The sequence below is a fragment of the Nonomuraea sp. CA-143628 genome (genome assembly GCF_050942315.1).
In the GTDB taxonomy this organism is placed as follows: Bacteria; Actinomycetota; Actinomycetes; order Streptosporangiales; family Streptosporangiaceae; genus Nonomuraea.
On record NZ_CP192072.1, the window covers coordinates 6,189,627 to 6,242,991 of the forward strand.

61 protein-coding genes and 1 pseudogene (2 of these 62 only partly in view) are annotated in these 53,365 nt (G+C 69.9%); 30 read left to right on the plus strand and 32 right to left on the minus strand.

Annotated features, from left to right (window positions below):
• The 4 genes from ACQP2T_RS28225 to chrA form a co-directional block, all read left to right on the plus strand.
• A protein-coding gene (locus ACQP2T_RS28225; protein ID WP_433519068.1) for an ArsR family transcriptional regulator crosses the window boundary here: on the plus strand, positions 1-378 show its 3' portion. Its footprint begins 348 nt before the window's first position; 378 of the gene's 726 nt are visible here — the last part of the coding sequence; its start codon lies beyond the left edge, outside the window; the stop codon is at positions 376-378.
• 64 nt (positions 379-442) lie between these two features.
• Positions 443-835 (plus strand): VOC family protein, encoded by a 393-nt coding sequence (locus ACQP2T_RS28230; protein WP_433519069.1) that lies wholly within the window; start codon positions 443-445, stop codon positions 833-835.
• 17 nt (positions 836-852) lie between these two features.
• Positions 853-1,539, plus strand: coding sequence for a TVP38/TMEM64 family protein (locus ACQP2T_RS28235; RefSeq protein WP_433519070.1), 687 nt, complete (start codon positions 853-855; stop codon positions 1,537-1,539).
• Positions 1,536-2,708, plus strand: coding sequence for a chromate efflux transporter (chrA, locus tag ACQP2T_RS28240; RefSeq protein WP_433519071.1), 1,173 nt, complete (start codon positions 1,536-1,538; stop codon positions 2,706-2,708). The genes ACQP2T_RS28235 and chrA overlap by 4 nt, the downstream gene beginning before the upstream one ends.
• Before the next feature lie 51 nt (positions 2,709-2,759).
• Here the strand turns inward: chrA and ACQP2T_RS28245 are convergent, their stop codons facing one another.
• The 3 genes from ACQP2T_RS28245 to ACQP2T_RS28255 are packed head-to-tail and all read right to left on the minus strand — an operon-like array spanning position 2,760 to position 5,670.
• The gene (locus ACQP2T_RS28245) at positions 2,760-3,941 is read right to left on the minus strand and encodes an alpha/beta hydrolase family protein (RefSeq protein ID WP_433519072.1); all 1,182 of its coding nucleotides are present in this window, start codon (positions 3,939-3,941) and stop codon (positions 2,760-2,762) included.
• Positions 3,942-3,964: 23 nt separating this feature from the next.
• Positions 3,965-4,762, minus strand: coding sequence for a hypothetical protein (locus ACQP2T_RS28250; RefSeq protein ID WP_433519073.1), 798 nt, complete (start codon positions 4,760-4,762; stop codon positions 3,965-3,967).
• Entirely contained in the window at positions 4,759-5,670 is a 912-nt protein-coding gene (locus tag ACQP2T_RS28255; RefSeq protein ID WP_433519074.1) for an ABC transporter ATP-binding protein, read from the minus strand. The genes ACQP2T_RS28250 and ACQP2T_RS28255 overlap by 4 nt, the downstream gene beginning before the upstream one ends.
• Before the next feature lie 132 nt (positions 5,671-5,802).
• Between ACQP2T_RS28255 and ACQP2T_RS28260 the strand changes: the two genes are divergently transcribed.
• Complete coding sequence (locus tag ACQP2T_RS28260; protein ID WP_433519075.1) at positions 5,803-7,179, plus strand: sensor histidine kinase; 1,377 nt, start codon at positions 5,803-5,805, stop codon at positions 7,177-7,179.
• 53 nt (positions 7,180-7,232) lie between these two features.
• Positions 7,233-7,838: a response regulator gene (locus ACQP2T_RS28265; protein ID WP_433519841.1), complete on the plus strand. Its 606-nt coding sequence runs from the start codon at positions 7,233-7,235 to the stop codon at positions 7,836-7,838.
• 163 nt (positions 7,839-8,001) lie between these two features.
• On the opposite strand, the gene ACQP2T_RS28270 is transcribed toward ACQP2T_RS28265, so the two are convergent.
• Positions 8,002-8,457 (minus strand): MarR family winged helix-turn-helix transcriptional regulator, encoded by a 456-nt coding sequence (locus ACQP2T_RS28270; RefSeq protein ID WP_433519076.1) that lies wholly within the window; start codon positions 8,455-8,457, stop codon positions 8,002-8,004.
• A gap of 91 nt (positions 8,458-8,548) precedes the next feature.
• On the opposite strand from ACQP2T_RS28270, the gene ACQP2T_RS28275 reads away from it, so the two are divergent.
• From ACQP2T_RS28275 to ACQP2T_RS28285, 3 genes and pseudogenes are all read left to right on the plus strand, one after another.
• Positions 8,549-8,992 (plus strand): SgcJ/EcaC family oxidoreductase, encoded by a 444-nt coding sequence (locus ACQP2T_RS28275; protein WP_433519077.1) that lies wholly within the window; start codon positions 8,549-8,551, stop codon positions 8,990-8,992.
• Between the two features lie 35 nt (positions 8,993-9,027).
• Positions 9,028-9,110, plus strand: a pseudogene (locus tag ACQP2T_RS28280) (hypothetical protein); the annotation flags it as partial.
• Positions 9,111-9,194: 84 nt separating this feature from the next.
• Complete coding sequence (locus ACQP2T_RS28285) at positions 9,195-9,437, plus strand: NAD(P)H-binding protein (RefSeq protein WP_433519078.1); 243 nt, start codon at positions 9,195-9,197, stop codon at positions 9,435-9,437.
• A gap of 246 nt (positions 9,438-9,683) precedes the next feature.
• On the opposite strand, the gene ACQP2T_RS28290 is transcribed toward ACQP2T_RS28285, so the two are convergent.
• Positions 9,684-10,010: a branched-chain amino acid transporter permease gene (locus tag ACQP2T_RS28290; RefSeq protein ID WP_433519079.1), complete on the minus strand. Its 327-nt coding sequence runs from the start codon at positions 10,008-10,010 to the stop codon at positions 9,684-9,686.
• Positions 10,003-10,746 (minus strand): AzlC family ABC transporter permease, encoded by a 744-nt coding sequence (locus tag ACQP2T_RS28295; protein WP_433519080.1) that lies wholly within the window; start codon positions 10,744-10,746, stop codon positions 10,003-10,005. The genes ACQP2T_RS28290 and ACQP2T_RS28295 overlap by 8 nt, the downstream gene beginning before the upstream one ends.
• 79 nt (positions 10,747-10,825) lie before the next feature.
• Between ACQP2T_RS28295 and ACQP2T_RS28300 the strand changes: the two genes are divergently transcribed.
• Positions 10,826-11,266, plus strand: a complete 441-nt coding sequence (locus ACQP2T_RS28300) for an Lrp/AsnC family transcriptional regulator (protein ID WP_357958740.1) — start codon at positions 10,826-10,828, stop codon at positions 11,264-11,266.
• Here ACQP2T_RS28300 and ACQP2T_RS28305 read toward each other — a convergent pair.
• Complete coding sequence (locus ACQP2T_RS28305) at positions 11,170-12,423, minus strand: sulfatase-like hydrolase/transferase (protein WP_433519842.1); 1,254 nt, start codon at positions 12,421-12,423, stop codon at positions 11,170-11,172. The genes ACQP2T_RS28300 and ACQP2T_RS28305 overlap by 97 nt on opposite strands.
• Before the next feature lie 146 nt (positions 12,424-12,569).
• Here ACQP2T_RS28305 and ACQP2T_RS28310 point away from each other — a divergent pair, with 146 nt between their 5' ends.
• Positions 12,570-13,181 carry a TetR/AcrR family transcriptional regulator gene (locus ACQP2T_RS28310; protein ID WP_433519081.1) on the plus strand — a complete coding sequence of 204 codons (612 nt, stop codon included), beginning with the start codon at positions 12,570-12,572 and terminating at the stop codon, positions 13,179-13,181.
• Positions 13,182-13,202: 21 nt separating this feature from the next.
• On the opposite strand, the gene ACQP2T_RS28315 is transcribed toward ACQP2T_RS28310, so the two are convergent.
• On the minus strand, positions 13,203-13,646 hold the full coding sequence (locus ACQP2T_RS28315) for a hypothetical protein (RefSeq protein ID WP_433519082.1): 444 nt from the start codon (positions 13,644-13,646) through the stop codon (positions 13,203-13,205).
• Positions 13,647-13,706: 60 nt separating this feature from the next.
• Complete coding sequence (locus tag ACQP2T_RS28320) at positions 13,707-14,396, minus strand: TetR/AcrR family transcriptional regulator (protein ID WP_433519083.1); 690 nt, start codon at positions 14,394-14,396, stop codon at positions 13,707-13,709.
• A gap of 110 nt (positions 14,397-14,506) precedes the next feature.
• Here ACQP2T_RS28320 and ACQP2T_RS28325 point away from each other — a divergent pair, with 110 nt between their 5' ends.
• The 4 genes from ACQP2T_RS28325 to ACQP2T_RS28340 all read left to right on the plus strand — a co-directional run bounded on the left by ACQP2T_RS28325 (position 14,507) and on the right by ACQP2T_RS28340 (position 16,428).
• Positions 14,507-15,241: an SDR family oxidoreductase gene (locus ACQP2T_RS28325; RefSeq protein ID WP_433519084.1), complete on the plus strand. Its 735-nt coding sequence runs from the start codon at positions 14,507-14,509 to the stop codon at positions 15,239-15,241.
• A gap of 50 nt (positions 15,242-15,291) precedes the next feature.
• Complete coding sequence (locus ACQP2T_RS28330; protein ID WP_357650494.1) at positions 15,292-15,498, plus strand: tautomerase family protein; 207 nt, start codon at positions 15,292-15,294, stop codon at positions 15,496-15,498.
• Between the two features lie 68 nt (positions 15,499-15,566).
• Entirely contained in the window at positions 15,567-16,007 is a 441-nt protein-coding gene (locus ACQP2T_RS28335; protein ID WP_393479001.1) for a helix-turn-helix transcriptional regulator, read from the plus strand.
• A 10-nt stretch (positions 16,008-16,017) separates the two neighbouring features.
• On the plus strand, positions 16,018-16,428 hold the full coding sequence (locus tag ACQP2T_RS28340) for a VOC family protein (protein WP_433519085.1): 411 nt from the start codon (positions 16,018-16,020) through the stop codon (positions 16,426-16,428).
• A gap of 71 nt (positions 16,429-16,499) precedes the next feature.
• Here the strand turns inward: ACQP2T_RS28340 and ACQP2T_RS28345 are convergent, their stop codons facing one another.
• Positions 16,500-17,453, minus strand: a complete 954-nt coding sequence (locus ACQP2T_RS28345) for a DUF5829 family protein (protein WP_433519086.1) — start codon at positions 17,451-17,453, stop codon at positions 16,500-16,502.
• 159 nt (positions 17,454-17,612) lie between these two features.
• Here ACQP2T_RS28345 and ACQP2T_RS28350 point away from each other — a divergent pair, with 159 nt between their 5' ends.
• Positions 17,613-18,761 (plus strand): WD40 repeat domain-containing protein, encoded by a 1,149-nt coding sequence (locus ACQP2T_RS28350; RefSeq protein ID WP_433519087.1) that lies wholly within the window; start codon positions 17,613-17,615, stop codon positions 18,759-18,761.
• 19 nt (positions 18,762-18,780) lie between these two features.
• Here ACQP2T_RS28350 and ACQP2T_RS28355 read toward each other — a convergent pair whose 3' ends face one another.
• Both ACQP2T_RS28355 and ACQP2T_RS28360 read right to left on the minus strand, forming a co-directional pair.
• Entirely contained in the window at positions 18,781-19,422 is a 642-nt protein-coding gene (locus tag ACQP2T_RS28355; RefSeq protein WP_433519088.1) for a histidine phosphatase family protein, read from the minus strand.
• Between the two features lie 51 nt (positions 19,423-19,473).
• The gene (locus tag ACQP2T_RS28360) at positions 19,474-20,472 is read right to left on the minus strand and encodes a helix-turn-helix transcriptional regulator (RefSeq protein WP_433519089.1); all 999 of its coding nucleotides are present in this window, start codon (positions 20,470-20,472) and stop codon (positions 19,474-19,476) included.
• A 138-nt stretch (positions 20,473-20,610) separates the two neighbouring features.
• Between ACQP2T_RS28360 and ACQP2T_RS28365 the strand changes: the two genes are divergently transcribed.
• Entirely contained in the window at positions 20,611-20,985 is a 375-nt protein-coding gene (locus ACQP2T_RS28365) for a nuclear transport factor 2 family protein (RefSeq protein ID WP_433519090.1), read from the plus strand.
• An 81-nt stretch (positions 20,986-21,066) separates the two neighbouring features.
• Here ACQP2T_RS28365 and ACQP2T_RS28370 read toward each other — a convergent pair whose 3' ends face one another.
• From ACQP2T_RS28370 to ACQP2T_RS28380, 3 genes are all read right to left on the minus strand, one after another.
• On the minus strand, positions 21,067-21,942 hold the full coding sequence (locus tag ACQP2T_RS28370; RefSeq protein WP_433519091.1) for an NAD(P)H-binding protein: 876 nt from the start codon (positions 21,940-21,942) through the stop codon (positions 21,067-21,069).
• A gap of 135 nt (positions 21,943-22,077) precedes the next feature.
• Positions 22,078-22,692: a hypothetical protein gene (locus ACQP2T_RS28375; protein WP_433519092.1), complete on the minus strand. Its 615-nt coding sequence runs from the start codon at positions 22,690-22,692 to the stop codon at positions 22,078-22,080.
• 107 nt (positions 22,693-22,799) lie between these two features.
• Positions 22,800-23,465: an HD domain-containing protein gene (locus tag ACQP2T_RS28380; RefSeq protein WP_433519093.1), complete on the minus strand. Its 666-nt coding sequence runs from the start codon at positions 23,463-23,465 to the stop codon at positions 22,800-22,802.
• Between the two features lie 73 nt (positions 23,466-23,538).
• Between ACQP2T_RS28380 and ACQP2T_RS28385 the strand changes: the two genes are divergently transcribed.
• A complete protein-coding gene (locus ACQP2T_RS28385) occupies positions 23,539-24,495 on the plus strand; it encodes a GlxA family transcriptional regulator (protein ID WP_433519094.1) in 957 nt (318 codons plus the stop codon).
• A 17-nt stretch (positions 24,496-24,512) separates the two neighbouring features.
• On the opposite strand, the gene ACQP2T_RS28390 is transcribed toward ACQP2T_RS28385, so the two are convergent.
• The gene (locus ACQP2T_RS28390) at positions 24,513-25,394 is read right to left on the minus strand and encodes a nucleoside hydrolase (RefSeq protein ID WP_433519095.1); all 882 of its coding nucleotides are present in this window, start codon (positions 25,392-25,394) and stop codon (positions 24,513-24,515) included.
• A gap of 237 nt (positions 25,395-25,631) precedes the next feature.
• Here ACQP2T_RS28390 and ACQP2T_RS28395 point away from each other — a divergent pair, with 237 nt between their 5' ends.
• A complete protein-coding gene (locus ACQP2T_RS28395; protein WP_433519096.1) occupies positions 25,632-26,345 on the plus strand; it encodes a haloacid dehalogenase type II in 714 nt (237 codons plus the stop codon).
• Positions 26,346-26,417: 72 nt separating this feature from the next.
• Positions 26,418-27,599 (plus strand): erythromycin esterase family protein, encoded by a 1,182-nt coding sequence (locus tag ACQP2T_RS28400; protein ID WP_433519097.1) that lies wholly within the window; start codon positions 26,418-26,420, stop codon positions 27,597-27,599.
• Positions 27,600-27,730: 131 nt separating this feature from the next.
• Here ACQP2T_RS28400 and ACQP2T_RS28405 read toward each other — a convergent pair whose 3' ends face one another.
• On the minus strand, positions 27,731-28,411 hold the full coding sequence (locus ACQP2T_RS28405; protein ID WP_433519098.1) for a TetR/AcrR family transcriptional regulator: 681 nt from the start codon (positions 28,409-28,411) through the stop codon (positions 27,731-27,733).
• A 97-nt stretch (positions 28,412-28,508) separates the two neighbouring features.
• Here ACQP2T_RS28405 and ACQP2T_RS28410 point away from each other — a divergent pair, with 97 nt between their 5' ends.
• On the plus strand, positions 28,509-29,258 hold the full coding sequence (locus ACQP2T_RS28410) for an NADPH-dependent F420 reductase (RefSeq protein ID WP_433519099.1): 750 nt from the start codon (positions 28,509-28,511) through the stop codon (positions 29,256-29,258).
• Between the two features lie 60 nt (positions 29,259-29,318).
• Here the strand turns inward: ACQP2T_RS28410 and ACQP2T_RS28415 are convergent, their stop codons facing one another.
• Both ACQP2T_RS28415 and ACQP2T_RS28420 read right to left on the minus strand, forming a co-directional pair.
• Positions 29,319-29,852 carry a MarR family winged helix-turn-helix transcriptional regulator gene (locus ACQP2T_RS28415; RefSeq protein ID WP_433519100.1) on the minus strand — a complete coding sequence of 178 codons (534 nt, stop codon included), beginning with the start codon at positions 29,850-29,852 and terminating at the stop codon, positions 29,319-29,321.
• 103 nt (positions 29,853-29,955) lie between these two features.
• Positions 29,956-32,955: a glycosyl hydrolase gene (locus ACQP2T_RS28420; protein ID WP_433519101.1), complete on the minus strand. Its 3,000-nt coding sequence runs from the start codon at positions 32,953-32,955 to the stop codon at positions 29,956-29,958.
• 251 nt (positions 32,956-33,206) lie between these two features.
• On the opposite strand from ACQP2T_RS28420, the gene ACQP2T_RS28425 reads away from it, so the two are divergent.
• The gene (locus ACQP2T_RS28425; RefSeq protein WP_433519102.1) at positions 33,207-34,079 is read left to right on the plus strand and encodes a helix-turn-helix domain-containing protein; all 873 of its coding nucleotides are present in this window, start codon (positions 33,207-33,209) and stop codon (positions 34,077-34,079) included.
• 115 nt (positions 34,080-34,194) lie between these two features.
• Positions 34,195-34,659, plus strand: a complete 465-nt coding sequence (locus tag ACQP2T_RS28430; RefSeq protein WP_433519103.1) for a hypothetical protein — start codon at positions 34,195-34,197, stop codon at positions 34,657-34,659.
• Between the two features lie 45 nt (positions 34,660-34,704).
• Here the strand turns inward: ACQP2T_RS28430 and ACQP2T_RS28435 are convergent, their stop codons facing one another.
• The 3 genes from ACQP2T_RS28435 to ACQP2T_RS28445 all read right to left on the minus strand — a co-directional run bounded on the left by ACQP2T_RS28435 (position 34,705) and on the right by ACQP2T_RS28445 (position 37,796).
• Positions 34,705-35,571: a sugar phosphate isomerase/epimerase family protein gene (locus ACQP2T_RS28435; RefSeq protein WP_433519104.1), complete on the minus strand. Its 867-nt coding sequence runs from the start codon at positions 35,569-35,571 to the stop codon at positions 34,705-34,707.
• Positions 35,568-36,359, minus strand: a complete 792-nt coding sequence (locus ACQP2T_RS28440; protein ID WP_433519105.1) for an ATP-binding cassette domain-containing protein — start codon at positions 36,357-36,359, stop codon at positions 35,568-35,570. Before ACQP2T_RS28440 ends, ACQP2T_RS28435 begins: the two co-directional genes overlap by 4 nt.
• Positions 36,360-36,599: 240 nt before the next feature.
• Complete coding sequence (locus ACQP2T_RS28445; protein WP_433519106.1) at positions 36,600-37,796, minus strand: Gfo/Idh/MocA family protein; 1,197 nt, start codon at positions 37,794-37,796, stop codon at positions 36,600-36,602.
• Between the two features lie 168 nt (positions 37,797-37,964).
• Here ACQP2T_RS28445 and ACQP2T_RS28450 point away from each other — a divergent pair, with 168 nt between their 5' ends.
• A complete protein-coding gene (locus ACQP2T_RS28450; protein ID WP_433519107.1) occupies positions 37,965-38,993 on the plus strand; it encodes a LacI family DNA-binding transcriptional regulator in 1,029 nt (342 codons plus the stop codon).
• A 129-nt stretch (positions 38,994-39,122) separates the two neighbouring features.
• Here ACQP2T_RS28450 and ACQP2T_RS28455 read toward each other — a convergent pair whose 3' ends face one another.
• Entirely contained in the window at positions 39,123-39,512 is a 390-nt protein-coding gene (locus tag ACQP2T_RS28455; RefSeq protein ID WP_357958668.1) for a RidA family protein, read from the minus strand.
• Positions 39,513-39,579: 67 nt separating this feature from the next.
• Between ACQP2T_RS28455 and ACQP2T_RS28460 the strand changes: the two genes are divergently transcribed.
• Entirely contained in the window at positions 39,580-40,251 is a 672-nt protein-coding gene (locus tag ACQP2T_RS28460; protein ID WP_433519108.1) for a CGNR zinc finger domain-containing protein, read from the plus strand.
• Positions 40,252-40,285: 34 nt separating this feature from the next.
• On the opposite strand, the gene ACQP2T_RS28465 is transcribed toward ACQP2T_RS28460, so the two are convergent.
• The 3 genes from ACQP2T_RS28465 to ACQP2T_RS28475 form a co-directional block, all read right to left on the minus strand.
• Complete coding sequence (locus ACQP2T_RS28465) at positions 40,286-40,732, minus strand: hypothetical protein (RefSeq protein WP_433519109.1); 447 nt, start codon at positions 40,730-40,732, stop codon at positions 40,286-40,288.
• Positions 40,729-40,977, minus strand: coding sequence for a hypothetical protein (locus ACQP2T_RS28470; protein ID WP_433519110.1), 249 nt, complete (start codon positions 40,975-40,977; stop codon positions 40,729-40,731). The genes ACQP2T_RS28465 and ACQP2T_RS28470 overlap by 4 nt, the downstream gene beginning before the upstream one ends.
• 126 nt (positions 40,978-41,103) lie before the next feature.
• Entirely contained in the window at positions 41,104-42,003 is a 900-nt protein-coding gene (locus tag ACQP2T_RS28475) for a LysR family transcriptional regulator (RefSeq protein WP_433519111.1), read from the minus strand.
• Between the two features lie 79 nt (positions 42,004-42,082).
• On the opposite strand from ACQP2T_RS28475, the gene ACQP2T_RS28480 reads away from it, so the two are divergent.
• The 4 genes from ACQP2T_RS28480 (at position 42,083) to ACQP2T_RS28495 (ending at position 47,284) form a co-directional block, all read left to right on the plus strand.
• Entirely contained in the window at positions 42,083-43,348 is a 1,266-nt protein-coding gene (locus tag ACQP2T_RS28480) for an MFS transporter (protein WP_433519112.1), read from the plus strand.
• A gap of 2 nt (positions 43,349-43,350) precedes the next feature.
• Positions 43,351-44,238, plus strand: a complete 888-nt coding sequence (locus ACQP2T_RS28485) for an SDR family oxidoreductase (protein WP_433519113.1) — start codon at positions 43,351-43,353, stop codon at positions 44,236-44,238.
• Positions 44,239-44,250: 12 nt separating this feature from the next.
• Complete coding sequence (locus tag ACQP2T_RS28490) at positions 44,251-45,180, plus strand: superoxide dismutase (protein WP_433519114.1); 930 nt, start codon at positions 44,251-44,253, stop codon at positions 45,178-45,180.
• Positions 45,181-45,256: 76 nt separating this feature from the next.
• A complete protein-coding gene (locus ACQP2T_RS28495) occupies positions 45,257-47,284 on the plus strand; it encodes a hypothetical protein (RefSeq protein ID WP_433519115.1) in 2,028 nt (675 codons plus the stop codon).
• On the opposite strand, the gene ACQP2T_RS28500 is transcribed toward ACQP2T_RS28495, so the two are convergent.
• The 3 genes from ACQP2T_RS28500 to ftrA form a co-directional block, all read right to left on the minus strand.
• A complete protein-coding gene (locus tag ACQP2T_RS28500; RefSeq protein WP_433519116.1) occupies positions 47,266-48,219 on the minus strand; it encodes a hypothetical protein in 954 nt (317 codons plus the stop codon). The genes ACQP2T_RS28495 and ACQP2T_RS28500 overlap by 19 nt on opposite strands.
• Positions 48,165-48,635 (minus strand): hypothetical protein, encoded by a 471-nt coding sequence (locus tag ACQP2T_RS28505; protein WP_433519117.1) that lies wholly within the window; start codon positions 48,633-48,635, stop codon positions 48,165-48,167. The genes ACQP2T_RS28500 and ACQP2T_RS28505 overlap by 55 nt, the downstream gene beginning before the upstream one ends.
• Positions 48,636-48,709: 74 nt before the next feature.
• Positions 48,710-49,678: a transcriptional regulator FtrA gene (ftrA, locus tag ACQP2T_RS28510; protein ID WP_433519118.1), complete on the minus strand. Its 969-nt coding sequence runs from the start codon at positions 49,676-49,678 to the stop codon at positions 48,710-48,712.
• Between the two features lie 98 nt (positions 49,679-49,776).
• Between ftrA and ACQP2T_RS28515 the strand changes: the two genes are divergently transcribed.
• A complete protein-coding gene (locus ACQP2T_RS28515) occupies positions 49,777-50,235 on the plus strand; it encodes a rhodanese-like domain-containing protein (RefSeq protein ID WP_433519119.1) in 459 nt (152 codons plus the stop codon).
• A gap of 8 nt (positions 50,236-50,243) precedes the next feature.
• Here the strand turns inward: ACQP2T_RS28515 and ACQP2T_RS28520 are convergent, their stop codons facing one another.
• The 3 genes in view from ACQP2T_RS28520 to ACQP2T_RS28530 are tightly spaced (at most 21 nt apart) and all read right to left on the minus strand, a layout consistent with a single transcriptional unit that may run on beyond the window.
• Positions 50,244-51,461, minus strand: coding sequence for an SGNH/GDSL hydrolase family protein (locus ACQP2T_RS28520; protein ID WP_433519120.1), 1,218 nt, complete (start codon positions 51,459-51,461; stop codon positions 50,244-50,246).
• Between the two features lie 16 nt (positions 51,462-51,477).
• Entirely contained in the window at positions 51,478-52,782 is a 1,305-nt protein-coding gene (locus ACQP2T_RS28525; protein WP_433519121.1) for an FAD-binding oxidoreductase, read from the minus strand.
• Between the two features lie 21 nt (positions 52,783-52,803).
• Positions 52,804-53,365: the 3' portion of an SDR family oxidoreductase gene (locus tag ACQP2T_RS28530; protein ID WP_433519122.1), read on the minus strand. It continues 143 nt past the right edge of the window; 562 of the gene's 705 nt are visible here — the last part of the coding sequence; the start codon falls outside the window, past its right edge; it ends in the stop codon at positions 52,804-52,806.

Sequence of the window (53,365 nt, forward strand, 5' to 3'; positions counted from 1 at the left end):
GGCAACAGCGCGCGTTCCCCGATGGCCGAGGCGCTGCTGCGGCGCCGCGTCGACGGCGTCGAGGTCACGAGCGCGGGCAGCCATCCCGCACCGCGGCTGCATCCGAACACGGTGCGGGTCCTGCGCGAGGATTACGGCATCGACCTCGAACCCCGGCGGCCGCAGTCGCTGGACGCGGTCGCGGGGCGGCGCTTCGACTACGTGATCACGTTGTGCGACAAGATCCGCGAGGTTCCTCGCGACCACGGATCGGCCGCCACGACGCATTGGAGTCTGCCCAACCCGTCCGATGCCGCCGACACCGACAGCGCGACCTACCCGGAATTCCGGCGGGTCGCGAAGGAGCTCGATACCCGCATCAGATTCCTGCCTCTGTAAGCACGCACAACGCTTCCGTGATCATGAACTTTCGTGAAGATGAACACGACAAGGAGACCTGACCATGACGACCTCACCGACCGAACTGGCCAGCGTCCGCTATCTCAACGACGACGTGCGGGCGGCTGTCGACTTCTACACCACCCACCTCGGCTTCAGCGTCGCCTTCGACGCCTCGCCCGCCTTCGCCGACGTCAGGCGCGGCCCGCTGCGGCTGCTCCTGTCCGGCCCGACCTCCTCCGGCGCCCGCGCCACGCCCGATGACGCCGCCACCGCCGGCCGCAACCGCATCCACCTCATCGTCGACGACCTCGACGCCGAGATCGACCGGCTCCGCGCCGCTGGACTGACCTTCAGAAGCGAGCCGGTGTCCGGCCCCGGCGGGCGCCAGATCCTGCTGGCTGATCCCGCTGGTAACCTCATCGAGCTGTTCCAGCCCGCCTCGAGCTCCGCGTAAGACTGAAAGCACCTTCCATGTTGATACGCCGCCGTGCGCGATGGCTCCGCAGTCCGAAGCTGATCGGGGTCGTGGTGCTTCTCGCGGCGTTCGTGACGATCGCGCTGTTCCTCCCGTATCCGGACGCCCAACAGATCCGCGACTGGGCACGGGCCGCCGGTCCGTGGTTCCCCCTCATGTTCTTCGTCACGCATGCGCTGGTAACCATCGTCTTCCCGCGCTCACCGTTCTCCCTCGGTGCCGGACTCCTGTTCGAGCCGGTCACTGGCATCGCCATCGCGATCTCCGCGACCACGGTGAGCGCGGCGCTGGCCTTTCTGCTCGTACGCGCGATCGGTCGCGACGCGGTCGCCGCGCGGTTGACCCATCCGGCGGTCGCGGCGGTCAACCGGCGCCTCGCCCGTCGTGGCTGGCTCGCCGTCGGGTCGCTGCGGCTGATCGGGCCGGTTCCCTTTCCGCTGGTCAACTACTGTGCGGGCGTGTCGTCGGTCCGGCTCGTGCCCTTCCTGGTCGCCACGGCCGTCGGTGTGGCTCCCGGTACGATCGCGGTCGTCCTTCTCGGTGACGCGCTCACCGGGCGTACCGATCCCGCGCTGGTCGTCGTCACCGTGATCTGCGGTGCGATCGGACTGGCCGGGCTGCTGGTCGATGGGCGGCTCGGCGTCGAGCAGCCGGACGCGGAAGATCCGGCCGGGTCCAAGTGAGCCAGGACGAGCAGGACCCGATGGCGGCCCGGCGTCGGCTGCGTGAGGTGACGCTGGTGTTCCTCAAGCTGGGCATCATCGCCTTCGGCGGCCCGGCGGCGCACACCGCGATGATGCGCGACGAACTGGTTCGCCGCCGCGGCTGGGTCAGCGACCAGCGGTTCGTGGACCTGATGGGCGCCACCAACCTCATCCCCGGCCCCAACTCCACCGAACTGGCCATCCACCTCGGTTACGACCGGGCCCGGTGGCGCGGCCTGATCGCCGCCGGGGTGTGCTTCATCCTCCCGGCCGCGCTGATGGTCACGGCCCTGGCCTGGGCGTACGTCACCTACGGCAGCACACCGGCGGCCGAGGGCCTGTTGTACGGCATCGTCCCGGCGGTGATCGCGATCATCGCCCACGCGCTGTTCGGCCTGCTGCGCACCGTGGTCAAGACCGTCTGGCTGGGCGTGCTGGCGGTCGCCGCGCTGGCCGCGTACCTGCTGGGCGTCAACGAACTGCTGGTACTGGCGGCCGGGGCGGCGCTGGCCGCCATGGCCCGAGCCCTGCGCCGGCCGCCGGGCCGGGGCGCGGCCCACGGGGTGCTCGCCGCGCCGATGCTGACGTTCGGCGGGTTGCCGGTGTTCGGTGACCCCACCGGCGGCCAGCTGCTTCAGCTGTTCGTCACCATGCTGAAGATCGGTTCAGTGCTGTACGGCAGCGGCTACGTGCTGCTGGCCTTCCTGCGCGGCGACTTCGTCGACCGGCTCGGCTGGATCACCAATCAGCAGCTCGTCGACGCCGTGTCGATCGGCCAGGTCACCCCCGGTCCGGTGTTCACCACGGCCACCTTCGTCGGCTACATGATCGCCGGGCCGCTGGGCGCGTTCCTGGCCACCGTGGCCATCTTCCTGCCCTCGTTCGTCTTCGTCGGCCTGCTCACCAAACTCACCGACAAGCTCCGCTCCAGCGAGTGGACCTCCGCCCTGCTCGATGGCCTCAACGCCGCCGCCCTCGCCCTCATGGCCGGGGTGTCCTACGAGCTGGGCCGGACCGCGATCATCGACCCGCTCACCGTGGTCATCGCCGTGGTCACGCTCGTCCTGTTGTGGAAGACGCGGCTCAACAACGCCTGGTTCATCGCCGGCGGTGCCGCCATCGGAATCGCGCACGCCCTGCTGTTCTGACTCCCGGCCTCGCCCCGCCGAGCGCGCGGGGCGGGACCGACGCTGAGCGCGTCAGGGATTGTGGAAGGCGACCTCGGGGTTGGCCGGTGACGGCCCGTTGAGCAGCGGTTGCTTCCTGCCCTTCAGGTGCAGGTCGAAGAAGGCGCCGACGTAGGCGCGGGTGAGCGCGAGGGAGCGTTGCGGCGACAGCTCGTCAGGCGATGACATACCGACCGCCTTCTGCAGGATGGCCAGGTCGGTGAAGCTGGTGTGGCTGGTATGGGCCACGGTGAGCCAGCGCTTCCAGCCGCTCATCTTGGACCAGCTCGCATCCCAGGTGTCGTCCTTGCCGGGGACGTGGTCGGCCTGGCTGCCCAGCAGCAGGAAGGGCCGGTCGAGCGCGACGGCGGGGTGGAAGGTGCCGTCCAGGTTCACCCCCGCCCGTACGCGCTTGTCGACGGCCATGGTGGCGGCACTGGCGTCGCCACCGAGGGAGTGGCCGGCCATGCCGATCCGTTTGGGAATGATCATGCGGGACTTCTTCCAGGCGGGGTGCCGGTCGGCCAGCTTGTCGATGACGAAGGAGACGTCCTTGGTGCGGTTCTTGGTGATGGTCGCCTGCCCGCCTTCCGGAGGCTTGGGTTGGTCGCACAGAGGGGCGCAGGTGATGGTCTGCCCGTCGGGCAGGGTGGTGCCGGAGGACTCGTAGGCGTGGTCGACCAGCGCGATGACATAGCCGCGGCTGGCCAGATCTTCGGCCAGGAAGGTGAGGCTGGCGCGCGGGAGGCCGAGGCCGGGAGAGAGGACGACGAGTGGATATCGGCCGCTCTTGGCGGGCGCGCCGGCATGGGCGTAGGTGCGGGTGGCGCTCACGGTCTCGGGAGGGAGTTCGACACCGGGGGCCTTGCGCCGCAGCAGCGAGGCGGCCTCCGCGGTGGTCATGTAGGGGGCGGGGTCACCGGTGGCGGAGCGGGCGGGATAGTACATCGACACCATGAGGCGGCGCGGGCCCGAGTCGGGGACCCAGGGGTCCTTACGGCTGCCGTCGACCAGGTACAGAATGTCGCGGCCGACCGCGTCGGGCCCGGTCGGGCGGGGGAGTTCCAGCCGGACGGCGGCGGGGGCCGGTTTTCCGGCCGCGGTCGCGGTGAGGGCCGGTTCTCCGGCCGCGGTCGCGGTCGGCGTGGTGGCGGCCACCGCGATCAAGGTCAGGCAGGCCGTCAACGAAACGGCCGGCAAGCGGGCTACTGTCATGCGATTTCTCCTCATCAGGGCGCTCATACGTCACGGCGACGTACGACGATCAAGGTCACGACGGCGGCGGCAAGCGGCCAAAGCGCGAAGGCGGCCCAAGAGCCGGCCACCGTCGGCAGAGCGGGGTCGTCACGGAGCTGGGGCAGGCCCAGGCAGGTGCGCCAGACATAGAGGGGGACCAGGGCGTACAGGTCGTTGAGCCACTGGTGGACATTGGGCTGGAAGAAGCTGGGCACGATGACCAGCGCGGCGCAGACCGCGACGACGGCGGCGGCGGTGTGCCGCAGCAGCGCGCCGATCCCCAAGCCGGTCAGCGCCGACACCGGTGCCAGCACGGCGTTGGCGGCCAGGACGCGCAAGACTGCGGGGTCGCCGAGCGAGACGGCGACGCCGCGGCCGGACAGGACGGCCTGGCTGACGCCGAACGTGCCCAGCGACACGACGGTGCCGGTCGCGAGCGTGACCGTGGCGACGACGGTGAGCTTGGCGGCCACGACGCGGTGGCGGGCCGGGACGGCGACCAGGGTGGTGCGGATCAGGCCGGTGGCGTACTCGCCGACGATCGTCAAGGCGCCCAGGCTGCCCGCGCCGATCATGAGCATGGAGGCGGACAGGCCGCTGAACGCCTCGGTCAGGGGGTTGAACCTGGCCTTCTCCATCGCGGTGAATCCGGGCCAGCCGTTGTAGGCATCCAGGCTGTTCTGGAGAGCGAACGCGACGATGACCAACGTGCCCAGGCCAACCAGCCAGGAGGTCGAACGCAGGGACCAGAGTTTGATCCACTCGGCGGCCAGGAGATCGCGGAATCGGCCCTCGGTCATCGCGGGTCACCGGCTCGGTAGTCGGCGCGGTCGGTGGTCAACTCCATGAACGCCTGCTCCAGCGAGGCGGTACGCGGGGCGAGCTCGTACAGCATGATCCGCCGCTGATGGGCCAGCTCGCCGACGCGGGCGGCGCTCAGCCCGGTCACGGTCAGGGCCTCGCCGCCGTCCGGCCGGACGTGCGCGCCCTCCAGGGTGAGGACCGCCGCCAGCTCGGCAGGGTCGGGAGTACGCACGGAGATGGACGCGCCGGTGCCACGGGCGGCGAAGTCGGCCAGGCTCTCCTCGGCGATCAACTCGCCTCGCCCGATGACGACCAGGCGGTCGGCGGTGTTCTCCATCTCGCTCATCAGGTGGCTGGAGACCAGCACGGTGCGCTTCTCGGCGGCCAGGCGCCGGAACAGGCCACGTACCCAGCGCACGCCTTCGGGGTCCAGGCCGTTGATCGGCTCGTCGAACAGCAGCACCGGCGGGTCGCCCAGCAGAGCGGCGGCGATGCCGAGCCGCTGGCGCATGCCGAGCGAGAACCCGCCGATCCGGCGGCGCGCCGCTCCGGCCAGCCCCACCTCCTCCAGCACCTCGGCCACCCGGCGGCGGGGCAGGCCGTTGCCGGCCGCCAGCGCGCGCAGATGAGCGGCGGCGGTGCGGCCGCCATGGACGTCGCCCGCGTCCAACAGCGCGCCGACATGACGCAGCCCGGCGTGATGGCGGGCGAAGGGACGGCCGTCGATGGTGGCGGTGCCCGCGGTGGGGCGGTTCAGGCCGAGGATCATGCGCAAGGTGGTGCTCTTGCCGGCGCCGTTCGGGCCGAGGAACCCTGTGACATGCCCCGGTCGTACGGAGAAGGTGAGGTCCCGCACCGCCGTCACCGCGCCGTAGCGTTTGGTCAGTCCGTTGACTTCGATCACCCGGTCAACGCTGTCGCAGCTCTCGGACGCGCCGCATCTGGCCGTGGGCCGGTTTCCGCGGCGCGGGGTGGCCTGCGGGCATACGCCCACAGGCCGATGCCCGACGGGAAGCGGATGACTACGATCGACCGAGTGCGCGACAAAACGCCCAGACCACCCCTTTGGTCGCGATTGCCCTCCAGCGTGCGGGCGCTGCTCATCTGGGGAGGCGTCGCGGCCCTGATGCCACTGGTGTACGCCGTGACGCTGACCGACGGTGAAGACCTGTTCCCGGTGGGCGCGGCGCACGCGGGGTTCGCCGTCGCCATGGCCGTCCCCTTGGCCTGGGCACGGCAGCGGCCGGCCACGGTGCTCGCGGTGCTGCTGGCCGAGATCGTCGTGGCGACCTCCCTGGGATACCCGGCCCAGGGGGTCTGGCCGCTCTTCCCGGCAGCCGACGTCATGGTCTGCCTCCTCACCGCCACCCGGTCGCGCCGCGCGGGCCTCGCGGCGGCCGCCGCCGCGTTGATCGTGCAGCAGCCGGCCTGGCAGCTTGACCTGCTGCGCGAGGGCCTGCGTGCCTCAGCGCCGGGATTCCTGGCGCTGTCGCTCCTGCTCGGCCTGGCGGTCTTGGTCGCCTGGCTGGCCGGGATGTTCATCCGGCAGCGGCGCGAGTACGACCGGGCGCTGCGCGTGTACGCCGAGGCTCGGGCGGTCACCGACGAGCGGCTGCGCATCGCGCGAGAGTTGCACGACATGGTCGCGCACAGCATCGGCATCATCGCCATCCAGGCCGGCGCGGGCGCCCGGGTGATCGACAGCCGACCGGAGCAGGCGCGCCAGGCGCTGGACGCGATCGAGGACACCAGCAGGCAGACGTTGAAAGGGCTGCGGCACCTGCTCGGCGTGCTCCGCACGACCGAGCGCGAGCATCCTGGCCCGGCTGAGCGCGGGCATCCTGGCCTGACCGGGCGCGAGCTTCCCGGCCCGGCCGGGCGCGGGCGCCCTGGCCTGGCTGAGCGTGGGTATTCCGGCCTGGCGGAGCCGGTTGCTCCCGTGGGGCTGGCCGACGTCGACCCGCTGGCCCAGACGACTATGGCCGCCGGTGTCCGGGTAGACGTTCGCCGGCACGGAGAGCCACGCCCCTTGCCCGCCGCCGTCGATCGGTCCGCCTTCCGCATCATCCAGGAATCGGTCACCAACGTGCTCCGCCATGCGAGCACGGACCACTGCCGGGTCGTGATCGACTACGGGAAAGAGGAGCTACGCATCGACGTCATCGACGACGGACACGCCGCCACCGGTGAAGCCGGCGGACACGCCGTTGCCGGTGAGGAGGACGGGCACACCGCCACCGGTGAGGGCGACGGGCATGGGATCGTCGGCATGCGCGAACGGGTCGCCCTGCTGAACGGCTACTTCAGCGCGGGCCCCGGCCCAGACGGCGGTTTCCACGTCACCGCACGCCTGCCGCTCGCGCCAGGCGGACTCGGCCAGGACACGGACATCGACCTGGTGGAGGCCCGGTGACGATCCGCGTCGTGCTCGCCGACGACCAGCCGCTGATCCGCGCGGGCCTGCGCATGGTCATCGATGCCGCCCCCGATGTCGAGGTCGCCGGAGAGGCCGGGACCGGAGCCCAGGCCGTGCAGCTCGTCCGCCGGCTGTGCCCCGACGTCGTGGTCATGGACATCCGTATGCCGGGCATGGACGGCATCGAGGCCACCCAGACCATCCTTGCCGAGTCCTCGGCCACCCGTGTGATCATGCTGACCACGTTCGACGACGACGACAACGTCTACGCTTCCCTGCGCGCGGGAGCGAGTGGATTTCTGGTCAAGGACATGGCGCTGGAAGACATCTTGTCCGCCGTTCACGTCGTCGCCGCCGGAGACGCCCTGATCGCTCCCGGCGTCACCCGCCGCCTCATCGAGGACTTCACTCGTGGTCCGGCCCGCGCCCCGTCTCCCGAGGCACGTCGGCTCGTGGGCGTCACCGAACGGGAGCACGAGGTACTGGCCCTGGTCGGGAGTGGCCTGTCCAACGCCGAGATCGCCGCCCGGCTGCACATCAGCCCGGGCACCGCCAAGGCGCACGTGGCCAGCCTGCTTGCCAAGCTGGGTGCCCGTGACCGAATACAGCTGGTCATCATGGCCTACGACGCGGGCCTGGTGTTCCCGTCCCGTTGACAGGCCGGCCTCCCGCCGCCCGGCGAGTTAACGACGGACGTCAGGTGGCAGGCCGGGCCTCCCGGCGGCCGGCGAGTTGACGACGGACGTCAGGTGGCAGGCGGCCCCCCTGCCGCCCGCGAGTTCATGACGGACATCAGCGCTACCTCCAGGGGTAGACGGCTCAGGAGTCGGATCGCAGCAGCTCTGCGGCCTCCTGGTAGGCATCGGCGGCGCGGTCGAAGTAGTCGAAGAGGACGTCGAGCTGCTCGGCCGAGTAGCCGGCGAGGATCGCGCCGACCTTCTGCCGGGCGGGAGCCATGACCTGGTCGAGCTCGGCCGGTTTGCCGATGGGCTCGACGATCACCTTGCGGCGGTCGTCGGGTGCCGGAACACGGCGTACATAGCCGGCCTGCTCCAGCCGATCGATGAGCCGGGTGGTCGGCCCGGTGGTCAGTCCGGTGCGCGTGCCCAGCTCGCCGGGGGTCATCGGGCCGGTCAGTTCCAGGATGTTCAGCGCGTACAAATCCGTAGCGCCCAGGTCGCACGCCTTGGCGCTGGCTTGGCCGTGCAGCATCACCGCGCTGAGGTAGCGGCGGTAGAGCCGGCCGGCGTCCGATCGTCCCGGTGTGGTTGACACGCGATCCTCCACTTCATACTCTCTTCTTCAGAGAAGATTCTTCTTTGAAGAAGCAACTTCTTCTTCGAAGCTATCACGAGAGGGTATCGCCATGACCACCACCATCGACCTCGCCGCCATCCGTACCGTCCTCCAGCGCAGCCAGGACGCCTGGAATCGCGGAGATGGCGCGGCCTACGGCGCCTGCTTCAGTGACGACGCCACCGACGTCACCTTCGTCGGCACCGTCTACCACGGCGGCGCCGAGATCGGGCGCGCCCACCAGGCCCTGTTCGACAGCTTCCTCAAGGGCACCCAACTGGTCATGGAGGTCCTCGAGATCCGCCGCTACGGCGCCGACACCGCCGTCGTGGTCACCCGTGGCGAGGTCGTCAAGGGCACGCCCAAGAAGCTGGGCAAGCTCGCCACCTACACCCTCGTCCGCGAGGCCGACGGCCAGTGGCGCATCGCCGCTGTCCAGAAGACCAAGCACAAGGGGCTCATGGAGGCCGTCTCCTTCAAGTTCCAGCCCGCCACCAAGCCCGCCGCCCAGTAACCCGCCGCTCGCTGACACTTGGGGAGGAACGGCCCATGAGCTCCATCGCCGTCATCGGTGCGGCCGGTCGTACCGGACGGCTCATCGTCGAGCGGTCCCTGGCCGCCGGACACCGCGTCACCGCGATCGTCCGCCGGCCCCAGACCCTCCAAGTGACCGGACCCGGGCTCACCATCCGCACCGCCGACTCCTGCGCCACCTCATGCGGCACCCCTACACCGACATGGCCCGCATGGAGGACCTGCTGTCCATCAGCGGCCTGGCCTGGACCGCCGTACGCCCCACCAGGCTCACCGACCGGCCGGCCACCGGCCATCCCCGCGTCTCCATCGGCGCCACCGCCAGGGTCGGCTCCCATACCTCCCGCGCCGATCTGGCCGCCTTCGCCCTGTCCGCGATCGACGACCTTCGCACCTATCGAAGCGCGGTCGCCGTCTCCTCCTGACTACGAACGACGTTTCGCGAGCAACTCGCCGCCCGTTCTGGTTGTTACGATGCCCTGATTCCGGCCGGGCTGGCGGTGTCGATCGACGATGCCGGCTGCCGCATCCCGGCAAAGGCTTCCAAGGATGCGGGGGACTTTGTTCGGGCCGAGCAGTAACGCCAGCGGGTCTGAAGGCACTTGACCTGCTTGCCTGGGGTGTAAAGCCCCAGGTAAACCTGGCGCCTCATCAGCGGTTGAAAGACAAGCTCAGAAGGCGTTGACCAGGACGACGTAGACGGCGGTGCCGATTCCGACGCTCAGGATGGTACGGCGGCCTGAGGCGAGGTGGACGACCGCGGTCACGGCGACCGCGAGCAACGCGTACAGCGTCGCCTGTGGGTCGGCGGTGATGGTGCCGTGCAGGGCGGTCAGGGCGAGGATGGCGAGGATGCCGACCGGCATCCAGGCCGACAGCCGCGCCACGGCGGCCGAGCCGCGCAACGTGCGCAGCGCCGCGAAGGGTACGGCGCGCAGAGCGAAGGTGATGGTGAAGACGATCGCGAGGACAGCGAGGAAGTAGGCGAGGTCAGGCATCGTCGGCCTCCGGGACGGGTCGGCGGGCGGTGAGCGCGTGGCGGGCCAGCAGCAGAGCGACGAACAGCAGCAGCGCCGTGAACATGGCGATGCCCGGGGTGACGATGAGGGCGGCGGTCACGCTGGCCGCGGCGAGCAGCACGGAGGGGATCTCGCGGCGGGAGCGGAACGCGTCCAGGGTGAGCACCGTGAACAGGGCGCACAGGGCGAACTCCAGGCCCTTGATCGGCGCGGGCAGGGCCGCGCCGATGGCGACGCCGACCAGGCCGCCGCCGACCCAGTAGGTCTGGCAGGAGATCTGCATCGCCAGCAGCCGGGCCGCCGAGCGTTCCGCCTCGGGGAGGGAGGCGCTGACGGCGTACGCCTCGTCGATCATCGCGTACACGGCGTACGCCTTCGCCCACCGGTTCTTGACCAGGTGAAGCGGGAAGGAGAAGGCGTAGAAGACGTGCCGGAAGTTGACCACCAGGACGGTCAGCGCGACCGCGGCGAGCGGTGTGACGGTGGCCATCATGCCCACCAGCAGGAGCTCCAGGGAGCCGGCGAAAGCGGCCATGGACAGGGCGGGGGCGAGCCACCCGGGCAGGCCGGCCTGGAGGACCAGCAGGCCGAGGGCGACCCCCAGCGGGAAGATCCCCAGCCCCGCGGAGAAGGAGTCGCGCACACCCGTGGCGATCTGCTGGCGCCGGGTGGTGTGGGCGGGGGTCACCGCGGTCGGGATTAGTACATCTTGCACCCTTCTAGGGTGCCGGAAATCAGCTGTTATGTGGTTGCTGATATTGCTCATCCGAGGCCCCGCGGTGCAATATTCTTTCGTGGACTCGATTGACAGAGCAATCATCGCCGAGTTGGAGCGAAACGGGCGGCTGACGAACGTGGAGCTGGCCCAGCGGGTCGGGCTCACCACCGGGCCATGCCTGCGGCGCGTTCAGCGGTTGGAGGCCGAGGGCGTGATTCGCGGCTACCGGGCGGTCATCGACGCTGCCGCCGTGGGCCGGTCCTTCGAGGTCCTGGTGGACCTGACGCTGGATGCCCAGGACGCGGAGACGGTCGAGCACTTCGAGCAGACCCTGGCGCGGGCCGAGGAGGTCGTCGAGCTGCGGCGGTTGTTCGGCAGTCCCGACTACTTCGTGCGGGTGGCCGTGGCCGATCTGGCCGCCTACGAGGCGTTCCTGAGCCAGTACGTCATGACCATCCCGCGCGTACGGGGCATCACCTCGCACTTCACGCTCAAGAACCTCAAGCCGGCGCCATGAGGCGGACAAACCTCGCGCACCAGCCCGGCCCGCCAGGCACCTGGCGGGCCGGGCTGGTCGCGCGGGGTCAGTTGGGGGGTGCGGCAGGTCGCGCCCTGGCAGGTGCTCAGCTCCGCCATGCGCTTGTCCAGCCGGGCCACCAGGGCGGCGTTCTGCTTGCGGCCGGCCGGCGTGGCCAGCAGGTTGGTGAGCTCGTAGCGGTCCTTGGTCAGGTCGTAGAGCTCGTACTCGCGCTTGTTCGCGGAACGTTCCAGGTCGTACCAGCGGGTGTAGACGTAGCGCTCGGTACGCAGCGAACTCCACGAAGGCACGTCGACGAGGTAGATCTCCTCCACGTCGCCTTCGGTGTACTCCTGGAAGATCCCGTTCCGGTCGGTCACGCCCGAGCCGGCGTACTGGCCGAAGAAGTCGGTGCGCCAGCCGCACGGGGTGCCGCCGCCGAACAGCGGGGCCAGCGAGATGCCGTCCATGTCGGCCGGGATCGGCACGCCGGCCAGCCCGAGGAAGGTCGGCCCGTAGTCGATGGAGGTGACCATCGCCGTGCTCGTGCCGTGCTTGACGCCGGGGCCCGAGATGACCAGCGGCACGCGTGTGGACTCCTCGTACGGCGCCATCTTCTGGACCAGCCGGTGCGCGCCGAGGTTGTAGCCGTTGTCGCTGGCGAAGACCAGGTAGGTGTTGTCGTACTCGCCGGTGTCCTTCAGCGTCTTGACGATGCCGGCCACCATGTCATCCAGCGCGAGCAGGGTGCCCATGCGGTTGCGGTAGTCCCAGTCGTTGGTGGCGGCGACGAGCGCCGAGCGTACCTTGGTGCTCTGCTTCAGCCAGGTGGGTTTGTCGCTGACGTCCCTCTCCTGGAAGTTGGGCAGGTGAGGGGTGGGGCCGAAGCGCTTGCTCGCGTACCTGGGCGGCGGGGGCATGGGGAGGTGCGGCGCGGTGGAGGCGGCGTACCAGAAGAACGGCTTGCCGTCGGCGGCCGACTCCTTGATGAACGTGGCCGACTTCGCGGCGACGACGTCCACCTGGTAGCCGGCGTCATGCAGTCGTTTGACGAACGTCTTGTCCTCGTTGCCGTTGGCCTCGAACGCCGCGAAGCCTCCCCAGCCTCCGAAGGTGGTCAGGACCTGGTTGTTGTGGCCGTACTTGCTGGACAGGATCGAGGCGCGCGGCGCAGCAGATCGGCGTGGTGGCGAAAGGAGTTGGTGAACGTCAGGCCGGTCTACCCTAACAACGCCTTGGAGAAGGTGTCAGTCATGACAGATTTTTCTGGTGTCCGGTTCCGGACGCGTGGAACAATGTGGTCATGGTCACTGCGGGGCGGCGTGAGCTGCACAAGAGGGCGACGCGACAGGCCTTGCAGGAGGTCGCCACGCGCATGTTCGAGGAGCGGGGATACGCCGAGACGACGGTGCGCGACATCGCCGAGGCGGTGGGCGTGACCGAGCGGACCTTCTTCCGCTACTTCCCGTCCAAGGAGGATCTGGTCCTGGGGGAGATCCTCGATCTGATCCCCGAGTTCGTGCGGCAGGTGCGGGCCAGGCCCGAGGGCGAAGGGCCGTACACAGCCGTGCGCAACGCCATGTTCGACCTCGCGAGCATCCGCGGAGCGGGGGTCGCCATCCTGTTCAGCGGCCTACCCGGCCAGATGTTCTCCCAGCCGACCAGGCCCGCGCAGCCGGTGCTGCTGGAGCTCGAAGACCGCCTCATGGACGCGCTGCGCGACCGGTTGGTCAAGGCGGGCAGCGAGGAGGACGAGCAGGCGCTCACCCTGCGCGCCTCCGTGCTGTCCCGCGCCAACGTGGGCGCGCTGCGCGCCACCGTGCTCGCCTTTCAGGCCCTTCCCGAGGAAGAGCGGACGCTGGACTCGGCGCAGCGTCTGGCCCGCCAGGCGTTCGACGTCCTGCGCGACACCTGACCTTGCGGTGCCGGGCCGGTCTCAGGCCCCCGTCGAAGCTCTGGCGGTCGCGGCGGCGTGCTCGTCGGCGGTCATGCCGAGGTCGGGGTTCTGCCGGTTGAGGTCGTGCTGGTCGTCGGCCCACTGCTGGTAGTCCCGCCGTACGGTGCGCTCGTCGGAGTCGACGATGCGGGCGATCTCGGCCCAGGTGACTCCGGCCAGCACCGCGTGGTGGACGTTGGCGGGATGACGCACGGTACGCGCGATGCACTCCGCCAGGGCCAGCAGCTCGATGTGCTCGGCCACGGTAAGGGGAGGGCGGTCGTCGGCTCCGTGCCGGGCCGGGTCATAGATCCCTCGGGTCACCAGCTCGATCCGGGCGCGAGCCGAGGCGTGCTTGGCGGCCAGCTCGTCGTAGCGCGCCAGTTGCTGACTGACAGGCATGTCGTAGCGAGCGTCGCGCCAGGTCGCGATGTGTTCGGGCACGGGGTACTTCTCCAGGGTGACTTGGGGGCGCCATGGTAGCTGTCCGGCGCCGCGGTTGAATCATGTGATGCGTTCGAGCCAGCGCAGGAGAAGGGCGACCTCGGCCGGTTCGAGGGCGTCGGTGCCCCCGAGGCCGAGTTGCGCGTGGAGGCGCAGTGCGGTGGTACGCAGCGGGTCGGCGTCCTCTTGGGCGATTGTCTCGGTGAGTACGTATGAGAACACGGCGTCGCGCATGCGATGGGACAGCGCGGGGTCGTCGAACAGGGCCGGGCCGGCGATGTGGTTGAGGGCGTTGCCGATGTTCGCCGACAGGATCAGCTGGGCGGCGGTCCGCGGCTCGACCTTCAGCGCGCCCGTCGCCGCGCACCGTACGAGTGTCGCCACCAGCAAGTCGAACACGCGATCCCGAGCAGTAGAGTGAGACCACGGCCGGGGAGTGAACATCAGCTGGTAGAGGGCAGGATTCTCTCTCGCGAACGCCATGTGGCCGTCCCAGCCGGCGCGCAGATCGGCCACCGGGTCGGCCGTCTGCTCTTGCGCGGCCTTGAGCGTGACATACCTCTCATATCCATGGTCGGCGAGGGCGTCCAGGAGCCCTCGCTTGTCGCCGAAGATCCGGTAGAGCACGGGCTGGCTCACACCGACCGCCTCGCAGACCGCCCGCGTGGCGATCTCGTTGTCCGAGGAGGTCGCCAGCTGACGCTCCGCGGCTTCGATCATCGCCGTGCGAAGGGGGTCCGTTCCTGTCATGCGACCAATGATACGCCTCGGCGCTAGCGACGATACGAAGACCGTGCTACCGTCATGCATTAGCGGCGATACCGCTGATGCGTATCGACGATACGAACGGAGGGGTTTCCATGAACGAGCAGCGCGTAGCAGTGGTCAGCGGCGGCTCCCGCGGGATCGGCCGGGCCATCGCGACGGCTCTGGCGGCACAGGGGTCCGCGGTCGTCGTGGGATACCAAGGGTCGGCCGCGGCCGCCGCCGAGGTGGTCCAGGAGATCACCGCAGCCGGCGGCCGGGCGATCCCGGTGCAGGCCGACGTGGCGGACGAGGCCGCGGTCGCGGCGATGTTCGACGAGGCGGAGAAGGTCTTCGGCGGGGTCGACGTCGTCGTGAACTCCGCGGGACGGCTGTCACTGTCCCCGATCGCCGACCTCGACCTCGCCGACCTTGACGCCCTGCACCGCACCAACATCCGCGGCACCTTCGTCATGGCGCGGGAGGCCGCGCGTCGCGTGCGCGCCGGAGGCGCGATCGTCACCCTGTCCACCTCCGTGGTGGGCCTGCAGTTCCCCAACTATGGGGCGTACGTGGCCAGCAAGGGTGCCGTCGAGGCGATGACGCTCGTGCTGGCCCGCGAGCTGCGGGGGCGGGACATCTCCGTCAACTCGGTCGCGCCGGGGCCGACCGCCACCGACCTGTTCCTCGAGGGCAAGGACCAGGCGACGCTTGAGCGGCTCGCCAACCAGGCCCCGCTCGAGCGGCTCGGCACCCCGGAGGACACCGCCCAGGTCGTCGCCTTCCTGGCGAGCCCCGCGGGGCACTGGGTCAACGGGCAGGTCGTGCGCGTGAACGGCGGCATCATCTGACGTCCGCCGAGCGCACACCTCTGAATCATCCACACGAAAGGGAAAACAGCATGCCGTTCGCCAACCTCAAGGTGCCCGCCGACACCCTGACCCCCGAGTCCAAGAAGAAGCTCATCGACGCCGTCACCGACGCCTACGCGGCCGTGTACGGCGAGCGCGCCCGCGCGAACACCCTGGTCCTCATCGACGAAGTCCCCGATGGCGGCTGGGGGCTCGGCGGGGACATCCTCACCGCTGAGATGCTCGGCCGAAGCTGAGTACCTGCCTCAGCCATGCGTCGCATTCGTCCAGGTAAATGGCTATTTAGGGGTGGTATGTTCGTCCCATGAGTCCGGAAGACCTCGCCAATCTCGCGCACCTGCGCCGAGCGCGCGATCTGATCGACCGGGAGTACGCGCGGCCGCTCGACGTGCCGACGATGGCCCGCCACGCGCTCATGTCGCCGGGGCACTTCTCGCGACGGTTCCGGGCGGCCTATGGCGAGACGCCGTACAGCTATCTCATGACCCGCCGGATCGAGCGGGCGATGGCGCTGCTGCGCGAGGGGATGAGCGTGACGGACGCGTGCATGGCGGTCGGCTGTACGTCACTCGGCTCGTTCAGCTCGCGGTTCACCGAGGTGGTGGGGGAGACGCCGAGCGCGTACCGCGGCCGGGAGCACCGCGTCGAGGCGGCGATGCCCGCGTGCGTGGCGAAGGTGCGCACGCGGCCGACACGAAACCCGCCGAGCAGGATCGGAGAAGCGGATCGCGTCGCCGCCGCCTAACGTGGGCGACATGACCATCGCACTCCGCTACTGCCACATCACCGTCAACGACGTGGACGAGGCGCTTACGTTCTACCGCGACGCGCTCGGCCTTGAGGTGCGCAACGACGTCGCCTCCGGCGGGTTCCGCTGGGTCACGCTCGGCAGCGCGACCCAGCCGGACCTCGAAATCGTGCTCTCCGAACCACACGCCGGCCGCTCCCAGGCCGACGGCGACGCCCTGCAGGAACTGCTCACCAAGGGTGTCCTGTCGATGTTCATCTTCAGCACCGACGATCTCGACGCGACCTTCGAGCGGGTCCGGGCATCCGGCGCCGAGGTGCTGCAGGAGCCCATCGAGCAGCCCTGGGGGCCGCGCGACAGCGCGTTCCGCGACCCCTCGGGCAACATGGTGCGGATCCAGCAGGCGCCCAAGGCGTAATACCCGCGTTCAGCTTCTGGAGCTGGTCGTGGGATAGGCGGGCAATGACGCTTACTTGGGTGGAGCGATGCTTACTTGGCGGGCGCGTCGAAGGTCCACACGGCGCGCGCGCCGGGGCCGACGGCGAGGGTGGACCGGCCGATCCGCTCCTTGGTCATGGACAGCAGGGGCTTGTTGAGCGACATCTGGATCTGCTTGAGGCCGGCCTGCTCGCGCGCGACGGAGTCCAGCTGGATCCGGGTGCCGCCGCCCTCGGCGACGACGCCACCGCCGGGAAGCGTCTGGACGGTGAAGCCGCCGGCGCGCAGCAGCGGCACCGTGTTGGCGAGGTCGCGAGCGGGCACCCCGATGCGGATGGAGGTCACGTCACGCATCAGGTGGTCGCGGTAGTCGTCGGGCAGGTAGCGCTCGCGGCCGACGTCGCCGGGGAAGCTCTCGGGCTCGGTCTTGCTGCGCGGGTCGGCGAAGTACTCCGGCAGGTATTCCATCGCCCACGGGTCGAAGGCGTCGTACTGGTCGCCGGTGGTACGGATGGTGTCGAACCACGGCACCTTGACGCCGTCGCCGAAATCACGGGTCTGGCGGTACGGGAACGGGTTGGCGATCCCCGCGGCCTTCAGGCGCTCGGTCACCGTCGCGAGGTCCCCGGCGCGCTCGACCGAGGTCCCGAGCCCGGCGGAGCCGAACTCGGCGTCCTGGCCGGGCAGGTCGCCCACCGAGAACAGCTCCAGATAGGTCTCGCGGCCCTTCAGGTAGCGGCCTTTCCAGGTCATCCCGCCACCGGTCGTGGTGCGGACCTCGAAGTTGGCGAACTTCCGGAGGTAGTCGGAGTTCTCGACCGCGTCGGCGGTCTCCTTGTCGACGACGCTGTAGGCGTGGTTGTAGAAGAGCAGCTGACGGTCGGGCTTGGGCCGGCTCTCGTCGGCCGTCGCCGCGCTCGCGCCGCCTGTGACCGCCCCGGACAACGCGACGGTGAACGTCGCGGCGAGGACGGTGATCGTCCGTAAGGTTCGGTGAATCAGCATGGGTGTGATCTTAGGTTGTGAAGATCACACCCACTGAAGATTTGACAAGCCTCTAACATTGCGCGGGAACCACACCCGCCCCTCTCGCGAATTCGCAGGTCAACCGCCCGGCCGCTCTGTGTTACGCGCGTCGCCGCCGCTCCATGCGATGATCGCTACATGTCGTCGTCACGTACGGCCGCCGCCCTGGCCGGTTTAGCCCTGGCCGTCCTGGTCGCCGGGTGCGCCGATCCGGCCGCCGACCGGGTGTCGCTGATCAGCGCGCCCCAGCCCCTGACGTCGCTCACGATGGTCCCGTCGTCGCCCTCGCCCAGGGTGTCCTCGGGCCCCGTACAGCACCCGTTCCCGATGGCGACCTCCTTGGCCGAGCCCATGGCGACCGGAGCGCCCCTGACCGCGACGGGCCCGCCGCGGTTCTTCGTCTCCGCGCGCACCCCGCTCACCTACTTCCCCGGAAGGTCCAAGACCGCTGTCTTCACTCCGGTGCCGCCCGCCGTGCACAACGCCGAGACCGGGTCGTTCATCGCGAACATCCCGCTGCCGCCCGGCGTCGAGAGTTCCTGGCATCTCGTGGCCGCCGCCCGGGACAACCGCACGTTCGCGGTCGCCGGCTGGACCGAGCCGAAGAAGCCGCGCATCTGCTTCTTCCTGGTACGCCTCGGCGAGGACGGGCGGCCCGGGAAGCCGGTGGCCGTCACGCAGACCGACCCCGACGACCTGACATTCGTCTACGACCTCGCCCTCAGCGCCGACGGCACCCGGCTGGCCTACTCCACGCCGCTCATCGGAGGTGGCGCCAAGATCTCCGTGCTCGACGTCGCCACCGGCCGGCGCCGGGACTGGAAGACGATGGCTCACTCGGTGGTGACGGGCCTGTCCTGGGCCCCGGACGGCCGCTCGCTCGCGTACGTGCTGGGTGTCCGGGCCATCGCCCTGCTCGACCTCGCCCGCCTGGGCGCCGACCCGGAGAGTGCCGCGTCCCGGATCATCAAGAACACCACGGGTGCCATGCCGATCGAGTCGGTGGCCCACACCCCCGACGGCAGCGCGTTGATCTACGCCTCCGGGCATGTCGTCGAACGCGTCCCCGTGGCAGGCGGGCCGGCGCAGGTCCTGGCCCGGCCGGAGCTGCCGCCCGGCGCCTCACTGAGCCTGCGCTTCAGCGTTGACGGGACCGGCGAGCACCTCCTGTACGCGCACGACTGGCGCGCCTATCGGGTCGGCCTCACCGACGGCGCGGCCACCTCGGTGCCGATCACCGTCGACCGGCGTCCGGGTGAGGGCGATTCGCCGCGCGCGGCCTGGTGACCACCGGGCCAGGTAGAGGTCAGCCGGCTTCGGCGGAGTCGAGATGGCGGATGTCACCGAGGTTGACGACCTGGCGGTTGTGGAAGAAGTCGTCTTCGCGCAGCGTGGTGATGCTGCCGGACGGCGCCCGGAAACTGGCGTGCCCGACCGACTCGATCGGCATCTTGATCCAGGACGTCACGACGAATGTGAGGGAGCCACCGTGCGTCACGATGATCTGGTGTTCGCAGGGGTGCCGCAAGATGTCGTCCATGGCCGCGTAGATGCGCCGTGCCAAGGCCGCCTTGGTCTCGGCTCCCTCCACACCCTCGTCGTGTTCCAACCGCTCCCCGACCGCCGGCGGCGGGACGAATCGCTGGTCCAGCCACTCCTGCGGCCTTCCCCCCGCCTCTCCGTAGGACTTCTCCCGCAGCCTGCGGTCCAGGATCGCTTCCACACCGAACAGCTCGGCCACCTTTTCGGCCGTTTGCCGGGTGCGCCGCAGATCCGAGGAGAACAGTTCCACATCGGCACCGTCCGGGATCTGGGCCCGCAGCGCCTGGGCGATGGAGGCCGCCGCGCTGAGGCCGGTCGGCGTCAGCCGCGAATCATGCCAGCCGCCGACGACCCCCTCGACGTGGTGCGTCGCCTCCGGATGGGTGACGGCGTAGATGGTGCGCATGAGTGAGCTCTTCCTGAAGGGGACGGTTCCGGGATGATCTTAAGAGCGGCCCTACAGGTGATCGGTGTAGCGGGCGGCGACCTCGGCCGCCTTGCGGGCCAGAGCCTGGCGGAGCTCGGCCGGGGCGAGGACTTCGGCGTCGGTACCGAAGGCCAGCAGTACCTCGGCCGCGGCCAGGGAGCGGAAGCGCAGCTCGACGTGCACCCGCTCCGGGTGGTCGTCGGCGTCCGGTGAGAGGTCGGTGGGCGGGGGCCCGGCCAGGTCTGCTTCGTGGATGCGCAGGAATCTGGCAAGGATGTTCCGGTGGACGCTGACCGTGACGGGCAGTGGGGCGGGGATGTCGTCGATGTGGCGGCGCAGGCCGTCCCAGACGTCGGCCAGTTCGAGGCCGTCGCGGCGTCGTACGGGCTCGTCGAGGATGCCGGCTGACAGAGCTCGGTCGGTTCGGAAGAGTGCGGGCTCGCCGCGGTGGTCGGCGACGAGGTACCAGACGCCTGCCTTGTTGACCAGACCGTACGGATCGAGAGTGTAGGAGCGGACGCGGTTGTCGCGGCCGTGCCGGTAGCGCAGGCGCAGCCGCCGGTCGGTGAAGATCGCCTGCTGGAGTACGGCCAGGTCGACGGCCGGCCCGGTGACGGGGCGTGCCGGTCCGCCGCGCCAGCGCACCGGGTCGATGAGGATACGGCGGCTGGCCAGGTCGGCGTCGGGCCGGTGCGGGGCCGGCAGGGCGGCCATCAGCTTGCGCAGCGCGGAGCCGAGGGCCCGGCCCAGGCCCAGCTCGGTGTGAGCGTGATCCGACAGCAGGACGAACAGGGCGCGGGCCTCGTCGGCGGTCAGGCCGGTGACGTTGGTGCGGTAGCCGGGCAGCAGCGCGATGCCGCCATGGGGCCCGCGGACGGTGTAGACGGGCACACCGGCAGCCGACAGCGCCTCGATGTCGCGCATGACGGTGCGGACCGACACCTCCAGCCGCTCGGCCAGGTCGCCGGCGGGCAGTCGGCCGTGGGTCTGGAGCAGCAGCATGATCGACAGCAGGCGCTCGGACCTCATGGTTCCAAATTTACCCAGGTATATGACAGCACCTGACATATACCTCGGCGAAGCTGCAGGCAGATGAGCCACCTATGGGAGGCGGCTCCGAGCGTCCCGGCCTTGCCAGGGACCAAGCACCACGAAAGGAACTGTGCTGTGACCGCAACGAACGCGCCCGCCCAGAAGGTCGCCGAGGACTTCGTCCGCGCCTGGACCAGCAAGGACGTCGAGAAGGCGCTGAGCCTGCTCGCCGACGACGTCGTGTGCGAGGCCCCGACCGGCACGTTCGAGGGAGTAGAGGGCTATCGCCGGTTCCTCGAACCGTTCGCGAACACCCTCATCGGAGCCACCGTCATCGACGTCCTGGGCAGCGACACGAACGCGGCGACCGTGTACGCCGTCGACACGCCCATCCTGAAGGACTTCCGCGGCATCGACTACTTCACCGTCGAGAACGGCGAGATCACGCGCGTGATCAGTGTCTTCGACATGCTCCCGATGGCCAAGGCCAGAGGCGACATCCAGCACTGACCCGGCGGGCCCGCATTGCGTGAGCGGCAACAGCCTCGGTCAGGAGGCGCGGCCCTGCTCGCCCGTATCGCGGGCAGCCATTCAGGCGGTGCGCGGGGCGAAGGCCGCCCGGTTCTGGACGACGAAGCTCTCCACATCGAGGGGGTCGGCGCCGCCGATCTCCTTCACGAGGTCGTTCGTGCCGGCGAAGACGCCGTTGCGGTAGTCGACCGCGACGGCGAGAAGGTGCTGGATGAGGTGCTCCGGCGCGCTGCGGTTCTCGAGGATGGTCCTGAACTCGTCGAGGCTGATGGGCGCGTACGTGACCTGACGGCCGAGCGCCCGCGACATCTTCTCGGCGATCTCGTAGTGGTTGAGCTCCACCGCCCCGTACAGCGGATAGATCTTGCCGGCGTGCGGGGCGGGATCCTCCAGGATGGCCGCGATCACCCTCGCCTGGTCGCTTTCGGCGATCGGGGCATGGCGTCCGTCGGCGAAGGGCAGCCGCAGTTCGCCGGTCCCGTCGGCCCAGGTGTCGATCAGCCATTGGGCGAAGAAGGTCGGGCGGATGTGAGTGACGGCCACCGGGAAGCGGTCCAGCACGCGTTCCGCGACCCAGTGCTGGCGTGCCGCGTTGCTGGCGGAGTCGCGGCGGGCGGAGATCTGCGACATGTTCACGATCGCCCGCACGCCGCTCTCCTCCGCCGCCAGGGCCACGTTCGCCGTGGCGTCCATCAGGCCGTGGCGGATCGGGTAGGTGAAGTACAGGGCATCGATCCCTTTCATCGCCTCCGCCAGGGAGTTGAGGTCGAGGACGTCGCCTTCGACGATCTGCGCCCCGAGACCGGCCAGCCTCTCGGAGCGCTCATCGACTCGGCGGACGAGCGCGCGGACGTGGTGGCCGCGTTGAAGCAGGAGCTCGGCGGTGTGGCGACCGGTCTTTCCTGTCGCCCCGATCACCAGAAGATTGCGTTCCATGATGGTTTTCCGTTTCTAGAGAAGCGTTGCGCGGCGGATGCATTTTCGGCCCCCTGGCCGCCGAGGTCATCAAGGCCGAACCTGCCCACCGCGACGCGGCTTCGAACGGTGGCAGGAGCTGTGCTGCCTGAGTCGTTACCTCTCGGGGTCCTGGCCGGGTGCGGCCTCGGCGGGAACGTCCCGGACGACCTCTGTCAGCTCGCCGGAATCGACGTTGTAGAAGAGGCCATGAATCTCGATGTGTTTCGCCGTGCCGTGGCTGTTACGGATCAGGTTCACGTCGTAGTTGAGTGACTGCTCGAAGTCGGCGATGCGGATACCGTCCCAGTCGTACTCGGACGAGATATCGGTGTGCTGTTCACGTTTCCACGCGTCGATGATCCCCTCCTCCGTGAAGGAGGTCGCGCCACAGAAGGAGTGGTGTACGACGACGACCCGCTCGATTCCGAACAGGTGCTGGGAGACGGTGATCGAGCGAAGAGCGTCCGCCGCGCGTCCGCCCCCGACGATGAGGGGGAACACCGTCGCGGTAGAACCTATTTTCCGGCCGGTCTCGTCGAGAACGAGTTCACCAGGGTAGACCTCGTCACCGAAGTAATCGGCCACCGCTTGCGCGGCGCCGGCCGCCCGGGGGTCGAAGCAATAGATGGCGATCGTCCTGGCGGGAATCGCACTGGTGACGATCTCCCGGACTGCCGGTTCGCTGTATCCTGGCTGCCCGCTGAAGGTGAATTCAACAAAATTCGACATGCTTGACTCCAACTCTTGCGACAAGACGACGACGAATAGCGTGCGCCACCGCACGTCCCCGCGGCGCTACGCAAAGGATTACCTAGGCTGGCGAAAAGGCTTCTCGCCTACTCTCCCCACAGGCCATTGGCTACCCCACGCTCCATGACGGTGGCTCCATCCGCTTCCCGCTCGCGCGCCAGGTGAAAGGCGAGCGCATAAGGGGGTGCGGCTGTCTCGGAGCGGGCTCCGTGGGCGAGGATTTCCTCGGCCATATGGCGGACCATCTCAAGCCGTGGGTAGGCGGCATGGATCTGCCTCTGCTCCTTGGCCACGAGGTCGGTGTTCTTCCCGAAGTCGATCCAGATGCCTTCGTAGGTCAGGTAGGTCAGCAGTCCCATGCGTTCGGGGATCTGCGGGGTGGTGTGAAGCGCGATCGCCTCCCAGACCCGGTCGACGTCCCGTGCGGGAGCGCCGAGATCGGTCAGCACGGTGGCGGCGAGATCGGCGCCTTCGATCTCGAACCGGAGCCGGCCCGGTGCGTCGGGGCCCGTTCCCAGGTCGTGCATCACATTGGCGGCGAAGAGGAGTTCCTCGTCGTAGTCCGCGTCGTTCAGGACGCCTTTGTGGGCGGCGAACAGACGGGTCCAGTAGAAACCGCGAATGCTGTGGTTCAGCACAGATGGATGCACCGCGGCCCGTGCCGCGGCGAGGCTCGCCTCAACCAGCGGCCCGGTCGGGAGCGCGAGTACGTTGTTCTGCGGCCCTTCCAAGAGGGCGGCGGTATCGGTCATAGCTCGACGGTACGAGACCAGGAACCCGGTCAAAAGTGGCACGGATGCCAATCAGCGCTACAATTGTGCCACTATGTCAGACAGACATCACGTCGCAGTGCTCGTACAGTCCGGTGTGCTCCCGCTCGAGTTCGGTGCCGCGACGCAGATCTTCGCCATGGACCCCCACTACGAGCTGACGGTCTGCGCTGACACCGAGACCGGACTGGTGCCGGGGTGCGGCTTCGCGATCACCGTCGCGGCCGGCCTCGAGGCGCTGGACGACGCCGACACTGTGATCATTCCGGGTTACGACGACATTGACGCGACCCCGTCAGCCGAGCTGCTGGCGGCGCTACGGGCGGCTCACGCCCGAGGCGCCCGGCTCGTCTCCATCTGCACCGCGGCCTTCACCCTCGCCGCGGCCGGGCTGCTCGACGGCCGCCCCGCGACCACACACTGGCGGGCGGCCGAGCAATTGCGTCGGCGCTACCCACGCGTCGATGTCCTGCCAGATCAGCTCTACGTCGACGACGGCGACATCCTCACCTCCGCCGGCGTCACCGCGGGGATCGACCTGTGCCTGCACCTGATCCGCACCGACCTCGGCGCCGCGGCGGCGAACACCCGCGCACGTGATCTCGTCGCGCCGCCACGGCGACGGGGAGGCCAAGCGCAGTTCGTCGAACAGTTCCGCCCCGAAGCGAGCGGAGACGTGCTTGCTCCGCTGCGGGAGTGGATGATCGACAACCTGGCGAAGCCCCTTGCCGTCGACGATCTCGCCGAACGCGCCCATATGTCGCGGCGGACACTGATCCGCCGCTTCCGCGAGGAGACCGGCACCCCGCCCATGGCCTGGCTGACCGACGCGCGCATCGACCGGGCCCGCGAACTGCTGGAGGCGACCACCGTGCCCATCGAGCAGGTCGGCCGCCTCACCGGGCTCGGCGCTCCCGCTTCCCTGCGGGCCGCCTTCCATCGGCACCTTGGCACCTCGCCTCAGGAATACCGGAGCCTGTTCCGCCACAAGGAGGAGATGACGGACGCCTGACACGGCACGCCCGCGCGTCAGCCGTGCTCGCGGCCGAAGGCCCGGATCTTGGCGAACATGTCCTCCAGCAGGAAGCGCACGTCCATCTCCTCGCAGACCCGGATCGGGTGGTTCGAACCGGGCAGGTAGGAGCCGTCCGCGCCGAATCGGGGAGCGGGCCTGACGCGCAGGTTGCCGCTCGCGGGGTAGAGCATCAGCGCGACGGCCGGAGAGTCGCCCAGTGAGCGGGATTCGATCGGCCCGGGGTGGTACGTCGCGTTCCACTCGTGCAGCTGCTTGATCAGGTAGCGGCCCAGCGGCCCGGCGTCACCGATCTTCTCCGCCAGTTCGGCGTAGCTCACCGAGACCTTGGTGTAGACGTCTCTGGGCACCTGCCACACGGTCATGCCGGAGCCGAACACCACGTTGGCGGCGTGGACGTCGTTGGAGAGGTTGAACTCGATCCGTGAGCCTTCGTCGTAGCCGCGGTATCCGGCGCCGCCGATCCAGATCACCACCAGCGGGCGTCGTACGAGGTCGGGGTCCAGCAGGATCGCCGAGGCCATGTCGGTCAGCGGCCCGAGGAAGGCCACATAGAGCGGGTCTTCCTCGCTCGCGAGCTTCGACTCCTCGATGATCAGCCGGGCGCCGGGAGAGTCCACCGCGGCGTGCTCGTCCAGCAGCGGCGTCGCCGCGCCGTTCGCGACAGCGACGGAGCCGGTCAGGCCGAGCAGATCCAGCAGGAGATCGATCTCCTCGCGAGACTCCTCCATGCTCCGCTGCGACCGCAAGCTGCCGAAATGTGCCGCAATCAGCCCGCGCATGTCCAAAGTCGGCGACAGTAACCCGTGGACGATGGCGAACTGGTCATCGGCCTCGTTCTTGGCGTCGGTGTTGATGATCACTCTGCGCTTGCGCATCGCAGCTCCCGTTGCATAATTATGCACTGCCGCATAATCTTCCGTCCCGGTAGGTTGTCCGATCTTCGGGGCCGCTGTCAATGAGGAGCGCTGTCAGACGATCTCGGATTGCCTGACCGCCTGTTATACGGTTAACCGTGTTGATTCATCCGGTTACGGTGCCGGACGCCGTCGGCTGCTCGCCGACCTGGAAGGCGCAGTGCGGAAAGTCTGCAACCTCGTCCAGGAGCGTGCACGGTGACCTTCAGCGACTTCGACGCCCTCAGCTTCGACTGCTACGGGACCCTCATCGACTGGGAGACCGGCATCGCGGCCGTCCTGCGTAAGTGGGCCGGCGCGCACGGTCTCCGGATGACCGACGAGCAACTGCTGACCGCGTACGCGACGCACGAGGCACAGGCCGAGGCCGAGCACCCCGGCGACCTCTACCCGCGGATCCTGGCGCGCGCGATGCGGGGCCTCGGCGCGAAGCTCGGCGTGCCGGTCAGTGACGAGGAGGCCGAACGGCTGGCGGTCTCCGTGCCCGACTGGCCGGCCTTCCCCGACTCGGCGGAGGCGCTCGAGCGGCTCGCGCGCCGGTACAAGCTCATCATCTTGTCCAACGTGGACCGGGCCTCCTTCGCCGGCTCGAACAAGCGCCTCGGCGTCACCTTCACCAGCATCCTCACCGCTGAGGACATCGGCTCCTACAAGCCATCTCCCCGCAACTTCGAGGCGCTGATGAGCGAGGCCGGGCGGCTCGGGGTGGCCGACGGCAAGCTGCTGCACGTGGCGCAGAGCCTGTTCCACGACCACGTGCCGGCCAAGGCGGCGGGCCTGCCGACGGTGTGGATCGACCGCCGTCATGACAACCCGGGTGGGGGAGCGACGCCGGCGCCGTCGGCCGACGTCACCCCGGACTGGACCTTCACTTCCATGGGCGCGTTCGCGGACGCCGTCGACGCTGTTTGAAGGTACGCGCTCGTAAACAGCCGGAAATGCCGCCAAAGTTTACACAGAAGGTTCAACGATACAGTCGAATACATGACGGCCTTCAGCCGGGACGCCGCCCGTCCCCTCACCGGCGGCGCCCTCACCGCGCTCCTGTCTCCGGCCACCCGCCTGCTCGGCCTCGGCGAGCCCACCCACGGCGTCGAAGCCTTCCTCGAACTGCGCAACGAGCTCTTCCACCACCTCGTCGAGCACGAGGGCTACCGCTCGATCACCTTGGAGAGCGACTGCCTCGCGGCCCTGACCGCCGACGCGTACGTCACCGGCGGCACCGCCACCCTCGACGACGCGATGAGCCGCGGCTTCAGCCACGGCTTCGGCGCCTCGCCCGCCAACCGTGAGCTCCTGCGCTGGATGCGCGCCTGCAACGAACAGCGTCCCCCGCACGAGCGGCTCCGCTTCTACGGCTTCGACGCCCCGCTGGAGGTGACCGGCGTCGCCAGCCCCCGCCCAGCCCTGACCGCGCTGTACGACTACCTCGCCGCCCATCTCGACCTGGCCTGGAGTCGCGAGACCCTCGACGAGCTGCTCGGATCCGACGAGCGCTGGATCGACCGGGGCATCATGGATCCCACCGAGTCCGTCGGCCGCACCCCCGAGGCCAAGGAACTGCGCCTGATCGCCGACGACCTGCGCGCGCTGCTCACCGCGCACGCTCCCCACCTGACGGCCACCACCTCACCCGGCGACTGGTGGCGCGCCGACCTGCACGCCCGCACCGCCGCCGGGCTCCTGCGCTATCACGCCGGCCTGGCCGACACCGCGCCCACCCGCCTCGGCACGCTCATGTGCCTGCGTGATGCGATGATGGCCGACAACCTCGACGCCATCGTCCGCCGCGAGGCCCGTCGCGGCCCCACGCTCGCGTTCGCCGGCAACCGCCACCTGCAGCGGGACAAGAGTCACCTGTGGTTCGCGGGTCAGTCGCTCCAGTGGTGGAGCGCGGGCGCCATCATCGGCACCCACCTCGGTGACCAGTACGCCTTCGCCGCCGCCACCTTCGGCGCCCGCGGTTCCGACGTCCCTCCTCCCGACACCCTCGAAGGGCTCCTGTCGACCCTGCCCCACGCCCGCGCCGTCATCGATCCCGGCCGCCTCGCCGCGACCCTCGACCGGAAGCTGACGCCCCGCGTGCCGGCCGACTACACCTACCTGTCCCTCGACCCGGCCACCATCGACCAGATCGACGCCGTCGTCTTCGTCAAGGAGATCTGAGCCACCCATCGTGGCCGCCGTCCCTCGAAGGGGGTCCCTTCCTGGTGGCCTTCAGCCACGGACGGACCGTCTTCTTCCGTCCCCCTCCGGAGGGAGCCCCTTCCTGGCGCGTGGTTCGTCACACGGCCGCCTCAATCCCTGTGGCGGCCTGTGGTGGCTGGGGTTCCTTGGTGGGAATGCCCCCCTTCGGGGGGAGATAGCTGACCGGGTGTGCCGTCGTCGAGGTGGTGGAGGGCGGCGAGGAGGGGCCAGGTCGACGCGGCCATCTCGTTCGGTGTCCTTGGGCATCCGCGCTGGAGCCAGTCGGAGGCCACGCCGATCAGCGCGCCGGCGGTGAACGCGGCGGGCACGTCATGCGGGACCTCGGGCGGGGCGACCGGTGACGCGCATGCGGCGAGGTGGATGGTCGCGGTGATCCGGCGGCGTACGTGGTCGATGACGCGCGCGCTGCCCTGCGGCCCCAGCAGGCTGCGATAGAGACCGGCGTACTCGGCGAGATTGGCGAAGAACGCCGCCAGCGCCTGGATCGGGTCCGGCGCCTCGTCCGCCGTCTCACAGGCGAGGGCGGGCAGGGACTCGATCAAGTCGTCGACCATGGCGGTGCAGGCGGCTTCGGCCAGCTCGTGTACGTCCCGGTAATGGGAGTAGAAGGCGGAACGGCTCACCTCGGCCCGCTCGGCGACGTCGGCGACGCTGATCTGCGACAGGTCCCGCTCCTCGGCGAGCTGGATCAGAGTGCGCCGCAGGGCCGCCTGGGTGCGTCGCACGCGCAGGTCGACCTTCGGGGGGTTGCTGTCTCTGGTCGTTGCCACATCCGTAACTCTAGCCTACCGTACATGTGTCTTTATTCTTGCATGTGTGCTGTATCTTGCAGATGTCCCGTAAGTTTCCCATTGAGATGGAGACGCCATGACCAAGACTCTCGGCCTCATAGGCACCGGAATGATCGGCGGCACGCTGGCCCGCCTCGCCGTCGCCGCCGGTCTCAACGTCGTTCTGAGCAACTCCCGCGGCCCCGAGACTCTCGCCGATCTCGTGACCGAGCTGGGCGGGCAGGCCCGCGCGGCCACGCCGGCCGAGGCGGCCGAGGCCGGCGACGTGGTCGTGGCGACCGTTCCGCTGCACGCCTACGAGCAGTTGCCGGTCGCCGCTCTGGCGGGCAAGATCGTGATCGACACGATGAACTACTACCCGGAGCGCGACGGCCGCATCGCCGAGCTGGACTCCGACGAGCTGACCTCCAGCGCCCTGGTGCAGCGGCACCTGGCCGGCTCACGCCTGGTCAAGGCGTTCAACAACATCGACTTCCATCGCCTGTCCACCGGCGCCCGGCCGGCCGGGGCCGCCGACCGCAGCGCCCTGCCCATCGCGGGTGACGACCCGGCCGCGAAGGCCGAGGTGACCGCGCTGCTGGACGCCCTCGGCTACGACACGGTGGACAGCGGGTCGCTCGCCGACAGCTGGCGCGTCGAACCGGGCACGCCGGTGTACGTCCAGCCGTACTTTCCGGGGCAGGCGCCTGAGGGGGTCGGCCAGGACGAGGCGTTCCGCTGGTTCTTCGAGACTCCGGGCGTCCCGGTGCCGGCCGCTCGGGTGAAGGAACTGATCGACAGCGCTGTACGAGGCGTGGCGGGCGGAAAGCTTCCCTCTGGGGCATAGCCCGGCGCCGCCGGATCGGGCTGACGGCTTTGGTCACGATGCTGTCGTGATCAGCAGACCTCAGCCCGACTTGGCATGGCCCTTCGGCGTCGGCAGTCTCCACATCGTGTCGCGGGCAAAGCGGGCGAGGAGGCGTTTGAGCGTGTCCACGTCCTCCTCGCTCCAGTCCGCCAGGAGCGACTCAAGGTCCTGCTGGACGCACTCCATGATCCGCTCCCCGATCTCCCGTCCGCGGGGCGTGAGGGCGAGCAGCACGCTGCGTTCGTCCGACGGCTCGCGAACACGCACGATGAGGCCCGTGTCGTGCAGGCGGTGGGCGATCTTGGTGAGATTTGCCCGCCCTGTTCCGAGGGCCAGCGCGAGGTCGCTGGGGCGCATCGCTCCCCGGTAGCTGAGCTGGTTCACGACGAGGAACATCGGCACATCGTTGACGGGGAATTCGACGGCGGACATGAGGGCCAGCCGTACCGCGTGACTGTCCGCCCAGTGGATGATCGAGGAGAGGGAGACGCGCGGGTCGAGGAGGTCCGGGGCGATGACGGAGGACAGGTCGATGTCCTGATCGTCCAGCTCGTGGCGTTGTGTCCGCGTCACGATGTGCCTCCTCTCGCCCGTGGTGTTCGCGCTCTGTCTCCGGGAACCCTACTGCCGGTCGGGAGGGCGGGCGACCGGATACGGAGCCGCCCGCCCGGCTGGCTCAGCTTGCCGTCGCTTCGCGCAGTAGCAGCAGTCGCACCGGTCCGAGCAGGCCGTGGTCGTGTACCTCGGTCCGCTGCATCCCAGCGCCACCGGCGAGCTGCGCGGCGATGTCGGGAATCGAGTCGTAGTAGCCACGGGCGAGCAGCCGGTTGTTCAGTGAGCTCGACACCCGGACCGTCACCGTGTTCTCCCCGGGCCGCAGGTCGGCGGTGACATCCACGGTCGGACGGGAGGTGTCGAAGCCCTTGACCGGGCCCTCGTTGACCCGGACGGAGCCGAGACCGCCCGCTGTCGATCCGAGATCCAGCACATACCTGGCCCCCGCGACCGGAGCTTCCTCCAGGGTGAACGTCGCGTCGTACGCGCCGACGCCGCTGACCTCGGGACCGACCTCGGGGAAGTCCTTCCACGGGCGGAGCGGGCCGTGGCCGCCGTCGAGGCGGGTGATCGCGGTGGTGGGCCGTACTTCGCGGGTCTCGTAGCCGAGCCCGCGGTCCTCGCTGATCACCTCGAACTCGCCGGCGTCCCAGCTCTCGACCGTGGTCGTCCACTCCGCGATCTCCTGGAGGAGGCGCGGCTCGACGGGCTCGGAGCCCGCCGGCTCCCGCGCCGAGCGGTCGATCGTGAACAGTGCGGTCTCTCCGGGCGCCAGGGACACAGAGATGAGCGTCCGTCCCGCGTCGGTGGTCGTCCCCGCCTCGGTGGTCGTCTGTCCCGCCTTGTCCCGGATGCCGGGGTGCGGGTGGATGTCGCCGGTCCAGGGGTCGATCCGGTGCGCGGTCCCGGTGCCGGGCAGGGTGATCTCGGCCGTGGTCGGCTCGCCGGTCTCGTACAGGAAGTGGTACAGGTACAGGTGCAGCAGGTCGCCGTCCTCGCGCAGGTGGCTGAGCAGGCTGCGGTTCTCGCCGGTGAACTCGGCGCGTCCGGCGATGCCGAGCGCGCGGAGCGCCTCGACGGTGCCGGACGGATCGGTCACCTCGGCGACGGTCGGCAGCGCGCGAAGCCGCGCCATCGTCTGGGCGAGCTCCTCGTCGCGGCCGTCGAGTCCCGGGGTACGGGCGGCGGCTCGGGGGTGGGTGGTGTACTGGCCGGCCATGAGCCACTTGAGCTCGGTGGCGCCGTTGACGATGAGCAGCTTCAGCCCCTGCCGCGCCCACTCCAGGAGCTTGGCCGCCACGTCCGGGTCGAGGGTGTCCTGGTAGACGACGAGCGCCTGGTAGCCAGGGCCGTGCGGCTGCACCAGCCCGTCCGCGAACGACACCTCCTCGCGCAGCAGCAGCGACCCGTCGAAGAACTCGTAGGTCCACCCGGCGTCCTGCATGCCCAGGTCGCGCCACCAGTGGTTGTCCCGGTCGCGCATCCACATGCGCCCGTAGGCGTCCTCGTCCGGGACCCGCCGCCCGTCCTGGTCGAGGAAGGCCAGCCCCGAGGTGTTGTCGGTGAAGTGGTCGGTACGGAGGATCCCCACGTCGATCCGCGGCCGGCCCTGCCGCAGGACGCACTGGTAGCGGCCGATCGCCTTGTTCCACAGCGGGTAGAACTCGGCCGCCGGCTGACGCGTGTCGAACCGCTCGGAGAACATCGGCCACATGCCCTCATGTCCCGGCCAATGGGTGACGCCCTCAGCCCCGGCGGTGCTCGCCCAGCCGTGCAGCACGGTCTTGGTGATCCCCGCCGCCAGCTGGGTGGCGATGATCTGGTCGTAGAAGCGGTGGTCGAGCATGTGGTTGCGGGTGGTCGCGCCGGTCTCGGAGGAGTACTGCTTGCCGAACAGGTGCGCCGGCCCGGCCAGCAAGCGGTAGGCGTCGATCTGCGCGCCGAACTCCAGGGACTCCGTCTCGATGCCGTCGACCTCGGGCCCCGGCCGGGTGAGCTCGAACGGCAGTCCGTAGCTGATCTCGGCGCGGAGCGCGATCCCGTTGTCGTGCAGGAACGCGGCGAACGGGCGCAGCATGTTCTCGATGTAGAGATCGGTGAGCGTACGCACGTAGTCGAAGCGCACCTTCTCGACGGTGACGCGGTGCTCCTCGCGTACGTCGTTCTGGTAGATCGTACTGACGGCCATGAAGGGCGCGGACCGGATCAGGAAGGGCAGCCAGCGGGTGAGGTCGTACCCGCGACGGGCGCGGAACTCCCGTGCGAGGGTGCGCCCCCAGAACATGCCACCGGCCCCGTAGACGGACAGTTCGAGGGAGTCCATGTACATCTGTGCGCGCGGGTTGCGGCTGATCTGCTCGCGCAGCTCCGGCGTGAGGACGACCGAGTCCCAGTAGTCGATGACCGCGTCGACTCCGTCCCGGTCCAGGTAGTTGACGGTGTAGTTGACCGACGCCGAGGGCGAGGCGGTCTGTCCGGTGCCGTGCCTCCAGAAGACGAACAGCCGCCAGTCGCCGTCGTTGGGTGCGCTCCACTCCAGCCGCTCGTCCCGCACCCGGTCGGAGAGGTCGACGACGGAGTCGAGGTCGAGGATCGTGCCCGTCGCGCCGGTCTCCAGCAGGCGGGCGGCCACGACGGCCACCAGATGCTGCTCGGTGATCTTGCCGCGGTGGCCGGGAATGTGCAGCGTCGGCGGCTCGGCGTCGAGGTCGACGCGCGGCAGCGCCCCGCTGCGGGAGCCCGAAGGGGCGAGGTCCTCGAACACCACGTCGAGCTCCTGGGCCGCGGCCGGGTCGTCGGGGGTGATCGTGGGGAGGTTCGCGTTCGACCAGTTCGTGCCGGAGGTGAAGCTCACCGACATGTTCCGTTTTGTGGTCTCTTCGACGACCACCTGGGAGTCGTGCACCCATTCCTCCGCGCCCCAGCCGTAGCGGGAGTGGTCGATGGCGCCCTCGTCCATCGCGAGGAACTCCATTCCGCCGAAACCCAGCCGGTGCGCGGTGTCGATCTCGCGGACCAGCGTCTCGTCGGTGTGCAGGCCCTCCGCCAGCCACCAGCGCAACTCGGGCCGGAACTCGATCGACGGGTCGGCGATCATGCGGGCGAGGTCGTCGAGTGACACGCGTTTCTCCCTGAACGTCAACGAGCCGGAGTGGCCCTTGCTGGACCGACACTAGGGCGCGGTGTGGCAGAAAACAATGTCGCTAGGAAACAATAAATTGTCCTGAGGAAACTTACTGGCACGTTGCGTGCGCCTCGGAACAACGGGTCGACAGTGTCGCGGCTTCGCGGCAAGCTTGAGATCAGTGGACGCGGCCGCCAGCGGTCCGAGCCGGAACTACCCGAAATGTCAGCCAGTGGCGTGGAGCGGATATGACGGTTCCGAGGCCGGACAACCACTACGCGCGCCTGCTCGGCGCCACCCTGCGCGGCCACCGGGTGGCGCGCGGCATGTCGTTGCGCAAGCTGGCCGCCCAGATCGGGCTGAGCGGGCACGGCACGCTCGTCGACTACGAGCACGGACGGCGCATCCCGCCGGAGGACCTGCTGACGGCCTGCGAGAAGGTCCTGGACATAGCCGACGGCCACCTGCTCAACCTGCGGGAGAAGGCCCTGGCCGAACGCGCGGGCCACGCCGCCGCCCTCCTGCTCGACCCGCCGTCCGAGCCGGTGCCTGAGTCGCCCGAGCCGCCCCGCAGGCGGCGGCTGATCCTGTCCGGGATCGTGCTGCTCGTCGCCCTGACGGTCGGCGCGGTGGTGACGTTCCCGCTGATCACGGGCGGTGCCGCCGCGACGGTCCGGGTCGGGTTCGAGCGCGACACCGACGACTGGGTCATCCTGTACGGTCCGCAGGTCGCCCAGGCCGAGGTGACGACGAGCATGGCGTACGAGGGCCGCCACAGCCTCCTGGTCACGGTCGCCGGCGCGTCCTCGTCCAAGGGCTACTCCGCCGTCGGCACCACGCACGACCTCACCGGCCTGCGTACCGGGATGAAGGTGACCTTCCACCTCTGGGTGCCGGGACGTCAGTCCGGCGGCGTCCGGTTCTTCGCCTACGACTCGGCCTCCAAGCCCCATTGGGCCGCGGAGACCGGCGAGACGGAGATCCACCTGCCGTCCACCGCGGGCTGGACCGCGTTCACCTGGACCGTCCCCCAGGTGGACCGCGTGCACGCGATCGGCATGCAGATCTGGTCGGAGTCCGACCGGCCGCTCATCGTCGCCGTGGACGGCGTGGCCTGGTAGCCGGTTCACCGATGGTCCGGGAACGGTTCCCGCTTGGTCCGCTTCGGGTCACGGCGGCTTGACCAGGGATAACGTCCCCATCGTCGCGTACCCCTCACCGGCAAGGAGAGCAGGCATGATCCCGAGACTCCGCAAGGGCAGGCTCGCCGCCACGGCGGCCGTGGCGATGGTGGCCCTGTCCCTGATGGCCGGCCCGGCGGCCGCGTCCAAGGGCGGCTGCAAGGAGAGCTCCACCATCCAGGGCTATCAGATGGGCGTGTGCCTCTCGGACCTGGACCAGCCGATCCTGGTCTTCCCCGACGTCTACGTGAACAAGACCCCGTCCGGTACCTCCGGCTGCCGGCTCTACCTGGAGCTGTGGGAGGGCGGCAAGTGGGTGGACGAGGTGGTGACCGACCCCTTCTCCTGCGCCAAGGGACACTACCCGCTGATCGCCAGTGACAACGGCATCGCCAGGGAGCCCGGCTGCCACAAGCTGCACTCGCACGCCTACATCCGGATCAACGGCGGCTCCATCATCCGGATCGGCGACAGCCCCGAGATCTGGTACGGCTGGCCGGGCGACACCTGCCCTTCATGACATACCGTGACAACCCCCCGCGCGGCGACGCGGGGGGTCATGGTGTCACCAGGCCCCGACGTACTTGCCGATGGTCTCGCGCATGAAGGTCGCGGACTCACGTGCCCGCTCCTCCCAGGCGAACACGCACGAGGTCATGACGTTGTCGTCACCGTCCGCGAACCCGAGCCGGTTCAGGGTCGCGAAGAAGGTGTCCCAGTCGACCTCTCCCTGCCCGATGTCCAGGTGCTGGTGCACCCGAGCCGTGGAGCCCGGCGGGTTGACGATGTAGCGCAGCCCCGAGGAGCCCGTGTGGTCGAAGGCGTCGGCCAGGTGCAGGTGGGTCATCAGCGGCCCGGCGTACTCCATGATCTCCACCATGTCGCCGCCCATGTGGAAGGTGTGCGGCGCGCAGTACAGGAACGACACGAGCGCGGAGTTGACGCCGCGGACCATGTCGACGGCGACCTTGCCGTTCTCCACGAAGTCGTCGGGATGCGGTTCGAGGCGCAGTCGTACGCCCTCGCGCTCGAAGACCGGCAGCAGCTCCTCCATGGACTTCCAGAACTTCGCCTCCGACAGGCTGGCCTGCTCCGGCCGGCCGTTGAACTCGCTGTTCATGACGGTGCAGCCGAGATCGACGGTGATCTGGATGGCGCGCTTCCAGTAGCGTACGGCGGCCTCGCGTTCGTCCTCGTCCGGCCCGGACCATCGGTAGAGCGGCAGGACCGAGGCGACCCGCGCGCCGGCGCCGTCGAGGGCCTTCTTGAAGGACCTGACCTTCGCGTCGTCGGCCCGCGGGTGCAGGAAGAACGGCATGAAGTCCTCGCGCGGCGACAGCTCGACGTACTCGTAACCGAGATCGGCGACGACGCCGGGCAGCTCCAGGAGCGGCACGGACCGCAGCATGTACGGGTCGAGGGTCACCTTCATGCCGATGCCTCCAGTTCCGCGAGCTCCGCCTCGAGGTCGGCCATGGCTTCGCCGCCCGCCATCAGGTCCGTGATCTGTTCGCGCGTACGTTCGCCCTTGCGAAAGTCGTCGGCCTTCTGGCCGTGGATGAGGACCGCGAAATGGTCGCCGACCATCATGGCGTGCAGGACGTTGTGGGTGACGAAGACGACGGCGACGCCCTTGGCGCGGGCCTGCATGATGATCCGCAGGACGTGGGTGGCCTCCTTGACGCCGAGGGCCGCCGTCGGCTCGTCGAGGATGAGGACGCTCGCGCCGAAGTGGACGGCACGGGCGATGGCCAGGGCCTGCCGCTCACCCCCGGACAGGCTGCCGACGAGCCGCTTGCCGTCAGTCACCCGGGTGATGCCGAGTGACCGCATCTCCCGGACGGCGATCTCGCCGGCCAGGCGCTTGTCGAAGCGTTTGAAGGGCCCCCAGCCCTTGGCGAGCTCGACCCCCACGAAGAACGACCGGCCGACGCTCATCAGCGGAAAGGTGCCGCCGAACTGGTGGACCGTGGCGATTCCGTACGCGCTCGCGTCGCGCGGGCTCTTGAACAGGACGGGTTGCCCGTTCACCTCGATGGTGCCGCTCGTGGGGGAGTGGAAACCCGAGAGGATCTTGATGAGGGTGGACTTGCCGGCGCCGTTGTCGCCGAGCAGGCACAGCACCTTTCCGGCGTGGACCTCCAGCGAGATGTCCCGCAGCGCGTTCGTGCCGACGAACGACTTGCTCACGTCTTTGAGTGCCAGCAGTGGCTCTGTCATGATCAGTCCTTCTTTCCGGTACGGGGTGCGTACGACAGCGCCAACCGGCGGACTCGTCGAAGAGCCCGAGGTAGTCCTGGCGGGCCTGCTCGCTGCCGAAGATGTCGTCGATCGGGAGGTGCGGCTCCGGGATGAACCCGCCGGAGTTGATCTCCGCGCTGTCCAGCCCCATCCCCTTGAGAACGGCCAGGGCCTCGGGCAGCGGCTTGTCGTGCAGGCAGGCGGTGTAGGCGCCGAGCTTCATGCGTTCTCTCCTCCTGAGATCTTGACCTCGGCCCCGCTGTTGAGCGCCGACTCTGTGATGGCGGCGAGCAGCCGCAGGTTGTGCAGCCCGTGCTCGAACGAGGGCACCCGGGGCAGCCGGTCCAGACCCGCCACCTGCTCCAGGAACGCCCGGGCCTGGAAGACGAACAGGTCGTTCTGGCCGTATCCGACCCCGGGGAAGTCCATGGCCAGCCCGCCGGTGAGGTACGGGTGGTCAGGGCCGACGGCCACCTGCCGGTAGCCCTTCGTCGGCCCGTCCACCGCGCGGTCCATGTAGCCGAACTCGCCCGCCCGCACCAGGTCGAAGGTCGCCGCGGCGTTCTCGGCGAACAGCTCGAAGCCGAGCGAGTTGGCCAGGCCCAGCGCGACGCGGGAGGCGGACATGGTCGCCGTGGCGCCGGAATCGAAGATCGCGGTGAAGGTGACCAGGTCCTCGTTCTCGACCGGCTCGCGCTCGTCGCTCAGCGTCGCCGCGGCGTGCCCGACCGCCGCGCCGAGCGGCAGCGCGCGCTCGGTGACGAACGTCGACAGGGTCGAGCCGCGTACGGATCGGATCGGGCCGCAGAGGAACTCGGCCAGGTCCACGAGGTGGCTGCCGATGTCGGCGAGCGCGCCCGAGCCGGGACCGCCCTTGTACCGCCAGCTCATCGGCCCCGAGGAGTCGGCGCCGTAGTCGCACCAGTAGTGGCCGTTGAAGTGGATCGGCCGCCCCATCGACCCGTCGGCGACGAGCCCCCGCACCGCCGCTATCGCGGGCGAACGGCGGAAGGTGAAGCCGACTCCCGTCTGCCGATCCGGCCGCGCCCGGGCCGCGGCGACCATCGCCTCGGCCTCCGCGACGGTCGGCGCGAAAGGTTTCTCGCACAGAACGTGCTTTCCCGCCGCCAAAAGACCTTCGACGATTTCACGATGCAGATGATTGGCGACCACGACGCTCACCACGTCGATGTCGGGGGAGTCCGCGACGGCCTGCCACGACGTCTCCGCCCGTGCGTACCCGAACCGGCGCGCGGTCTCCCGCGCGAAGCGCTCGTTCACGTCGGCGATGGCCACCAGCCGCACGTCAGGCAGGCCGGAGTCGTACGTCGTCGTGGCGCCGCGGTAGCCGGCGGCGTGCGATCTACCGGCCATCCCGGCACCGATGACGGCGACGCCGATGTGGTCCTCGGGCATGCTGGCTCCTTCAATTGATGAACATCACTGAGGAGGGGCGTTCGCGCTGCGTAGACGCCCTCAGACGCGGTTTGGAAACCGGTTTAAATGTTTCGCCGAGCATGCGTCGCATTACGGCCATATGTCAAGAGTTTGTGCTGACAAACCCTCCGGCTCTATCGTGAGCGCATGGCCGATCACACCGCTCCGGCACCGCCCCGGCCAGGGCGCCGCCGGCCCACGATCCTCGACGTCGCGGCCGCGGCCGGCGTCTCCAAAGGGCTGGTCTCCAAGGTGCTCAGCGGCGCCGCGGGGCCGAGCGCGGCCACGACCAAGCGCGTCCTGGCGGTCGCCGAGCGCATGGGATACCGCAAGGACCGGACCGCCACGCTCCTCGCGCAGCGAAGGACGCGGCTCATCGGCGTGACGATCATCCCCAGCAACGTCTACCACGGCGAACTCGCCGAACAGATCCAGGCGATGGTCGACGCCGCGGGCTACGAGACGGTCCTGGGGGCCACGACCGCCACCCACGACGAGCGGCGCTCCATCGAGACGCTCATCGACTTCCGGTGCGAGGCGCTCCTGCTGCTGGGGCCGACGATGCCCGAGGCCAAGCTGGCCGGCCTCATCGAGAACGTCCCGACCGTCTGCGTGGGGCGTCCGCTCAACCTGCCGAACGTGGACGTCGTCCGGGCCGACGATGAACAGGGCTTCAGCGACTTGGTGAACCACCTGGTCGCACTGGGCCACCGGCGCATCGCGCACGTCGACGGCGGAACGGGACACATCGCCGCCGTCCGGCGCCGCGCCTACCGGGCGGCCATGCGACGGCACGGGCTCGAGCCCGTCGTCCTTCCCGGCGGTCTCACCGAGCGTCAAGGGGCGGCGGCGCTGAAGCGCCTCCGCACAGATGTCACGGCGGTCGTCGCGTTCAACGACCGTACGGCATTAGGGATGATGGAGGCGCTGGAGAGCCAGGGGGTCAGGGTGCCGGCCGACATGTCCGTGACCGGCTTCGACGACAGCCTCATGGCGCGGCACCCGCGCATCGCGCTCACCACCGTCAGCCAGTCACCGCTGGAGCAGGCCCGGCTCGCCGTCCAGGCGGCCATCGACCGGCTGAGCGGCGACAATCAGGAACGCCGCGAGATCGTCCTGCCCACACGCCTCATCGTCCGTGGCAGCACCGGTGTCGCCCCGCGAACCGCCGGATAGCGACCGGCACACTCGCGGATGTGCCGTCGGAGCGTCCGCACAGCGACGTGGTCTCCCTTGGGCCTGCTTCGAGAAGACGAGAGCTACCCGCTGACACGAGCGACTTCATAGGCGGTCAGTCCGTGGGGTTCATACGACGGCGACGGCGTCGATCTCGACGAGGAACCCGGGGCCCAGGCCGGCGACGACGTGGACCGTGATGGCCGGCGGTGGGTCGGCCCGGTTCCAGACCTCCTGGAAGGCGGCCACACCCTCGTCGAAGGTGTGGCCGTCCACCACGGCGATGCGCCAGTGCACGATGTTCGCCAGGCTCGCCCCCTCGCTCTCCAGGATGGTCGTGAGGTTGCGGAACACCTGCCTGGCCTGCTCCCCGACCGTGGGACCGACCACCTTGCCGTCGGCGCCGACGCCGTTCTGCCCGCCGATGTAGATCGTCTTGGCCGGCTGTTCGACCACGACGGCCTGGCTGAAGGCCGGACTGCGGTGGAGTCCCTCGGGGTTGATGTGCCGTGTGCTCATGTGTCGTCCTCCTCTGACGCTGACACCAGTAATAGTGGTTTCGTACGACACCAGTTATAGTGGTTTCATGCGCGCGAGCACAACCGGCCGGATGCTGCACGACCCCAAGGGAGGGTCGTTCTGGTTCGACGCCGGCGCGGTCTGCCTGGACTTCGCCCACACGGGCGGCGAGGGCCGTTACGCGGTGTTCGAAACGCTGCACGAGCCTGCCGATCTGGGCGAATGGCTGGCCGAGCCGCCGCTGGCCGCGGTCATGACGGTCCCCGTGACGGCCCGCGAGCTGACCGCGGCCAAGGCCCTCCGCCAGGCGATCTGGGACGCGGCGCACGCCCAGGCCGCGCGTCGCCCCCTCCCCGCCGAGGCGGTCGCGACCATCAACCGAGCCGCGGCCGAAGCGCCACTGGTCCCCGAGCTGGTCTCCGCGTCGGTCCCCGAGCCGGTCCCCGAGCCGGTCCACGAGCCGGGCTCCGCGTCGGTCGCCGGAGGCGCTACCGCGGGGTGGGTGTCGCCCGTGCGGGCGACGCAAGCGCTGTCGACGCTGGCGCGGGAGATGATCGAGCTGCTGTCCGGGCCGCTCTCCGAGCGCATCCGCGAGTGCGCGAGCGACGACTGCCCGCTCGTGTTCGTCGACTCCTCCCGCCCCGGAGCCCGGCGCTGGTGCGCCATGGAGCGCTGCGGCAACCGCCACAAACTGCGGGCGCACCGCGCCCGGCGCACCACGGAGCCGGATGGCGGCTGATGCCGCAGGCCCGGGGAACGTCAGCGCTCAGGTTTCACGACCTGCTCACGGCATGCCGAAGGCGAGGACCGCCGCGATACGTGATTGAGGCGTCGCAACCAGTTCCGATCACTACACGCTCGCGCCCCGGAGAGCACTCACGCGCCGGCGCCTGGGTTCCGTAGGTGACCGTGGCGCTCTTGAGCCGGCCCGAGTAGTCGCCGAAGGAGGTGCCGCTGGCCGTGATGGTCATGGCGTCGGTGAAGGTGTCGTCGCCCTTCTCCTGGGCGCCCAGATCCGTCACGAACGTCTCGGCCGCGGCCTGCCGGTTCGGCTTGAAGACGCCCAGTTCGGGGCGGGTGGCCGGGGCCGACCGCGGCCGGGCCAGGTCGCCACCGGTCAGGGCCACGCCGTGCTTGCGGCTGATGGTGTCCGCGGACGCGTCCAGCTCGGTGAGCCTGAAGGTCTGGGTGTTGACGGAGTGCTGGCCGGGGCCGATCACCAGAGATTGCGCCAGGGTCGTTTCATCGTCTCGTCATGGGCCGATCGCGGCGGCGGGCCGGGAGGCTCCGGGTCGGACATGACGAAGATCTCGAACAGGATGCCGCCCACCACAAGGATGGCCACCACGGCGACGAGTACATACGGCAGCGATTCAGGTACGAAGATCACCACTGTCAGAGCGACGAACCCCAGGATCAGAACCGCCACAAAGGCAAGGGCGAGCTGCCGCAGCGTCTCCTTCACACGTTCTCCCGATCAGAGCAGGTCTGGGGCAACGCTCAATTGCTTCGACGGCGCAGGCGACGCAGAAACCGTTGAGCGCCTTCTTGGCGTATTCGTCGGGACCTGCCGCCGCGGATTCCGGATAAATCATGAATCTGGCGAGCTTGCGGATTCCGCCGCCGAGATGCCGAGGGCGGACAGGAACGCGGCGGCGACGGGGGAGGGCTGGAAGCGGCTCCAGATGAGGTGCTCCATGCGGGCGGGAGCGTCACGAAGCCGGAGGATGGGCAGATCGGGGAGTTCGGCGACGAAGGCGGCGGGCAGCATCCCGATGCCCAGGCCCTGCCGGACCAGGCGGGCGATGAAGTCCACGGTCGTCACCTCGAAGGCGACCTCGCGCCGCACCCCGGCCGCCGCGAACGCCTCGTCCGACTGGGCCCGCGCGGCGGTGCCCAGGGGGAAGTCGACGAACGGTTCGTCCGACAGCTGGTGCAGGTCCACATGCTGCTCCTCCGCCAGCGGGTGGTCGGGCGCGACCAGGGCGACGAGGTCGCCGCGCGCCAGTTCGCGGCCGCGGACTCCCTTGGGGCGCGCGCCCAGGGGAAGCCCCAGGAAGGCGACGTCCAGGGTGCCCTGGCGCACCCCTTCGATGAGATCCTCGCTCGCGCCCGAGCGGAGGCTGATCCGTACCTGCCGATGACGCAGGTGGAACTCCTTCAGCGCGGCCGGTAGATCGACCGCCGCGACTGTGGGGATGGCGCCGATGGCGAGCCGGCCGCGGATCTCGCCGGCGGCGGCCGCCACCTCGGCGCGGGCGCGTTCGGCGGCGTCGAGAGCCTGGCGGGCCGCGGGCAGGAACGCCGCGCCGGCGGGGGTCAGCCGGACGCGGCGGCTGGTGCGCTCGAACAGCTTGGCACCCAGCTCACGCTCCAGGCGGGCGATCTGGTGGCTCAGCGCGGACTGGACGACCAGGCACTGCTCGGCGGCGCGGGTGAAGTTGCTCGTCTCCGCGACCGCGACGACGTAGCGCATCTGCTGCAGTTCCATGGATCAATCGTGATACACGATCGGTCCGATGACAAACATGCGTTGGACTCATTGATCCCCTGTCGCCCAAGGTGGGGGCATGACGGTGATGAGACCTCACAACACGGACGGCGGTCTGTCGCGCGGGCTGCTGCTGCTCATGTCGGTGGCGACCGGGCTGGCCGTCGCGGGCAACTACTTCGCGCAGCCGCTGCTCGACCTGATCGGCCGGGAGCTGGGGATCGGGTCATCACGGGCGGCGCTGTTGGTGACGGCCGCGCAGATCGGGTACGCGCTGGGGCTGGTCCTGCTGGTGCCGCTCGGCGACCTGGTGGAGCGGCGACGGCTCGCCATGTCGCTCTACGGGGCGACCGCGGTGTTCCTGCTGGTCTCGGCCACCGCCCCCAACGGCATGGTGCTCCTGGTCAGTACGGCCCTCACCGCGCTGACCTCGGTGGGCGCGCAGGTCGTGGTGCCGTTCGCGGCGACGCTGGCGGCCCCGGCCGAGCGTGGCCGGGTGGTCGGCACGGTGATGACCGGGTTGATGCTCGGCCTGTTGCTGGCGCGTACGGCGTCCGGAGCATTGTCGGAGCTGGGCGGGTGGCGGACGGTCTACTGGGTGACCGCGATCCTGATGGCGTTGATGGCCGTGCTGTTGCGCGCCTTCCTGCCCCGACTCGGCGGAGACAGCGGGGACGGCGGACGTCCGTCTTATGTCGGTCTGCTGCGCTCGACGGCGGCGATGTTCCGGTACGAGCCGTTGCTGCGGTGGCGGGCGGGTATCGGCGCGTTGAGCCTCGCCTCGTTCAGCGTGCTGTGGACGGCGCTGACCTTCCTGCTGGCGGGCGCGCCGTACGGCTGGTCGGAGTCGGCCATCGGCCTGTTCGGGCTGGCCGGTGCCGTGGGCGCGCTGACCGCCACGGTGGCCGGGCGGCTGGCCGACCGCGGGTACGTACAGATCGTTTCCGGCGCCGGGACGGTCCTGCTGGCGGCGTCCTGGCTGGCGCTCGCGGCCGGGGCGCACTCTCTGATCTTGCTCCTCGTCGGCGTGATCGTGCTGGACCTGGCCCATCAGGCGGTGCTCAACAGCAGCCAGAACGTCCTCTACGCGCTCCGGCCCGAGGCCCGCAACCGGATCAACTCCGCCTTCATGACCTCGCTGTTCGTCGGCGGCGCGGTGGGGTCCGCGCTGGCCTCGGCGGTCTGGGCGAACAGCGGCTGGACCGGCGTGTGCGTCCTGGGCGCCACCCTCTCGGCCGGGACCCTCGTGCTCTGGCTCCTGGAGCGCATCACCGTTGACCGGGCGGCGGGCAAGCCCCCGAAGGTCGTCGGCGACCTCGTCCGTACCACCACCAAAGGAGAATGAGCATGTCACGTACCGTGCTGATCACCGGCGCCACCGGAACCGTGTCCACGGCACTGATCAACGCGCTGGAAGGCGCCGATGTGAGACTCCGGGCTCTCGTCCGCGAAGAGTCCAAAGCGGCCGGCCCGCGCGAGCGGGGCGCCGAGGTCTTCGTCGGTGACCTCGACGACGCCCGGTCGCTGCCGCCCGCCTTCGAGGGGGTACAGGACGTGTGGCTGCTCACCCCGAACGGGCCGCGCGCTCCGGAGCACAACATGAACGCCCTGTGGGCCGCCCGCCAGGCCGGTGTGGAGCGCGTCGTGCGCCTGTCCGTCGTCGGCGCGGCGCACGACGCGCCGAACCGCAGCGGCAGGCTGCACGCGCTGTCCGACCGGGAGATCGAACAGTGCGGCATGCGCTGGACGATCCTGCGTCCCCACTGGTTCATGCAGAATCTGCTGAACGAGGCGGGCGACCTCGCCGCCACCGGCACGTTCTCGCTGAACATGGCCACGGCGCGGGTCGGCATGATCGACGCGCGCGACATCGCCGAGTGCGCCGCCCGCGTGCTCCTCGACGACCCGGATCGCCACCACGGCCGGACGTACACTCTCACCGGCCCGCGCTCGCTGACGTTCGACGAGGTCGCCGACCACTTGAGCCTCGCGCTCGGCAAGGCCGTCACGCACCTGCCGGTCAGCGATGACGCCAAGCGCAAGACACTGCTCGGCTACGGCGTCCCGCAGTGGATCGTCGACATGCTGGAGGAGTACGCGCGGGCGTACGAATCCGGCTGGGGAGACTTCACCACCGATACGGTCGCCGACCTTCTCGGCCGCCCGCCGCGCGACGTCGCCGGCTTCGCCCGCGACCACGCCGCCGCGTTCGCTCCGGCCGCCGACAACAACTGAAGGCATCAGACCATGCGATCAATCACGGGATCTGGTGCGATTCTCGCCGCACTCATGCTGGCCATCACCATGGGCGGGTCCGCCGGAGCGGCAGCGGACCGGCGGGCCGGGACGTCTCCGACCTCCATCTCGTTACCCGACGGTTTCCAGCCCGAGGGCATCGCCATCGGCCCCGGCCCGTTCGCCTTCATCGGCTCCATGGCCGATGGCTCCATCTACCGCGCCGACCTGCGCACCGGAGGTGGCGCGATCATCAGCCGCGGGCCCGGCACACCGTCACTCGGGATGAAGACCGACCCGCGCGGACGGCTGTTCGTGGCGGGCGGCACGGGCGGCGACGCGCGCGTCATCGACTCCCGCACCGGCCGCGTGCTGGCCTCCTACCGGCTGACCACCGGCCCGGCGTTCGTCAACGACGTCATCCTCACCCAGGGCGCCGCGTGGTTCACCGACTCCACCAACCCGGTGCTCTACAAGCTGCCGCTGCGCGGCGGACGGCTGCCCGCCGCCGCGGTGCGGATCCCCCTCACCGGGGAGCTGGTGTACGGCGACGGCTTCAACGCCAACGGCATCACCCCGACTCCGGACGGCCGCGGCCTGATCGTCGTGCAGTCGAACACCGGCGACCTGTTCCGCGTCGACCGGTCCGGCAAGACCCGCCGGGTGAACCTGCACGGCGAGTCGTTGCGAGAGGGCGACGGCCTGTTGCTGCGCGGCCGGACGTTGTACGCGGTGCAGAACGGGCTCAACGCCGTGGCCGTCCTGCGGCTGGACGCGGCGGGGACCAGCGGCCTCGTGGTGCGCCGGGTGAGTGATCGCCGGTTCGACGTACCGGCGACCGTGGCGGCCTTCGGGACCCGGCTGTACCTCCCCAACGCCCGCTTCGACACCAGCCCGACCCCCACCACCCCGTACACCGCCGTCGCCATCAACCGCCCCTGAGCCGCCACCGCTTACTACGGCCCTAGCCGTAATAGGGGTACTTGACCGTCATCGCGCTACTTCCTAGATTTCGGTCATGACCTTAATTAGGAGAATCCTGGCGGTGGGACTCAGCGCCGCCATGCTGCTGAGCGTGGCGCCCCCCGCCCACAGCGCGGCCGACCGGCACCCGACGGGCCGGGTGACCGATCTCGGCGTCCCGCTGCAGGACGTGCTCCTCCTCGGTGGCGTCGTGGCTCCCGGCCCTGACGGCCAGGCGGCGCTTTGGGGCGCCTCCTCGGGCACTCCCGCCCACCTCAACGCCGTCGACCCCGCCACCGGCGCCGAACGCGGCCGGTTCGACCTGCCGGGCGCCGCCGGGGCCTGGGCGGTGGACGCGACGCCCGACGGCAGCCTCTACGCCGGCACGTACGGCGACGGCCGCCTCTACCGCTGGACCCGCCAGGGCGGCGTCACCGACCTGGGCCGCCCCCTGTCGTCGGAGAACTTCATCTGGTCCGTGGCGGCCGGCGAGGGCGCGACCGTCTACGGCGGCACGTCACCAGGCGGCCGGTTGTTCGGCTACGACCCGGCCGGCGGCGTCCGGGACTACGGCCGGCTGTCCCCGTCGCACGCCTACGTCCGCAGCGTCTCCTACGCCAACGGCAAGATCTACGCGGGTACGGAAGCCCCGGCGGCCGTCTTCGAGGTCGACGCCGCCACAGGCGTGGCCGAGCGGCTGCCCGCCCCGCCGGGACTGGACCTCACCGACAAGTGGGCCTACGACGTCAACGCCGTCGGCGGCTTCCTCTACGTCAGGTTCGGCAGCGCCTTCCCGGGGCCGCTGCACGTCTGGGACATCGCCGCCCATGCCTGGACGGACGCCGTCGAGTCGGCTCACGGCCTCGACGTCTCACCGCCCGACGACCAGGGCCGCGTCTACTTCGTCAAGGCCGCCGAGCTGGTGTGCTACGACCCGCGCACCCGTACGGTGACCGGGACCGGGATGCCGTTCACGGGCCGGGTGGCGAACACCCGGGGCATCGGCTGGGCGGAGCTGGGCCTGCCCGACTATCCCGGCAAGAGCCTGGTCGGGCTGCTGTGGAGAGGGCTGATGTTCCGCTACAACCCGCAGACCGGCGCGCGCTCGTTCGTACAGACCGGCATCAAGGGCGAGCCGATCGACATCACCGCCATCGCCGACGGCCCGGACGGCCGCGTCTACACCGGCGGCTTCCTCAACGGCGGGTTCGCCGCGCTCGACCCGAAGACGGGGGAGCGGGCCGAATTCCACACCTTCTCCCAGAGCGAGGCCATGACCACGCACGCCGGCAAACTGTACGTCGGCGCCTACCCCGAGGCCAGGGTCTACGCCTACGACCCGGCGCTGCCGTGGAACAGCACCGAGTACTCTCCCAGCCCGGAGCCGGGACCGGCGCCCAACCCGGCCAGGCTGTTCGACCTCGCGGCCGACAAGCAGATCAGGCCGCGCGCCCTGGTGTCGGCGGGACGCTACCTGGTCGCCGGTACGATGCCCGACCTCGGTCAGCTCGGCGGGGTGCTGGCGGTGTGGGATCCGGCGAAGGGCGAGCTGAAGCACGCCTCACGTAACGTCGTACAGGACCAGAGCATCGTGTCGCTGGCCTACCGCGACGGCGTCGTCTACGGCGGCACCTCGATCTACGGCGGCCAGGCGGCGACTCCGCCCACCCAGCCCGAGGCCAAGCTGTTCGCCTGGTCGGTGCGGGAGAACCGGCTGCTCTGGGAGATCGTCCCCGCGCCGGGCAAGCCGGCCATCCCGGCGCTCACCTTCGACCGCCGCGGGCGGCTGTGGGGCATCGCGGGCGGCGAGGTGTTCGCGGTGAACGTGGCGGCCCGCAAGGTCGTCTCCAAGGTCACCCTCTCGTCGAGTACGAGCGCGAGCGGCGCACTCTCCCTCAACCGGAGGGACGGCCTGCTGTACGGCGCGCACGCGGGGACGGAGGTGTTCGCCCTGGACCCGGTCTCCGGGCGGCGGACGGTGCTGCGGCAGGGACCTGTGCACCAGCTCGCGGTGCACAGGTCCGGGGACGTCTACTTCGCCGAAGGGCCGCGGTTGTTCAGGAATCAGCCGCAGAGCCGGTAGGTGTAGAAGTTCTCGAAACGTGACAGGTACATGTGCTGGTCCGGGCCCTTGAGCAGGATCGAGATCGGGCGGGCGATGAGCGTCAGCCGCATCGTCGCCCGGTCGATCCGGTAGGCCTTGCCCTGCACCTTGCCGTACAGCATGCCGTCGCGGCCCAGCTCGATGTTGGTGTCGACCCAGACCTGGGTGGCGGTGGACCACGGATAGGTCTGATGTTGCGCGCTGCGCAGGGTCTGGCCCGTGGCCGGGTCGAGCTCGAAGAACGTGTCCGGCGTGAGCCCCCAGAGCCGGCCGTCGTCGTCGAAGGTGATCGAGCCGAGCGCCAGGTCACCGGGCACCGGGGTGCTGGTCCACTTGAGGGTGTCGGTGGCGATGTCGTAGGCGAAGGCACGGGCTTCGCCCTGGGGGGTGCTGGTGCCGCCGAACGCCGACGTCGTGCCGTACAGGACGCCGTCGCGGTAGGCCAGGGCGATGATGCTGTGACCCGGGATGAGGTTGCGCCTGATCACCGACCTGCCGGTGGCGGGGTCGAGCAGTCCCAGAGCGCCGCCGACCGTGCCGGCCTTGGGCACGGTGCCGAAGGCGAGCCAGTCGCCGGCCGAGACCATGGCGAAAGGCCGGTCCTGCTCCTGGTCGGCGAGGCCGAGCAGCAGTCGGGGCTCGGTGCCGTCGAACTCGTAGATGCGGGCGCCGGGGTAGACGCCGAGGTAGAGCTTGCCCTTGTGGGTGACCATGCCCTCGCTCTGGCCGACGTTCGGCCAGAACTGTGCCGCGCCGGTCGCGGGGTCGTAGGCGGCCAGGCCGCCGGTGAAGAAGCCACCCGCGTAGACGCGCCTGTCGGGGCCGACCGCCATCGACCTGATGGAGACGGGCTGGCCGGTCAGCGTGGAGTCGAACAGCTTGCCCCGGCCGCTCTTGCGGTCGAAGTGCCACATGCGGCCGGTGGAGGAGGTGCCGACGAGCGTGTGGCCGATCCAGCCCAGCGGGCGGTGGCGGGGTCGTAGCGGAAGAGCCGGCCCATGGCCCCGGCTGTGGAGTTGTAGCTGCCCACGTAGACGGAGTGGTCGGGCGCGACGGTGACGGCCCAGGAGCCGAGCGCGTACGGCAGCGGCCGTTCGGCGACCAGAGTGGCGTCCGCCGCGTTCCTGACGCCGAGCATCGCGGGGCCGGACGCGCTGGAGGTGACCGAGTAGACGCGGGCGCCGTCGCGCGCCGTGCCCGCTGTCGTGGCGCCGGTGAGTGGCAGGGTGCCCAGGCTCTGGAAGCCGCAGCCTGTCGGCGGTGCGGTTTCGGCCTTGACCGGAGATGTGATGGACAGTGCGATGGCTAATGCCACAGCGAGAATGCGCATGGGTCCCTCCAAGAGAGATATAACGGCCTTGACCGTAATTTCTCACCTGGCTCCCTGGCAAGAGCTGGTCCAGGTCAGCGGCCGAATGCCTTCCGGTAGGCGGACGGGGAGGTGTGCATCGAGCGGCTGAAGTGGTGACGGAAGGTCACCGGGCTTTCGAAGCCGACGGCGGCCCCGACCTCCTCGACCGGCGCCGTGGCCGACTCCAGCAGCGGCAGGCTGGCCGCGATCCGCTGCGCGATCACCCAGCGCAGCGGGCTGGTCCCGGTCCTGCGGTTGAAGTGCCGGACGAAGCTGCGCTGCGACATCCCGGCGACACGGGCCAGCACCGCCACCGTGATCGGGCGGGAGAGATTGGCCAGCGCCCATTCCATCGTCCTGGCCACGGCGTCGTCATCCTCGACGGGGGTGACGGCGGCCTCGATGAACTGCGCCTGGCCGCCCTCCCGGTGCGGTGGCACGACCAGCCTCCTGGCCACCGCGTTGGCCACGCCCGGGCCATGGTCCCGGCGGATGAGGTGGATCAGCAGGTCGATGCCGGCCGCGCTGCCCGCGCTGGTCAGCACATCGCCGTTGTCCACGTACAGCACGCCGGGATCGACTCTGACCTGCGGAAAGCGCTCCTGGAGCAGCTCGGCGTACCTCCAGTGCGTGGTGGCCGTCCGGCCGTCCAGGAGGCCGGCCGCCGCGAGGACGAAGGCCCCCGAGCAGATCGACACGACGCGGGCGCCGCGCTCGTGCGCCCGGCGCACCGCGTCGACGAGCGCGGGGGAGACCTCGGCGCGGACGTCCGGCACGCCCGGAACGATCACCGTCCGCGCCTCGGCGAACACGTCCAGCCCGTACGCCGCCTGGACGGTGAAGCCGCCGACCGCCCGCAGCGGGCCGTCGTGCTCGGCGCAGACGGCGAGGTCGTACCACGGGACGTCCAGCTCCGGCCGAGGAAGTCCGAAGACCTCGACGACGCACCCCAGCTCGAAAGGGCTCATGCCGTCGTAGGCCAGGACCGAGACGGTGCGGTTGCTGTCATAGCGCCAGAGCATGGCTGGATATTAGCGACATTAGGCATTCATGCCACTCGTGAGGGGGCAGGGGCGCACTGCACCATTCATGGCAGGAACGAGTTGGAGGTAATCCCGAAATGTCAGCAGTTCTCACCACACTGGCCGCCGACGCGGCCGCCGCCATCGCTCATTTCTCCGCCCGTCTGACGTTCGAGACGGACGTGTCCGATGTCCATGCCGACCTCAGCGCGGGCGACGCGCGCATCGTCGTGGTCGACTCGCGCAGCGTGGAGAGCTGGCGTCAGGGCCACATCGAGGGCGCGCTTCACCTGCCCACGGCGGAGATCGCCGCACGCGCGCCATCGATCATCCCCCGTGACGTGACCGTGGTGACGTACTGCTGGGGGCCCGGCTGCAACGGCGCGACGCGCGCGGCGCTGGAGTTCGCCAAGCTCGGCTACCGCGTCAAGGAGATGATCGGCGGCTTCGAGTATTGGGCGCGCGAGGGCTTCCCCGTCGTGACCGGTTCCGGCGTGGAGAGGCGGCTCGCCGACCCGCTGACGGCTCCCGTCCACGCCGACGCGTGCGGCTGCTGACCCCGGCTTTACAGCGTGCGCAGGTCGACGGCGTCGGCCATCGCCTGGTAGCCCGCCGGGTTGGGGTGGAGGTGGTCTCCGCTGTCGAAGCCGGGCCGAATCCGGTCGGGATCGGCGGGATCGGCGACGGCGCGCTCGAAGTCCACGACCGCGTCGAACGCGCCGCTGGTCCGGATCCACGTGTTGACCGCGTCGCGGATCCGCTCGGCCTCGTCCGTGAGGTACGCGTACCCCTTGGCGGGCAGGAGAGTGCCGCCGATGATCCGCACGCCGTGCGCGTGGGCGGCGCGGATGAGCTGCCGGTAACCGCCGATCAGGTCGTCGGCGCCGACCTTGACCGCGGGCGAGGTGCAGGGCGTGGGTTCCTGCAGGCCCAGGAGGATGTCGTTGATGCCCTCCAGCACGATCACGCTCTTGACGCGGGGCCGGTCGAGCACGTCCCAGCGGAAGCGGGCCAGTCCCCGCTCGCCCAGGCACGCCGAATCGGTGAGCAGGCGGTTGCCGGCGATGCCGAGATCGAGCACCGGCCGCCGGCCGGCCAGCCTGCTGGCCAGCGCGTCCGGGTAGCGGTCATCGGCGTCCTGGGTGGCGCCGTACCCGTCGGTGATGGAGTCGCCGAAGGTCGCCACCGCTGCCGTGTCGCCGTACACGTCCACTCCGGACAGGTAGAACCAGGAGCTGTTGGTCTCGGCGAAGGCGGCCGCGCCGAGGTCGCGGAGGTGATCGCCGGTGGCCCGGTAGGCGGTGGCCTGCGCGAGGTTGTGGTAGGTGGCCGGGCCGGTGGTGCCCTGGAAGTACAGCGTCACGGTCAGCCGCTCGCCCGGCTCGACCGCGAGACGGACGGGATCACTGGCGGCCTGCCCGCCGGTGGCAATGCTCACGGAGGCGGAGCGCGCGAAGGACAGGGACCGGAGGGTCCCCGCCCGCACGGCGGCGCCCGTGCCGGCCTTGCCCACGCTCGCGCCGGTCAGCCGGAGCGGGGTGCCGCCGTAGCGGTTCGACAGCCGGATCCGGAGCTGCGAACCGCCGGCGGTGACCCGCACCACCTGGCGGACGGAGTGGTCGGTGAAACCTTTCTCCGCCCAGGTGGGATACCAGACGTCGGGCGACGGCTGCTGGACGGCGCTCGCCCATCCCGCTGTCCACCTGCCGGTTTCCGCGTCGGCGGGTGCCGGTAACGCCGTCAATGCGGCGATCAGGGCGGCCGAGGTGGCGATTTTCCACACGTGGGTGCTCCTTCAGTCAGTCCAGGACAGGGAAGTTGGCGCGGAAGACGCCATAGGGATCGCGCTCTCGCTTGATCTCGCGCAGCCGGGCCAGGGCGTCGGCGGGGAAGGCTTGGGCGGCGTTCTCCGCCGGTGCGAGGAAGGTGTACGGCTTGCGCCCGCTGACCGCCTGGCCCAGCGCCTCGACCAGGGCCGCCTGCCTGCCCCGCACCGCGTCGGCCAGGTGGGGCAGCCGCAGGCCGAGCAGGTAGAGCATGTACGGCTCGGCGAGCGCGCCACCCGCGCCGCCGGCGGGATCGGCCTCGGACAGGGCCCCGCCCAGATGACGGACCTGCAGGTTCAGCAGCGGCGCGAGGTCGGCGCCGGCGAGCGTCGCCAGCGTCGCCTCGTCCAGGCCGGTCAGCAGTTCGGTGCGGGCCAGCATCGGGCTGGGCTCGATCGGCTCGGCCGCGATCGTGCCCAGGTCGGCGAGGTCCATCAGGCCGCGGCTGTCGGAGAGGCTGCCGCCGATCTTGTCGAAGACGGCCAGCAGCGCCTTGGCCTCCGCGTCGTCGCCGAGGTAGGTCACGTCCACGGTGACCATCGGCGGGGCGGGCGGCGGCGGGGCCACGCGGTTGATCCACACCGACAGCTCGCGCGGCGCGTCCGCGGTGACCTGGCGGAAGGCGTCGAACACCGCGGCCGTTCGGGCCGCCGGCCAGACGATCCGTCCGCCGTACACGCTGGGCGCCGGGTACAGCGCCAGCTCGATCGAGGTGATCAGCGCGTAGTCGCCGCCACCACCGCGCAGCGCCCAGAACAGCTCGCGGTCGGACTCGGCGGTGACCCGCACCTGCTCGCCGTCGGCGTCGACGATCTCGAAGGCGCGTACCGAGTCGGCGGCCCAGCCGTACGTGCGGCCGAACCACGAGATTCCGCCGCCGGCGACGAACCCGGCGACCGTCACCGCCGGGCTGCTGCCGGCCGGCCCGGTGAGGCCGTACTTGCCGGTCTCGGCCAGCACCCGGCCCCACCGCACGCCGGCACCGACCCGGGCGACACGCGCCTGCGCGTCGACCTCCACCCGGTCCAGGCGACCGGTACGCAGCAGGATCACCCCCTGCACATCGCCTGAGGCGCCATGGCCCGACGGCTGGGCGGTGACCGTCAGCCCGGCTTCGCGGGCGTAGCGCACCAGCGCCGCCACATCTTCGGCGTTCTCGGCCGTCACCACGGCGGCCACCGGCTGGTGAACGCCCACTGCCCACGGCCGGGCCGCCTCGTCGAACCCGTCCTCGCCGGGGAGCAGTACACGCCCTCGGACGGCATTACGCAGATCCATAACTGTCGTCTCCTTCAGGGACTACCAGGGAAGAGTGCCTTCGTGCTGGACGAAGGTGGCGGTGGGGCCGTCGGCCTCCAGCAGGGCCATGGCCACGATCGGTGCGGCGCCTTCTTCGGGGGGCTTGATGCCTGAGTTGTGGTTGATGTCGGTCTTGACCCAGCCCGGGTCGACCGTGTTGACCTTGATCGGGGTGTCCCACAGTTCTTTGGCGTAGGACACGGTGATCATGTTCAGGGCGGCCTTGGAGGAGCAGTAGGCCAGGTTGAGCATCGGCCACAGCGGATGGCTCCGGTCCAGGGTGCGGCCGATCGAGCCGCGCTCGCTGGAGACGTTCACGATGCGGCCCGCCGACGAGCGGCGCAGCAGTGGCAGCATCGCGTTGGTGACCTCGATGACGCCGAACACGTTGGTCTCGTAGACCTGGCGGGCCTGCTCGACCGAGGTCTGGCTGGGCGGCCCGTCGGCGAAGGTGATCCCGGCGTTGTTGACCAGGATGTCGAGCCTGCCGTACTCCTGCTCGATCCACGTGACCGCGGCGCGGATACTGGCCGCGTCGGTGACGTCGAGCCGCACGTACGGC

What these genes read in the sequence shown, in the direction of transcription:
- ACQP2T_RS28230 (WP_433519069.1), top strand. Translation starts at nt 443, where the DNA reads ATGACGACCTCACCGACCGAACTGGCCAGCGTCCGCTATCTCAACGAC.
- ACQP2T_RS28235 (WP_433519070.1), top strand. Translation starts at nt 853, where the DNA reads ATGTTGATACGCCGCCGTGCGCGATGGCTCCGCAGTCCGAAGCTGATC.
- ACQP2T_RS28245 (WP_433519072.1), bottom strand. Translation starts at nt 3,941, where the DNA reads ATGACAGTAGCCCGCTTGCCGGCCGTTTCGTTGACGGCCTGCCTGACC.
- ACQP2T_RS28250 (WP_433519073.1), bottom strand. Translation starts at nt 4,762, where the DNA reads ATGACCGAGGGCCGATTCCGCGATCTCCTGGCCGCCGAGTGGATCAAA.
- ACQP2T_RS28265 (WP_433519841.1), top strand. Translation starts at nt 7,233, where the DNA reads ATGGTCATCGATGCCGCCCCCGATGTCGAGGTCGCCGGAGAGGCCGGG.
- ACQP2T_RS28275 (WP_433519077.1), top strand. Translation starts at nt 8,549, where the DNA reads ATGACCACCACCATCGACCTCGCCGCCATCCGTACCGTCCTCCAGCGC.
- ACQP2T_RS28285 (WP_433519078.1), top strand. Translation starts at nt 9,195, where the DNA reads ATGCGGCACCCCTACACCGACATGGCCCGCATGGAGGACCTGCTGTCC.
- ACQP2T_RS28290 (WP_433519079.1), bottom strand. Translation starts at nt 10,010, where the DNA reads ATGCCTGACCTCGCCTACTTCCTCGCTGTCCTCGCGATCGTCTTCACC.
- ACQP2T_RS28310 (WP_433519081.1), top strand. Translation starts at nt 12,570, where the DNA reads ATGGTCACTGCGGGGCGGCGTGAGCTGCACAAGAGGGCGACGCGACAG.
- ACQP2T_RS28320 (WP_433519083.1), bottom strand. Translation starts at nt 14,396, where the DNA reads ATGACAGGAACGGACCCCCTTCGCACGGCGATGATCGAAGCCGCGGAG.
- ACQP2T_RS28325 (WP_433519084.1), top strand. Translation starts at nt 14,507, where the DNA reads ATGAACGAGCAGCGCGTAGCAGTGGTCAGCGGCGGCTCCCGCGGGATC.
- ACQP2T_RS28330 (WP_357650494.1), top strand. Translation starts at nt 15,292, where the DNA reads ATGCCGTTCGCCAACCTCAAGGTGCCCGCCGACACCCTGACCCCCGAG.
- ACQP2T_RS28335 (WP_393479001.1), top strand. Translation starts at nt 15,567, where the DNA reads ATGAGTCCGGAAGACCTCGCCAATCTCGCGCACCTGCGCCGAGCGCGC.
- ACQP2T_RS28340 (WP_433519085.1), top strand. Translation starts at nt 16,018, where the DNA reads ATGACCATCGCACTCCGCTACTGCCACATCACCGTCAACGACGTGGAC.
- ACQP2T_RS28345 (WP_433519086.1), bottom strand. Translation starts at nt 17,453, where the DNA reads ATGCTGATTCACCGAACCTTACGGACGATCACCGTCCTCGCCGCGACG.
- ACQP2T_RS28350 (WP_433519087.1), top strand. Translation starts at nt 17,613, where the DNA reads ATGTCGTCGTCACGTACGGCCGCCGCCCTGGCCGGTTTAGCCCTGGCC.
- ACQP2T_RS28355 (WP_433519088.1), bottom strand. Translation starts at nt 19,422, where the DNA reads ATGCGCACCATCTACGCCGTCACCCATCCGGAGGCGACGCACCACGTC.
- ACQP2T_RS28360 (WP_433519089.1), bottom strand. Translation starts at nt 20,472, where the DNA reads ATGAGGTCCGAGCGCCTGCTGTCGATCATGCTGCTGCTCCAGACCCAC.
- ACQP2T_RS28370 (WP_433519091.1), bottom strand. Translation starts at nt 21,942, where the DNA reads ATGGAACGCAATCTTCTGGTGATCGGGGCGACAGGAAAGACCGGTCGC.
- ACQP2T_RS28375 (WP_433519092.1), bottom strand. Translation starts at nt 22,692, where the DNA reads ATGTCGAATTTTGTTGAATTCACCTTCAGCGGGCAGCCAGGATACAGC.
- ACQP2T_RS28380 (WP_433519093.1), bottom strand. Translation starts at nt 23,465, where the DNA reads ATGACCGATACCGCCGCCCTCTTGGAAGGGCCGCAGAACAACGTACTC.
- ACQP2T_RS28385 (WP_433519094.1), top strand. Translation starts at nt 23,539, where the DNA reads ATGTCAGACAGACATCACGTCGCAGTGCTCGTACAGTCCGGTGTGCTC.
- ACQP2T_RS28390 (WP_433519095.1), bottom strand. Translation starts at nt 25,394, where the DNA reads ATGCGCAAGCGCAGAGTGATCATCAACACCGACGCCAAGAACGAGGCC.
- ACQP2T_RS28400 (WP_433519097.1), top strand. Translation starts at nt 26,418, where the DNA reads ATGACGGCCTTCAGCCGGGACGCCGCCCGTCCCCTCACCGGCGGCGCC.
- ACQP2T_RS28410 (WP_433519099.1), top strand. Translation starts at nt 28,509, where the DNA reads ATGACCAAGACTCTCGGCCTCATAGGCACCGGAATGATCGGCGGCACG.
- ACQP2T_RS28425 (WP_433519102.1), top strand. Translation starts at nt 33,207, where the DNA reads ATGACGGTTCCGAGGCCGGACAACCACTACGCGCGCCTGCTCGGCGCC.
- ACQP2T_RS28430 (WP_433519103.1), top strand. Translation starts at nt 34,195, where the DNA reads ATGATCCCGAGACTCCGCAAGGGCAGGCTCGCCGCCACGGCGGCCGTG.
- ACQP2T_RS28435 (WP_433519104.1), bottom strand. Translation starts at nt 35,571, where the DNA reads ATGAAGGTGACCCTCGACCCGTACATGCTGCGGTCCGTGCCGCTCCTG.
- ACQP2T_RS28440 (WP_433519105.1), bottom strand. Translation starts at nt 36,359, where the DNA reads ATGACAGAGCCACTGCTGGCACTCAAAGACGTGAGCAAGTCGTTCGTC.
- ACQP2T_RS28445 (WP_433519106.1), bottom strand. Translation starts at nt 37,796, where the DNA reads ATGCCCGAGGACCACATCGGCGTCGCCGTCATCGGTGCCGGGATGGCC.
- ACQP2T_RS28450 (WP_433519107.1), top strand. Translation starts at nt 37,965, where the DNA reads ATGGCCGATCACACCGCTCCGGCACCGCCCCGGCCAGGGCGCCGCCGG.
- ACQP2T_RS28455 (WP_357958668.1), bottom strand. Translation starts at nt 39,512, where the DNA reads ATGAGCACACGGCACATCAACCCCGAGGGACTCCACCGCAGTCCGGCC.
- ACQP2T_RS28460 (WP_433519108.1), top strand. Translation starts at nt 39,580, where the DNA reads ATGCGCGCGAGCACAACCGGCCGGATGCTGCACGACCCCAAGGGAGGG.
- ACQP2T_RS28475 (WP_433519111.1), bottom strand. Translation starts at nt 42,003, where the DNA reads ATGGAACTGCAGCAGATGCGCTACGTCGTCGCGGTCGCGGAGACGAGC.
- ACQP2T_RS28480 (WP_433519112.1), top strand. Translation starts at nt 42,083, where the DNA reads ATGACGGTGATGAGACCTCACAACACGGACGGCGGTCTGTCGCGCGGG.
- ACQP2T_RS28485 (WP_433519113.1), top strand. Translation starts at nt 43,351, where the DNA reads ATGTCACGTACCGTGCTGATCACCGGCGCCACCGGAACCGTGTCCACG.
- ACQP2T_RS28490 (WP_433519114.1), top strand. Translation starts at nt 44,251, where the DNA reads ATGCGATCAATCACGGGATCTGGTGCGATTCTCGCCGCACTCATGCTG.
- ACQP2T_RS28495 (WP_433519115.1), top strand. Translation starts at nt 45,257, where the DNA reads ATGACCTTAATTAGGAGAATCCTGGCGGTGGGACTCAGCGCCGCCATG.
- ACQP2T_RS28500 (WP_433519116.1), bottom strand. Translation starts at nt 48,219, where the DNA reads ATGTGGCACTTCGACCGCAAGAGCGGCCGGGGCAAGCTGTTCGACTCC.
- ACQP2T_RS28505 (WP_433519117.1), bottom strand. Translation starts at nt 48,635, where the DNA reads ATGCGCATTCTCGCTGTGGCATTAGCCATCGCACTGTCCATCACATCT.
- ftrA (WP_433519118.1), bottom strand. Translation starts at nt 49,678, where the DNA reads ATGCTCTGGCGCTATGACAGCAACCGCACCGTCTCGGTCCTGGCCTAC.
- ACQP2T_RS28515 (WP_433519119.1), top strand. Translation starts at nt 49,777, where the DNA reads ATGTCAGCAGTTCTCACCACACTGGCCGCCGACGCGGCCGCCGCCATC.
- ACQP2T_RS28525 (WP_433519121.1), bottom strand. Translation starts at nt 52,782, where the DNA reads ATGGATCTGCGTAATGCCGTCCGAGGGCGTGTACTGCTCCCCGGCGAG.